The organism is Chryseobacterium sp. MEBOG07, from assembly GCF_021869745.1.
In the GTDB taxonomy this organism is placed as follows: Bacteria; Bacteroidota; Bacteroidia; order Flavobacteriales; family Weeksellaceae; genus Chryseobacterium; species Chryseobacterium viscerum.
Window position 1 is genome coordinate 4,671,393 of sequence record NZ_CP084579.1, and the last position, 57,671, is coordinate 4,729,063.

Annotated in this window: 32 protein-coding genes, 4 tRNA genes, 6 rRNA genes and 2 pseudogenes (1 of these 44 only partly in view); 14 read left to right on the plus strand and 30 right to left on the minus strand. The window is 38.4% G+C overall.

The window, feature by feature from the left end:
- Positions 1-8 precede the first annotated feature (8 nt).
- Positions 9-530, plus strand: coding sequence for an NAD(P)H-dependent oxidoreductase (locus LF886_RS21535; protein ID WP_103232997.1), 522 nt, complete (start codon positions 9-11; stop codon positions 528-530).
- Between the two features lie 3 nt (positions 531-533).
- Entirely contained in the window at positions 534-2,423 is a 1,890-nt protein-coding gene (locus LF886_RS21540) for a monovalent cation:proton antiporter-2 (CPA2) family protein (protein WP_236851617.1), read from the plus strand.
- Position 2,424: 1 nt separating this feature from the next.
- Here the strand turns inward: LF886_RS21540 and LF886_RS21545 are convergent, their stop codons facing one another.
- Positions 2,425-3,252, minus strand: coding sequence for a GIN domain-containing protein (locus LF886_RS21545; protein ID WP_236851619.1), 828 nt, complete (start codon positions 3,250-3,252; stop codon positions 2,425-2,427).
- Positions 3,253-3,506: 254 nt separating this feature from the next.
- On the opposite strand from LF886_RS21545, the gene LF886_RS21550 reads away from it, so the two are divergent.
- Positions 3,507-5,648 carry a M3 family metallopeptidase gene (locus LF886_RS21550; protein ID WP_236851620.1) on the plus strand — a complete coding sequence of 714 codons (2,142 nt, stop codon included), beginning with the start codon at positions 3,507-3,509 and terminating at the stop codon, positions 5,646-5,648.
- A gap of 147 nt (positions 5,649-5,795) precedes the next feature.
- A complete protein-coding gene (locus LF886_RS21555; protein WP_236851622.1) occupies positions 5,796-6,173 on the plus strand; it encodes a YchJ family protein in 378 nt (125 codons plus the stop codon).
- A gap of 141 nt (positions 6,174-6,314) precedes the next feature.
- On the opposite strand, the gene LF886_RS21560 is transcribed toward LF886_RS21555, so the two are convergent.
- The gene (locus LF886_RS21560) at positions 6,315-6,815 is read right to left on the minus strand and encodes a peptidylprolyl isomerase (protein WP_152290644.1); all 501 of its coding nucleotides are present in this window, start codon (positions 6,813-6,815) and stop codon (positions 6,315-6,317) included.
- Positions 6,816-6,931: 116 nt separating this feature from the next.
- Positions 6,932-7,183, minus strand: coding sequence for a VF530 family DNA-binding protein (locus tag LF886_RS21565; protein ID WP_109738761.1), 252 nt, complete (start codon positions 7,181-7,183; stop codon positions 6,932-6,934).
- A 120-nt stretch (positions 7,184-7,303) separates the two neighbouring features.
- Here LF886_RS21565 and LF886_RS21570 point away from each other — a divergent pair, with 120 nt between their 5' ends.
- From LF886_RS21570 to LF886_RS21585, 4 genes are all read left to right on the plus strand, one after another.
- Positions 7,304-7,456: a hypothetical protein gene (locus tag LF886_RS21570; protein WP_236851624.1), complete on the plus strand. Its 153-nt coding sequence runs from the start codon at positions 7,304-7,306 to the stop codon at positions 7,454-7,456.
- Positions 7,457-7,505: 49 nt separating this feature from the next.
- Positions 7,506-8,711 carry an exonuclease SbcCD subunit D gene (locus LF886_RS21575; protein ID WP_236851626.1) on the plus strand — a complete coding sequence of 402 codons (1,206 nt, stop codon included), beginning with the start codon at positions 7,506-7,508 and terminating at the stop codon, positions 8,709-8,711.
- Positions 8,712-8,714: 3 nt separating this feature from the next.
- On the plus strand, positions 8,715-9,980 hold the full coding sequence (locus LF886_RS21580; RefSeq protein ID WP_236851628.1) for an AAA family ATPase: 1,266 nt from the start codon (positions 8,715-8,717) through the stop codon (positions 9,978-9,980).
- 265 nt (positions 9,981-10,245) lie between these two features.
- Positions 10,246-11,748: an SbcC/MukB-like Walker B domain-containing protein gene (locus LF886_RS21585; RefSeq protein ID WP_236851630.1), complete on the plus strand. Its 1,503-nt coding sequence runs from the start codon at positions 10,246-10,248 to the stop codon at positions 11,746-11,748.
- 44 nt (positions 11,749-11,792) lie between these two features.
- Here LF886_RS21585 and LF886_RS21590 read toward each other — a convergent pair whose 3' ends face one another.
- The 5 genes from LF886_RS21590 to LF886_RS21610 all read right to left on the minus strand — a co-directional run bounded on the left by LF886_RS21590 (position 11,793) and on the right by LF886_RS21610 (position 18,056).
- Entirely contained in the window at positions 11,793-12,620 is an 828-nt protein-coding gene (locus LF886_RS21590) for a universal stress protein (protein ID WP_236851631.1), read from the minus strand.
- 43 nt (positions 12,621-12,663) lie between these two features.
- Positions 12,664-14,076, minus strand: coding sequence for an inorganic phosphate transporter (locus tag LF886_RS21595; RefSeq protein WP_236851633.1), 1,413 nt, complete (start codon positions 14,074-14,076; stop codon positions 12,664-12,666).
- Complete coding sequence (locus LF886_RS21600; protein ID WP_236851635.1) at positions 14,067-14,258, minus strand: hypothetical protein; 192 nt, start codon at positions 14,256-14,258, stop codon at positions 14,067-14,069. Before LF886_RS21600 ends, LF886_RS21595 begins: the two co-directional genes overlap by 10 nt.
- 207 nt (positions 14,259-14,465) lie before the next feature.
- Positions 14,466-15,491, minus strand: a complete 1,026-nt coding sequence (locus tag LF886_RS21605) for an LLM class flavin-dependent oxidoreductase (RefSeq protein WP_236851637.1) — start codon at positions 15,489-15,491, stop codon at positions 14,466-14,468.
- A gap of 426 nt (positions 15,492-15,917) precedes the next feature.
- Positions 15,918-18,056, minus strand: a complete 2,139-nt coding sequence (locus LF886_RS21610; RefSeq protein ID WP_236851638.1) for a S9 family peptidase — start codon at positions 18,054-18,056, stop codon at positions 15,918-15,920.
- A 386-nt stretch (positions 18,057-18,442) separates the two neighbouring features.
- On the opposite strand from LF886_RS21610, the gene LF886_RS21615 reads away from it, so the two are divergent.
- From LF886_RS21615 to LF886_RS21625, 3 genes are all read left to right on the plus strand, one after another.
- Complete coding sequence (locus LF886_RS21615; RefSeq protein WP_124530921.1) at positions 18,443-18,955, plus strand: YceI family protein; 513 nt, start codon at positions 18,443-18,445, stop codon at positions 18,953-18,955.
- An 80-nt stretch (positions 18,956-19,035) separates the two neighbouring features.
- A complete protein-coding gene (gene ygiD / locus LF886_RS21620; protein WP_236851640.1) occupies positions 19,036-19,863 on the plus strand; it encodes a 4,5-DOPA dioxygenase extradiol in 828 nt (275 codons plus the stop codon).
- Between the two features lie 44 nt (positions 19,864-19,907).
- On the plus strand, positions 19,908-21,074 hold the full coding sequence (locus tag LF886_RS21625) for a carboxypeptidase-like regulatory domain-containing protein (RefSeq protein ID WP_236851642.1): 1,167 nt from the start codon (positions 19,908-19,910) through the stop codon (positions 21,072-21,074).
- A 72-nt stretch (positions 21,075-21,146) separates the two neighbouring features.
- On the opposite strand, the gene LF886_RS21630 is transcribed toward LF886_RS21625, so the two are convergent.
- The 4 genes from LF886_RS21630 to hutH all read right to left on the minus strand — a co-directional run bounded on the left by LF886_RS21630 (position 21,147) and on the right by hutH (position 25,182).
- Entirely contained in the window at positions 21,147-22,622 is a 1,476-nt protein-coding gene (locus tag LF886_RS21630) for a S8 family peptidase (RefSeq protein ID WP_236851644.1), read from the minus strand.
- Positions 22,623-22,713: 91 nt separating this feature from the next.
- The gene (locus tag LF886_RS21635) at positions 22,714-23,160 is read right to left on the minus strand and encodes a GNAT family N-acetyltransferase (protein ID WP_236851645.1); all 447 of its coding nucleotides are present in this window, start codon (positions 23,158-23,160) and stop codon (positions 22,714-22,716) included.
- A gap of 75 nt (positions 23,161-23,235) precedes the next feature.
- Positions 23,236-23,685: a DUF2059 domain-containing protein gene (locus LF886_RS21640; RefSeq protein ID WP_236851647.1), complete on the minus strand. Its 450-nt coding sequence runs from the start codon at positions 23,683-23,685 to the stop codon at positions 23,236-23,238.
- Between the two features lie 3 nt (positions 23,686-23,688).
- The gene (hutH, locus tag LF886_RS21645) at positions 23,689-25,182 is read right to left on the minus strand and encodes a histidine ammonia-lyase (RefSeq protein WP_236851648.1); all 1,494 of its coding nucleotides are present in this window, start codon (positions 25,180-25,182) and stop codon (positions 23,689-23,691) included.
- Positions 25,183-25,313: 131 nt separating this feature from the next.
- On the opposite strand from hutH, the gene LF886_RS21650 reads away from it, so the two are divergent.
- The gene (locus LF886_RS21650; protein WP_236851650.1) at positions 25,314-26,075 is read left to right on the plus strand and encodes a hypothetical protein; all 762 of its coding nucleotides are present in this window, start codon (positions 25,314-25,316) and stop codon (positions 26,073-26,075) included.
- Positions 26,076-26,162: 87 nt separating this feature from the next.
- Positions 26,163-27,956, plus strand: a complete 1,794-nt coding sequence (gene uvrC, locus LF886_RS21655; RefSeq protein ID WP_236851652.1) for an excinuclease ABC subunit UvrC — start codon at positions 26,163-26,165, stop codon at positions 27,954-27,956.
- A 441-nt stretch (positions 27,957-28,397) separates the two neighbouring features.
- On the opposite strand, the gene LF886_RS21660 is transcribed toward uvrC, so the two are convergent.
- The 3 genes from LF886_RS21660 to LF886_RS21670 are packed head-to-tail and all read right to left on the minus strand — an operon-like array spanning position 28,398 to position 31,117.
- Positions 28,398-29,132 (minus strand): hypothetical protein, encoded by a 735-nt coding sequence (locus LF886_RS21660; RefSeq protein WP_236851653.1) that lies wholly within the window; start codon positions 29,130-29,132, stop codon positions 28,398-28,400.
- A 10-nt stretch (positions 29,133-29,142) separates the two neighbouring features.
- The gene (locus LF886_RS21665; RefSeq protein ID WP_236851655.1) at positions 29,143-30,225 is read right to left on the minus strand and encodes a PorV/PorQ family protein; all 1,083 of its coding nucleotides are present in this window, start codon (positions 30,223-30,225) and stop codon (positions 29,143-29,145) included.
- Between the two features lie 13 nt (positions 30,226-30,238).
- Complete coding sequence (locus LF886_RS21670; protein ID WP_236851656.1) at positions 30,239-31,117, minus strand: DMT family transporter; 879 nt, start codon at positions 31,115-31,117, stop codon at positions 30,239-30,241.
- Positions 31,118-31,501: 384 nt separating this feature from the next.
- Between LF886_RS21670 and LF886_RS21675 the strand changes: the two genes are divergently transcribed.
- Positions 31,502-33,130 (plus strand): acyl-CoA carboxylase subunit beta, encoded by a 1,629-nt coding sequence (locus LF886_RS21675; RefSeq protein WP_236851658.1) that lies wholly within the window; start codon positions 31,502-31,504, stop codon positions 33,128-33,130.
- A gap of 739 nt (positions 33,131-33,869) precedes the next feature.
- Here LF886_RS21675 and rrf (LF886_RS21680) read toward each other — a convergent pair.
- From rrf (LF886_RS21680) to LF886_RS21750, 15 genes and pseudogenes are all read right to left on the minus strand, one after another.
- A 5S ribosomal RNA gene (gene rrf, locus LF886_RS21680) occupies positions 33,870-33,977 on the minus strand.
- A gap of 144 nt (positions 33,978-34,121) precedes the next feature.
- Positions 34,122-36,881 (minus strand): 23S ribosomal RNA (locus tag LF886_RS21685).
- Between the two features lie 204 nt (positions 36,882-37,085).
- A tRNA-Ala gene (locus tag LF886_RS21690) sits at positions 37,086-37,159 on the minus strand.
- Between the two features lie 101 nt (positions 37,160-37,260).
- Positions 37,261-37,334: transfer RNA gene (locus LF886_RS21695), tRNA-Ile, on the minus strand.
- Between the two features lie 179 nt (positions 37,335-37,513).
- Positions 37,514-39,031: ribosomal RNA gene (locus LF886_RS21700) — 16S ribosomal RNA — on the minus strand.
- A gap of 1,361 nt (positions 39,032-40,392) precedes the next feature.
- Positions 40,393-40,500: ribosomal RNA gene (gene rrf / locus LF886_RS21705) — 5S ribosomal RNA — on the minus strand.
- 144 nt (positions 40,501-40,644) lie between these two features.
- Positions 40,645-43,405, minus strand: a 23S ribosomal RNA gene (locus LF886_RS21710).
- Between the two features lie 204 nt (positions 43,406-43,609).
- A tRNA-Ala gene (locus LF886_RS21715) sits at positions 43,610-43,683 on the minus strand.
- Between the two features lie 101 nt (positions 43,684-43,784).
- Positions 43,785-43,858 (minus strand) — tRNA-Ile (locus LF886_RS21720).
- A 179-nt stretch (positions 43,859-44,037) separates the two neighbouring features.
- A 16S ribosomal RNA gene (locus tag LF886_RS21725) occupies positions 44,038-45,554 on the minus strand.
- Together the 16S, 23S and 5S rRNA genes with 4 tRNA genes alongside form the textbook arrangement of a ribosomal RNA operon.
- Before the next feature lie 1,246 nt (positions 45,555-46,800).
- The gene (locus LF886_RS21730) at positions 46,801-47,127 is read right to left on the minus strand and encodes a VanZ family protein (RefSeq protein ID WP_236854344.1); all 327 of its coding nucleotides are present in this window, start codon (positions 47,125-47,127) and stop codon (positions 46,801-46,803) included.
- Between the two features lie 25 nt (positions 47,128-47,152).
- Positions 47,153-47,530 carry a glycine cleavage system protein GcvH gene (gene gcvH / locus LF886_RS21735; RefSeq protein ID WP_047373847.1) on the minus strand — a complete coding sequence of 126 codons (378 nt, stop codon included), beginning with the start codon at positions 47,528-47,530 and terminating at the stop codon, positions 47,153-47,155.
- A 107-nt stretch (positions 47,531-47,637) separates the two neighbouring features.
- Positions 47,638-54,671 (minus strand): annotated as a pseudogene (sprA, locus tag LF886_RS21740) (cell surface protein SprA).
- A gap of 57 nt (positions 54,672-54,728) precedes the next feature.
- A pseudogene (ruvA, locus tag LF886_RS21745) lies at positions 54,729-55,312 on the minus strand (Holliday junction branch migration protein RuvA).
- 236 nt (positions 55,313-55,548) lie between these two features.
- Positions 55,549-57,671: the 3' portion of an NADP-dependent malic enzyme gene (locus tag LF886_RS21750; RefSeq protein ID WP_236851660.1), read on the minus strand. It continues 163 nt past the right edge of the window; 2,123 of the gene's 2,286 nt are visible here — the last part of the coding sequence; its start codon lies beyond the right edge, outside the window; its stop codon occupies positions 55,549-55,551.

The window sequence follows — 57,671 nt, forward strand, 5'->3', positions numbered from 1 at the left end:
ACAGGATTATGAAGAAGACGTTGGTAGTATTTGCACACCCTTATCTGGAGCACTCCAATTCGAATGTAGAGCTCATCAATTTCTACGTTCGCCACCAGCATTATACCTTAAGAGATCTTTATGAAGAATATCCTGATTTTCATATTGCCGCTTTCAGAGAAAGAAAACGTCTTAAAAACTATGACCGCTTTGTTTTTCAGTTTCCCTTGATATGGTTCGGAATGCCTCCTCTTCTCAGATTATGGATCGATGAAGTTTTCGACAGAGACTGGTTGAAAGAGGGTGAGCATAATCCCTTGGAAGGAAAAGAGGTTTATATCCTCGTCACCACCGGCGGAAAAGAAAGATCTTTCACAAAAACCGGTACCTATCAATATACGATCGATGAACTGATCAGCGGACTGATTGTTTCTCTAAAAGTTTTCAAAGCAGACATCAAACGCATCAAAATCGTATACGAAGCCAATAAACTGTCTAAAAAAGAAATTATTCTACATAAAAAGGAATTTACAGAACTACTCAATCAATAGCCTATGGAATCCAGCTTAGCGATGAACACATTAATTTTTCTGGGGGTAGCCATTATCATGGTTCCATTAGCCAGAAAATTAGGGTTGAGTTCTGTGATCGGTTATATTTTAGGAGGAATCATCATAGGACCTTATGTACTTCGGCTTACAGGAAATAATGTAAATGATATTATGCATGCCAGTGAGTTTGGGGTCATTATGCTTTTATTTCTGGTAGGTTTGGAACTGGAACCCCGGAAATTCTGGGAAATGCGAAAGAAAATAATGGGTCTGGGACTATCTCAGATGGCACTCACTATTTTGTTACTTTTCTTAGTCTTCACGAGTGTAGGCTGGAGAGTAGATAAGGCAATTACTGTCGCTATGTGTTTTGCTTTATCTTCTACAGCAATTGTTCTGCAAACGTTACAGGAAAAGAATAATTTTAAAACAACAGCCGGGGAAGCTTCATTCTCTACACTATTGTTTCAGGATATTTCGGTCATCCCTATTTTGGCAATACTCCCTATTGTAGCAAACTATAAAGCAAAGCATCACGATAATGAAATTCAGATTCTGATCCAAAAACTTCCGGAATGGCTTCAGGCCGGAACAGTAATTTTAGGAGTAGTCCTGCTTATTTTACTAGGTAGATATGTCTTTGTTCCTTTCTTGCGATATGTTTCAAAATCGGGAATGACAGAGTTATTGACGGCTTCTTCCCTATTTCTGGTTATTGGTGTTTCTGAGTTGATGATTGTTATAGGTCTTTCCCCGGCATTAGGAGCCTTCCTTGCGGGAGTAATGCTTGCCAACAGTGAATTCCGTCATGAATTGGAAGCACAAATTGATCCTTTCAAAGGGCTTTTATTAGCTGTTTTTTTCGTTAGTGTAGGATCAACAATCAATTTTAATATTATTCAGAAAGATCCACTCTTTATTTTCAGTACTGTTTTTGCGGTGCTGGCAGTAAAATTTATGGTTTTATATACCATCGGAAAGTTTTTCAGGATAGAAACTCCTCAGAGTCTTTTTTATGCATTTGCTCTTTCTCAGGTAGGAGAATTTGCATTCGTACTGCTTAACTATGCATCAGATCTTTATCTGCTGGGACCTGAGATGAATGCACAAATGATGGCTGTTACAGCAATTACCATGTGTATCACTCCCATTCTTCTTATTATCAATGATAAGTTTATCACGCCGAAATTCATCAAAGAAATTCCTGAAGAAGAGAATGACTTTAATATTCTTGACAATGATATTATTCAAAAGAAGATCATCATTGTAGGTTTCGGGCATTTTGGAAGTACTGTGGGACGTCTTTTAAAAGCCAATAAAATATCGGCTACTGTCCTGGACCGCGACTCTGATCGTGTAAAACTGCTCAGAAGCTATGGTTTTAAAGTATATTATGGTGATGCCACAAGAATTCCTATTTTAAGGGCTGCAGGAATTGAAGATGCTGAGATCTTGGTTTTATGTCTGGATGATCCGGATGATAATAAATTCATTGCAGAACTGGTTCGTGAACATTATCCTGAAGTGAAGATTTTTGTACGGGCTAAAAATAGGATTGATGCCTATGAGTATCTTAACAGCGGAGTCAATCATATTTACCGTGAAACCTTAGGAACTGCTGTTGATATGGCTGTTGACGTGCTTCATGAAACAGGGATGAGAAAATATGCAGCAAGACGTCTTGGACAAAGATTTATGGCTATTGATAAAGCATCGATCAGGAAGCTGGCAAAAATGAAGGAAAATGATGATGCTATTACCTTATTTACTACAAAAGAAATCCTCCAGCGAGAGGAAGACTTATTAGCGTATGATAATCTTAATTTTGATAATAAAAATTGGGAAGGCTCCTCATCCACTGATGGAGAAGATGAGGATGAATCCCAGGATTGATTTATTGGATGTTTACACTTCCACCACTGCTTTCTTCTTTGCTCACATTCTTAAGCTCTCCTTTTTTAGAGATATCCACACTTCCACCAGATGAAGCACCAGCCTTCACGCTGGAAACAGCGCTTATCTGAACACTTGCCCCACTGGAAGCGTCTGCTTCTACATTCTCAGCGATAACACCTTTGGCTGAAACACTACTGCCCGAAGAAGCACTGATGTCCACCTTTTTCGCTTTTCCGGAAATATCAAGAGTAGATCCTGATGAAGATTCAATATCAAGGTTTACAGCCCAGATTTTACCGTTGAAACTGCTGCTGCTGCTTATGTTGATATCCATATCATTCGCTTCCAGATCTCCGGAAATACTTCCTGCACTTGATACTTCAAGGTCAGTTTTCTCCTGAGTAAATTTATCTTTTATAATAATTCTCGCTGCTGAATCGGCAAGAAGTTTATTAAAATCTTTGGTGTAAATTTTTGCTGTTACTTTACTAATATTCATCACTCTGACTCCAGGTTTATAATGAATATGCAGTCTTCCGCCCTCATTGTCCACAAGAATTTCGTTGATGATACTTTGAGGGGCAGAAATCACCACTTTTTCTGTTTCAGATTTTATAATTTCTGCTTCTATCGCCTGAGAAATCTGAATTTCATCAAAATCCCCGTTAAATTCTTTATGCTGTATCGGGCCGCTTTCTTTGCTTACTACTTTCTCTACCCAATTACTCTTGTCTCCATCTCTATCTCTGTTTCTGTTCTCATGCTTGTCATTACATGAGGCTAATGCCGCTAAGGCTGAAAAAATAAATAAAGTCCTTGTTTTCATGCTTATTTCTTTTGTTAATTATTTTTGTTGATTTCTTTACTTAAATAACAACTAATTTATAAAAAATATTACATTACAATTAAAAATACTGAAATAGTATACTTTATAGGTTTTCAAAATGGCAGTATATGCCCCCAGCATTCTACGTATTCGTCTAAAAACACGTACTGAACGGGTTTAATAAATACATTTTCCAAAATAGATTCTATGATACAAGTTTTTAATATCTTTATACTTTAATAACAACTATATTTATGAAGAATATTTCATCGGTATTATTAATTTCTGCCTTGGCGTTCAATCAATCTTGTACTACAATGAAACAGACCGATATTCAACAGGAGCTTCCCGCACCTGATTCCTCTTTATCTTCAAATCCTTTTATGAAGAAAAGCAAGCTTCAGTACGAAGCTCCGGAATTTGATAAAATCAAAAATGAGCACTTCAAACCTGCTTTTAACTATGGTTTAAAGCTACACGAAGCTGAGATTATAAAAATTGCCAATAATCCGGCTGCTCCAACTTTTGAAAATACAATCGTTGCATTGGAAAAAAGTGGTGAAGTATTGAGAAGAGCACAAATTGTATTCTCAAATCTTACAAGCGCGAATACCAATCCTACTTTACAGGCTTTGGATGAAGAATATGCCCCTATTTTTGCGGCACATTCTGATAAATTGTACCTGAATGAAAATCTTTATAAAAGAATACAATCCATCAAAGAAGACGGTCTTGATTCTGAAAGCAAAAGACTGGTACAATATTATAAACAAAACTTTGAAATTGCAGGGGCTAATCTTTCTGCGGCTGACAAAGAAAAATTAAAACAGCTCAACCAGGAACTGGCTTCTCTTTCTACTCAATATTCTAATAAATTATTGGAAGCAAGAAAGCAAGGCGGAGTATTTTTCTCCGATGCAAAAGAACTGGACGGACTTTCCGCTGATGAAATTGCAGCCGCTGCGGCTGATGCCAAAACAGCAGGACAGCCTGGAAAATATCTTCTCGCTTTACAGAATACGACACAACAGCCTCTTTTACAAAACTTAAAAAACAGAGCTACCAGAGAAAAGCTATTCAAAGCTTCATGGACAAGAGCTGAAAAAGGTGATGCTAACGATACTAGATCAACGATCGAAAAACTGGCTAAGCTGAGACTGAAGAAAGCTCAGATTTTAGGAAAGAAAAACTTCGCAGAATGGAAACTTCAGGATCAGATGGCAAAAACACCTGAAGCAGCTACCAATCTGATGAATCAAATTGCTACTCCGGCCGTGGAAACAGCCAGACGTGAGGCAAAAGATATCCAGGATCTTATCGATCAGCAAAAAGGAGGTTTCAAAGTAGAACCTTGGGACTGGAATTTCTATGCTGAACAGGTAAGAAAAGCTAAGTTTGATCTTGACGAAAGTGAAATAAAGCCCTATTTTGAAATCACAACGGTTCTTGAAAAAGGAGTTTTCTTCGCTGCTGAAAAATTCTACGGACTGACATTCAAAAAGAGAACAGATCTTCCTGTTTACCATCCTGACGTAGTAACGTATGAAGTTTTCGATCATGATGGGAAATCTATCGCGATCTATTACCTGGATTTCTATACAAGAGATTCTAAAAACGGTGGTGCATGGATGAGTAATTTTGTTGAGCAGTCTTATTTATTAGGAACAAAACCTGTCATTGTTAACTGCTACAACTATCAGAAACCTGCTGCTGGAAAACCTTCATTAATCAGTTATGATGATGTTTCAACAATCTTCCATGAATTTGGTCACTCTATTCACGGAATGTTTGCGAGCCAGAAATACCCTTCTCTTTCAGGAACAAATGTACCAAGAGACTTTGTAGAATTCCCGTCTCAGATCAATGAGCACTGGGCTTTAGATCCTGTAGTTCTAAAGAATTACGCGGTTCATTATGAGACAAAACAGCCTATTCCACAGACATTAGTAGAAAAAATTAAAAAAGCTTCTACATTCAATCAAGGATATATGACTACAGAATTGGTTTCTGCTGCTGAATTGGATATGGATTGGCATACCGTAAGCAACGACAGCCAGTTTATTCCAGTTTTAGACTTTGAAAAGCAATCTTTAGCCAGCCATGGATTCAATCTGGCAACAGTTCCACCGAGATACCATACGCCTTATTTTGCACACATCTGGGGAGGTGGATATTCAGCAGGATATTATGCTTATTTATGGTCTGAAACATTGGATAATGATGCATGGGAATGGATCAGTAAGAATGGCGGATTAACCAGAGAAAATGGTGACCGTTTCAGAAAATATATTCTTTCTGTAGGAAACTCTGTAGACTTGAACCAGGCATTCAGAGACTTTACAGGACACGATCCAGATATCAAACCTTTATTAAGAAACAGAGGTTTTATTAAATAAATCAATAGGAAGCATTCTTAAAAGAATGCTTCTTTTTTATGTTTTGGCTAAAGCCGATGGATTTTTCTTTGTTTATTTTTTAACGGGCTAAAGCCCGTTCCAATTGAATTTCATTATTTTTGCGGTTCACATTTTAAAATATAATATATGGACTGTCCCTGCTGTTCAGGAAAATCCTACGAAGACTGCTGTAAACCTTATCATACCGGAGAAAAGCATGCTCCCACCGCTGAAGCTTTGATGCGCTCAAGGTTTTCTGCTTTTGCGATTCCAAATGGTGACTACCTGATGGAAACCACACTTCCGGGGAAAAGGAAATACCACAATACAAAAGATCTTCAGGAATGGGGAGAAATCAACCAATGGACGAAACTGGAAATCATCCGGACTCCCACTTTAAATCATGTAGAGTTTAAAGCTTATTATACAGACCAGGATGGTCATCCGCAGCTCCATCATGAATTTTCACTTTTCCAAAAAATGCATGAACGCTGGTATTATGTTTCAGGGGAATTTTTAGATTAGAACCTTCCCGAAGAGATGAATGTCAAGCATTCAATAACTATTGTAACCTTATAAATAAAAATACCCCACAGAATTTATCTGTGGGGTATTTTTTATCTTTTATCTAAAAAATGTCCGAAAAAATCGAACATTTCTTATTTTTTAGTGAGCTTCGTTTCCGTCAACTCCATGAGCATGTCCATGTGACAATTCCTCTTCAGTTGCTGGACGAGTATTTAAAATTTCTACCTGGAAATCTAAAACTTTCCCTGCCATTGGATGGTTAAGGTCTGCTACTACAACTTCAGGAGTAACTTCTACTACAAATGCCTGGAAATTGTTCCCTTCATTATCAGATAAAGGTAAAATAGCTCCAATAGGTGGAGTACCTGATTCTTTAAACATATCAATTGGCAATTGTGCGATAGCATCAGGCTGTCTGTCACCATAGGCTTCTTCAGGCTGAATTGTAAAATCTGCTTTATCACCAGCTTTTAAGCCCAGGATATTTTCTTCAAATTTTGGAATCATCATTCCCATACCGTACAAAAATGTAAGCGGATTTTCTGTTGTTGTCTCTTCTACAAGAATCTTACTTCCATCTGGTTCGATAGTGTGAAGTATGTACTTTACAGCTACAACATGATTGTTTTCAATTGTCATATTTCTTATTTTTTTCGTGCGCTTTTTCACGATTAATTTTACAAATATACTATTTTTTGAAATGATTGTTCGAAGGAGAAAATCAAATGAAAAATCTAAAAGTGAGATCCTTCTTTCTATTTCCTGCCCTTGGTTTCGTCACGCTTTTTCTGTCTCAGCATAAAGAGATACAGACTTTCTACTTTTGTTCTGGCCCAGGGTGTTTTCCGTAAAAATTTCAGGGAAGAAGTGATGCTCGGGTTATCTGTAAAACATTTGATATTGATCTGCTCACCCAATTTTTCAAATCCTTCGTAGTATTCTACCAATTCTTCAAGAATAGCATCAAGCCTTTTTCCGTGTAAAGGATCTTTTGATTTTTCTTCCATAACACAGCAAAATTAAAACATTTTATCAGACTTAGCGACTAAAATTGTTTAAACTCTCAATCTTTAGTATTTTTGAAGAAGCTATTGCTTATCAATAAAAATCATTCGTTACAAACAAATATGAGCAAAAACAACGAAGCCAACAGGAAAAAAAATAAAAAGAAAATTGATCAGAAAAAACGTAAAATGCAAGATGCGGAAACAGAAAGGAAAGTGCGTTTAAAACAAATTCTGGAAGATTTCAAAGTAAAAGAAACTGATAATCAAGAATGAAAATCGTTCATTACTCAATCTATTTACGTTAAACAATGATAAACTTTTTATGAAAATTCTGCACACAGCCGACTGGCATTTGGGAAAACGACTGGACCGCTTTTCACGACTGGAAGAGCAAATTCTGATAATGGAGGAGATTATAGGCATTGCTGATGAAGAGCATGCAGATCTTATCCTTGTTGCCGGTGATCTTTTTGACAATTTTAATCCGAGTGTAGAAGCCATTGAACTTTTTTATAAAACATTGAAACGTTTGTCTTTGAATGGGAAACGTCCTGTAATGGCAATTTCAGGAAATCACGACTCTCCCAATCTGATCGATGCTCCGGATCCTCTGGCCCGGGAATGCGGGATTATTTTAATAGGTCATCCTAAAGCTGAAGTGAAACCCTTCAGTACAGAATATTTCAACATTTCAAATTCTAAAGAAGGTTTTATAGAACTGAAAATTGAAGGGATAGATTTCCCTGTAAGAATTCTCCACACTCCTTTCGCGAATGAGATCCGTTTAAAAGAATATTTTGGGGAAAATAAAGAGGAAGAAATCAACAAAGTACTTTCACAAACATGGAAAGATCTTGCTGATCAGTTTTGTGATGATTCCGGAGTGAATCTTCTGACCGCTCATTTATATATGAATAAAAGAGGAGCGGAAGTTTTGGAAGAACCTGAAGGAGAAAAACCTATTAAGATCGGAAATGCAGACCTTATTTTTTCGGATACTATTCCTGAGCAGATTCAATATACGGCATTGGGGCACCTCCATGGTTTTCAGAATATCGGAACAAAGGAAAAGCCTGTTATTTATTCATCTTCTCCCCTATGCTACAGTTTCAGTGAAGCCGGACAGACAAAATATGTGTCCATCATTGATGCAGAACCTGGAAAGCCAGTTAATTATGAAAAAAAGGTCTTAAAAAACGGAAGAGCTTTAGTCCGAAAAACATTCACTTCTATAGAAGATACCGTTCAGTGGCTGAGTGAAAATCCCTATACATTTATTGAACTTACGCTGGAAAGTGAGACTTTTCTAACGGCTGATGAAAGAAGATTAATCTATCAGTCTCATAACGGAATTGTTCACCTCATCCCAAAAGTCAAAAATAAAGAGCTGGCTGAAAATCTAAGCCAGGACATCAATTTAAGTCAGGATATTGACATATTATTCAAGGATTATTTTAAATCTAAAAATGGCGGACAGGAAGCCAATGAAGAACTGATGAATTTGTTTAACGAAATTTTAAATGCATAAGCCATGATCCCTGTTCAATTAACTATCGAAGGACTTTACTCATACCAGGAACGCCAAACGATTGATTTCAGAAATCTTACCGAAGCTGGATTGTTTGGTATTTTCGGAGCGGTGGGTTCTGGAAAATCATCGGTTCTTGAAGCTATTTCATTTGCTTTATATGGAGAAACGGAACGTCTAAACATGCGTGACAAAAGGGCTTACAACATGATGAATTTAAAATCAAACAGTTCTTATATAGAGTTTGATTTTGTGAATTATGAGAATAAGCTTTTCCGTGCTGCCCGTGATTTTAAAAGAAATCTGAAAAAATTCGAGGAAGTAAAACCTAATGCAGTTACTTTTTATGAGAATATCAACGGCAAATGGATTCCTTTGGATCACTCGAATGCGGAGACGATCATTGGTTTAAGCTATTCCAACTTCAAAAGAACTATCATTATTCCGCAGGGACAGTTCAAAGAATTCCTTGAATTGGGTGCTGCAGAAAGAACGAATATGATGAAGGAGATTTTTAACCTTCAAAAATTCGATCTTCAGAACAATGTTTCTACGCTTAATATAAAAAACAGATCTGAGCTGGATCAACTTGAAGGGCAGCTAAAAGGTTTTGAAGAGATCAATGAGGAGAAAATCCAGATTCAGAAAGAACAGCTGACAGAGGAACAGAAAAAACTCTCTGAATCGAATGAAAAACTGGAAAGAGTTTCCCATACCTATCAACAGCTGAAAAACTTAAAAAGCGATTTTGAAAGTTTACAGCAGAATAAGGAAAAATTCAGCAAACTCTCTGAAGAAAAACCTCAGATGGATGCTATGGAAGCACAGACTGAATTATACGACCGTACTTTCAGGCTTTTCAACCCGTTGATTATTGAGAAAAATAAGCTTTCAAAAGAAATTACCGATAAGCGGAACGAAAGAGAACAGCAGATCAAAGGCTTGCAGGAGACTGAGAAGGCTTTTAATACAATCAAAGAACAACTCACAGCACTTGAACCACAATTTAAAGCTTTAGAGCAATCCAGAATTCAGGAAAACGATTTGAGCCTCATCATCCAGATTCTGAAGTTTTCTGAAGAAATCAAAGTTCTGAATGAAAGAACTCAAAAGGGTTCTGAAAAAGTAAAAGAAGTAAACCTTCATAAAGAGAAGATTCAAAAGAAGATTGATGAACTTTCTGCACAGATTAAAACCTTAAAGGAGCAAAAACTGGATTCCGCTCTGCTTTCTGAAGTGGGAAATTGGTTTATTCAACAAAAAACTTAAAAAATCACAGCAGGAACAAGCTGAAAAAATTGAGAAACATCTAAAACAGATTGGAAAAATTGCAGAGGAATTAAAACCTTTTGCCTATCAGGAAAATTATAAGGAAGATTTCAAAATCAGAAAAGAAGCCTTAGAAGTCAAGAAAAAGGAGCTTTCCCAGAAACTAGATCATCTCAAAATTCAAAAAGAACTTTCCCGTTTTGCCAGCGAACTTCATGATGGTGAAAACTGTCCTCTTTGTGGATCCAAGGAACATCCTCATATTGTGGAATTTCATGATGTGAATATTGAACTGCAGGAGATTCAGGAGAAAATAACTTCTTTAGAACAGGAAATTTCCGTTATTCAAAAGCAGGAAGCAGAAATTGACAAAATTCTGGACCGCAAGAAAATCTTTGAGGAACAGCTTCTTTCGGAACAGAAAATTCTTCTTCAGATTCAGAAAGAGATTGAAAATCATATCCTGAATTTTACATGGAAACAATTCGCTTCGAATCAAGAGGAAGAGTTTGATAAAAAACGTACCAACTCGTTTACTTTAGAAAAAAAGATCGAAGAAACAGAGCGTAGTATAGGCCAGGAAAGGGAAACTCTTGAAAAAGAAAACCATTTATTAGAAAAATATAAAAGTGCACTGGAAAATTTCAGGCTGGAAGAGGTTTCTAAACAAGAACAGATCAATATCAGCCGTTCTGCCCTTAAGATTCTGGATTGGAATCTATATGTTCAAAAAGCGATCATAGAAGTTGAAGAAACCTACCAAAAACTAGTATTTTCCAACAAGGAAACTGAAGAAAATTACCAAAAAGCACTGCAGCAGGAAAAAATTCTCTCTCCAAAACTGGCAGAACAAAAAACGATCGTCAGCCAATCCGAGAAACAGATTACAGAACTTGAAAAAGAAATTTCTGGGAATGAAGAGGCGATCATCAAAGTCTTGGCAGATCAAAACTTCACAGAGTTCAAAGAGGTTGAGAATATTTTACTTCAGGAAATTGATATTCAACTGGTAAGAAGCAAAATCCAGAATTTCAAAGTTGATTTCGAAGCTTTAAAGAAATTTATCGGCGAGCTGGAATTAAAACTGAAGGGACTTTCATTTGACAATGAGCAGTTTTCTCAGGCTGAACAACGGTTCAATGAAGCGCAAAGTGAGCAGAAGCAAATCAGTGATTCTGTAGTCACAAAAACCGCAGAAATAGACCGATTGGAAAAAGAATTTGTAAAAAAAGAGGGGCTTCTGAAAGAATTGACAAAACTTCAGAAACGTTCTGAAAATTTAAAGATTATGATGAACCTGTTTAAGGGAGCAGGTTTTGTGCAATACGTCTCATCTATTTATCTGAGACAGCTTTGTGATCATGCGAATGTTCGTTTCCACCGCATGACCAGAAACCAGCTGAGTCTGCAGCTTAATGAAAATAACGACTTCGAGATCATCGATTACCTCAACGAAGGGAAAAGCAGAAGTGTAAAGACGCTGTCGGGTGGACAAGCCTTCCAGGTTTCTTTAAGCCTTGCTCTGGCATTGGCAGAAAGTGTTCAGGCTAACGCAAAAGCCGATAAAAACTTCTTCTTTATTGATGAAGGTTTCGGAACTCAGGATACGGAATCGGTGAATATTGTATTTGAAACGCTTACCAATCTGATGAAAGAAAACAGGATTGTAGGAATTATTTCGCATGTTGAAGAACTGAAAGAGAAAATCCCTACAGCTCTCAACATTATTAAGGACGAGGAAAGAGGAAGTCTGATTGAGATTGTATAATTAATCTTAGAACCTCAAAAGAGATTAAAGGCTGGCTTGAAATCTTACGCATGAAGAATCAATACAGCCTTCACAGATTTGTTCAGGATCTCATCTACAGTACTTCCGGAAAACAATCGGTAAATAATATTGTGATTGTGTTTTACAAGACATAAAATATCTGTTTTATTGGTTTCTATGAAATCAATAATTCCGCTTGACGGTTTATCATCCTCTACGTAGTGAAAGGTGATCTCCACTGAAGAAAGCTGGTCTTTTAATTTCTTTTCTCCATTTTCTATGGCTCTTGCAGCTGTATCTTTGTCCGAGATATGGAGTACTTCCAACTTCTTCGGATCGGAAACTTTAAGGAGCTGATTCAGTGCTTTTATATCCCTTACGGATAGTTTTGTGGTTTTGTAATCAGTAGCCAGCGTGATAACAGGTGTTGGGTGAAGTATGCTTTCTGCAGGAACGATTAATGTAGGAATCCGCATTTTGCTAATAGCTAAACTGGCATTACTTCCTATAATTCCCTTAATGCCCGTAGCTCCCGTCATTCCCATTACTAAAAATGACACATCGTTATATTCTATGTATTTCGTAATGACATTTCTTAAAAAGCCAACATCACAAACGGTTTTAATCGGAATGTCTTTATATTCGTCATTATTACAGAAAGTTTCAGTCCATTCTTTCAGAGCGGATCTTTTTCTTGCATAGTAATCTTCAATAAAAATGGCGTTGTAAGTACTATTGTTGATGCCTTCCGTGGGATGAATGGCATTCAGTACTGTTACTTTCATCTTTAAAGTTTTGGCGAGGGACAGAGCATACAACAGCGCATTACCTGCGTTGTTGGAAAAGTCTGAGGCAACTAATATTTGTTTCATTTTTTTCGGTTTTAATAATAATCACTGAACTAAAAATCTGCCACTAAATAAACAGATGGAAACATATAAATAACAGTAAAGATAGTACAATAGAAACCGGTAAAGTAAGTACCCAGGCAAGGCCGATACTTTTTAATGTAGCCGGATTAAGGTTACTTTTACCACCGGAAGCGACCATAGAACCTGCTATACCACTTGACAAAACGTGTGTGGTACTTACCGGCAATCCCAGAAATGTACTGATACCGATAGTAGATGCTGCAACAATTTCGCTGGATGCACCCTGGGCATAGTTCAAATGTTCATTTCCTATCTTTTCACCAATGGTTACTGCTATTCTCTTCCAGCCTATCATAGTTCCCAGCCCCAGAGAGACGGAAATGATGATAATGACCCATAGAGGAGCAAATTCGGTTAACTTTTTAAGTTCAGAAATCTGGCTGGTAAGTATTGCCCTGTTGGATTCGTCAATAGCTATGGCTTTATTTTCGTTCAGTTTTTTTAAAGAATCAATAAGGTTATCTACCTCTTTTCTGAATTTGTAAGTCGCTGCTTTGTCCTTTTCATTCTTATGTATCAGATTTTCTTTTACATTTTCAATAGCAAGATTCAGGGTCTTAAATTCAGCTGTATTTTGAATATTTTGGGCAGCTGTTGCCTGTAATGTATGTTCTGTTGTATTCAGGATAGAAATAATCTTGTCGTTAGGAATATCATGATTAATTGCAAATTGAGCAGGCATAAAAGCGATCAGGATCAACATAAAAAGCCCTACTCCCTTTTGTCCGTCATTACTGCCGTGAAAAAAGCTTACTAACGTACAGGTTGTTATTAAAATAGCTCTGATCACAAAAGGAGGTTTATCATTGGCACCCGTCGGAATATGAAAAAGTGCTTTATAGCGGATTACATATTTAAAGAACCACATCAATAGAACAGCTAAACAAAATCCTACGATAGGGGATAAAATGAGTGACATCCCAATTTCTTCCGCTTTATGCCAGTTCACCCCGCCTCCATAATACCAGGTAAATCCTAAGCCGGCACCAATCAAAGCACCAATCAGAGTATGAGAGCTGGAGCACGGTATTCCAAAGTACCAGGTTCCCAAATTCCAGATGATTGATGCCAGTAGAACAGCAAGAACCAAAGAGGCTCCCACAGCAACCGGCAGCGTTACGAGTGTATCCATCGGAACCAGTTTTAAGATTCCCATTGCAACGGCAATTCCTCCTGTAAAAACTCCCAGAAAATTCCAAAAGCCTGACCATGGAATTGCAATAACAGGTTTAAGAGCTTTGGTATAAATTACGGTAGCCACGGCATTGGCAGTGTCGTGAAAACCGTTTACAAACTCAAAAGCCACAACAGCTATCAGACACAGGATGAAAATAATGACAAGCCCTGTACTGAGATTCGGATCCACTGAAAAAAATAGGATATTGTTTAAAAGCATGGTTTTTTGTTTAGATTTTGGAATGGCTGGATCAACAGAACATCCAGAGTGTTGAAAAATGAAACCACCGGAAAGGTATAATGAGGAAGATATCCTGAATAATAATAGACTTTGGAACATCCAAACGACCTGCTTAGTGAAGTAGAAGTAGGAGGAAACTGTTCGTTACCAGTATAATACATATTTTGTATCATGTGGATCATAGACAGGTCAATCATTAATAGCTATCGCTTTGTTTCATCAGTGTAAAGAAATGAAGTTTAAAAGATTACGATGTTAATAAATGATTAACTGTTTATTATATTTAAAAAATAGGATTCTCTGTAATATAAAACAGAATAAAAAAAGGAGACCTTTTCCGGTCTCCTTGTCATATCTATAAACGACTGTTACAGTCCTTTTATAACAGGTTTTACTTCTTTCCCAAATAATTCAATAGATTTCATCATCACTTCATGAGCAGGATCTCCCACATCCATATGGCCGATAAATCTTGTAATTCCGAAAATCTCTTTCATGTAAGCAATTTTATCTGCTACTTCTGCCGGACTGCCGATAAATAATGCTCCGTCTTTATTTCTTCCTCCGTCATACTGCATTTTGGTGTAAGGTGCCCATCCTCTGGAAGCCCCTATCCTATCCATCTGAGATTTATAATTATGGAAATATCCATCTACTACTTTTTGATCATCACTCACAAAAGTATGTGAATGAACCGCAATCTGCATTTTTGAAACATCATGCCCTGCTTTTTGATATTCCTGTTTATAGAATTCAATCAGGTTTCTAAACTGAATCGGCATTCCTCCAATAATCGCTACCACCAAAGGCATTCCAAGCTGTGCTGCACTTAAAACAGACTGTGGAGTTCCTCCAACGGCTCTCCAGATTGAAAGCTTTCCATCATTTTTTGCTCTTGGGTAAACGGTTTGATTTTCCATCGGAGCACGAAGTTTTCCTGACCAGCTTACATTTTCTTCAGAATTAATTTTCAGTAATAATTCTAATTTTTCATCAAATAACTGTTCATAATCATTCAATGAATACCCATACAACGGAAACGATTCTATGAAACTTCCGCGTCCCACGAATATTTCTACTCTTCCGTCTGAAATAAGATCCAGTGTAGAGAAGTCTTCATATACTTTTACCGGCTCCGAAGAACTCAAAACAGTCACGCCACTGGCCAGTTTTATATTTTTTGTAATACTTGCTGCCGCTGCCAATACGATCTCCGGAGAGGAAACAGCATAATCCGGACGGTGATGCTCTCCCATAGCGAAAACATCAATTCCTACCTCATCCATCAATTTTACCTGATCCAATATCTCACGGATCTTAATTCCTGCATCTCTATATTTCCCGGTTGACTGGTCTAAAGCCAAATCACCGAACATTCCTATTCCTAATTCCATATTGTTGTTTTTAGTAATACAAAATTACCACTATGAAAGATCAAAAACATTGATGTTTGTTAAGATCGGAAGTACGGTTGGAGACAAAACATTCTTTTTGTTGGAAAACGCAAAGGCGCAAGGATTTTCTATCTTCATTCTGCTTTAAGGCGCAAGAAAATCGAAGATTTTCAGCAAAGGCACAATATGTTGGCTTAAATTTTCTTGCAGATTAAAAATATTACACAGGTTTTCATAACATCTGCGTAATGTGCAAAATCAGCGTGAGATAAAATAAATTACATCGTATAAAATTTTATCGCAGATAAAATCTTTGCGCCTTACAACATAAACCATATCAAAAACTTGCGCCTTTGCGTTTTCCAACATTCTTACTTCTTATTCAACAGAAGCAAAAAATCCAGCCGTTCCGGCTGGATTTTATTATTATTTCTTAAGATACAAATCAAAATAATCTGTGATTTTCTGCATCAGGTGAACTCTGTCTTTCCCGATCACATTATGCGGATGTCCCGGATATGTAAAGTAATCCAACTGAACTCCGTTATCAACAGCAGACTTGATGAATTTTATAGAATGCTGCCACACTACTACATCATCCTGTGCTCCGTGAATCATCAATAGTTTTCCTTTCAGGTTCTGAACTTTATCCAAAAGATTAGCCGCTGCATATCCTTGTGGATTTTCCTGTGGCGTATCCATATATCTTTCTCCATACATGATCTCATACATGCTCCAGTCGATTACCGGTCCTCCTGCTACCCCTACTTTGAATACATCTGGTTTACGAAGCATGAAGCTTGTCGTCATAAATCCTCCAAAACTCCACCCATGGATTCCCATTTTGTCTCCATTTACATAAGGAAGAGACTTTAGGTATTCTACCCCTTTCATCTGGTCATTCATTTCTGTAGTTCCCAGGTTTCTGAATACAGCCTGCTCGAACTTCAATCCACGGTTAGAAGAACCTCTTCCGTCCATGGTAAAAATAATGTACCCATTCTGAGCCATATATTCATACCAAAGGTTTCCTGAAGCCGGGAAGGTATTGGTAATTAGTTGTAAGTGCGGTCCGTTATACAAATAAACAATCGTTGGATATTTTTTATTCGGATCAAAGTTTGTTGGAAGAATAATTTTTCCATACAAAGGAGTTCCATCATCTGCTTTTAATTCTACATTTTTAATTTCCGGTCTCTGATAATTTTTTAATGGATTTTCAGAAGTAAGGATATTCGTAGATTTTAAATTGGCAGTATTGATAATTTCAGCAACTCTAGGTGAATTGGCATTGCTGTAAGCATCGTACAGGTAATTTCCGTCGCTGCTCAATGTACCGATGTGCATTCCTTCTGCACTGTCCAATCTCTGCATTTTGAAATTAGTCCAGTTGATTCTGTATAAATGTCTTTCTAAAGGAGTTTCTTTTGTTGAAGTAAAATAGATTTCCTTTTTCTTTTCGTTGAATCCTAAAATATCAGTTACCAGCCAGTCTCCTTTTGTTATCTGTGCTACCAATCCCTTTTCCAAACTATAGTGGAACAGGTGATTGTATCCTGTTCTTTGGCTCTGCCAGATAAAGTCTGTGTTAGAATTCGGGAAGAAAGTAAGCGGATGTTGTGGTTCTACATATTTGCTGTCTGTTTCTTCAAATAACGTTTTCACCAATTCTCCGGTAGCAGCATCATACTGATTCATTTTCATATGATTCTGACCTCTGTTCAGAACGCCTACGAAGATATACTTTGAATCCGGGCTCCATGTAACGGCCGTCAGATATTGATCTTTTTCACCCTCCACTTTTAAGAAAGTAGTAGCTTGGGTTTTAATATTGAAGACCCCTAATGTCACCTGATGAGAAGTCTGACCAGCCATTGGGTATTTGATATTGTGATTCACAGCAGGCGTTACAGACCAGTCGATGATCGGGTAATCTGCAACCATGCTCTGATCCATTTTATAGAAAGCTATACTCTCAGAGTTCGGTGCGGGGAAAATTCCAGTATCAATTCCGAATTCATTTCTGTGAACGGCCTGTCCGCTGATGATATTTTCATTAGCTTCGTTGGTTACAGCAATGGTTTTCCCGTTTCTGCTTACAAATAAATTACTCTTTGCTGTGAAGGCAAATGTCTGACCATCACCAAACATTTTTACGTTTGCAGCATCCTGATCCATTGCAGCTGTACTTTTTACTTTCCAATCGTTTCCTGATTTTTCAATCCACGACATTTTACCACCTGTAGTAAAATACCCATTTGAATTTCCTGTAAATTTAATTGGCGGAACAGCTTTCAGCTTATCATTGGAAAGATTTCTGTTAAGTTGGCTCAACGAGATCAGGGTATCCTGTTTGTTGGTTTTCAAATCTGTAATCAGATAACCTCCTTTTACTGCCTGGATATAAGATTTTCCGTCTGCAGCCCAAGAAAATTGGGAAATATTTTTCACGGCAAGGTTGGTTCTCATTCCATTTACAGCCTCCGCCATGGTAAACTTCTGGGTCTGGGCAAATGCTGAACTGCCTAAAACCATTATCAATAAAGAAAATTTATGTAATTTCATTGTATAAAATTGAATCCATCAAAAATAAGAAATAAAAATCATTCGTTAAGAAATGTTAAATTAAAACATTCATAAAATGGAATTCATGCACTAAAAGAAATTATTCCTTAACTTAATAGTAGAATTTTTAAAGCTGAAAATTAAATGAGTCAATCGTGAATTCTCAATCCGCTTTGCTTGTCAATTTTTTATATTCCAAAAGACATTGATCATTCACTTGCGAAGCAAAATTGACAATCGACATCGATAAAATTGATTCAACATTTAAAAATAAAAAATCGATGATTTTAAGTGTAAACTGCATTTCTTATCCTATATCAATGACTTGTATATATTTTCTGTCCTAAATTTGCCTCATTAATAACAAACAAAAAATACAAAATACAATGGCTACAAAATGGATCTTAGACCCAACGCATAGTGAAATTACTTTCAAAGTAAAACACATGATGATCTCTAACGTAAAAGGAAGCTTCAGAACTTTCACTGCTGAAATTGATTCTGAAGATGAATTCTTTGCCAATGCAAAAACTACCGCTACTATCCAGACGGATTCTGTGTTCACAAACAATACAGACAGAGATAACCACTTAAAATCTGCTGAGTTCTTCAATGCTGAAGTACATCCTACGATAACTTTTGAATCTCAGGCATTAAATAATTCTATTGTTGGAAATCTTACCATCAACGGAATTACAAAACCTGTAGATCTTGATGTAGACTTCGGAGGAATCAATGTAGACCCATGGGGAAACACAAAAGCAGGTTTCTCTTTTGAAGGGAAAATCAGTAGAAAAGATTTTGGATTAAACTGGAATGCAGCTCTTGAAGCAGGAGGTGTAATGGTAAGTGATGATGTAAAAGTAGCTGGTGAATTACAGTTTGTAAAACAAGCATAGTTAATAACATACATTATAAAAGGTTCAGGGATTTGTCTAAAAGCCTTGAACCTTTTATTTTTTTATAATCTTCAATATTTATGAACCTCAACGATCTTCAAAACATAAGCGACAGTTTTAAAAACACTCAGAGAATGCCTGTTTTATTTCTTGGACATGGTTCGCCGATGAATGCCATTGAAGAGAATCAATTTGTACAGGGTTTCCGAAAAGCTGCCTCAGAAATTCCCAAACCTAATGCTATTCTTTGTATTTCTGCTCATTGGTATACAGACGGAACTTTTGTAACGGCTATGGATATGCCGAAAACCATCCATGATTTTTATGGTTTCCCAAAAGCATTGTTTGATGTGCAGTATCCTGCTCCGGGAAGTCCGGAACTCGCCAAAGAAACTGCGGAATTACTTCTACCTATAGATGTCGAAGAAGACCACAGCTGGGGACTGGATCATGGTGCATGGTCGGTCATCAGACATATGTATCCGGATGCTGATATTCCGGTAATTCAGCTGAGTATTGACCATACAAAACCACCTCAATATCATTATGAGCTTGCCAAAAGGCTGAATAAACTTCGTGAAAAGGGCATTCTGATCATCGGAAGCGGAAATATTGTACACAATCTTCGTCTCATCGACTGGAAAAACATCAATACAGTGGGAGCCGGCTGGGATTGGGCAGTTGAAGCCCGGGAGAAAACCAACAACTGGCTTCTTGACGGTAATTTTCAGAATATTATTGATTACCAAAAGCAGGGAACTTTCTTACAGTATGCCGTTCCTACTCCTGATCATTATCTTCCTTTGCTCTATACTTTAGGGCTGAAAGATCAGTCTGAAGAACTGACTTTATTCAATGATGAGCTTATCGGTGGATCATTGAGTATGACGAGTGTAAGGATTGGATAAATTCTTCTTTCATTATCACTAAAAGTTTAGTAATATTGTTTGCCATGAAAACAATATTACTATTTTTTTTGCTTGCTTCTTCTGTTTTTTCCGCTCAGATGGTAAAGGGGACTGTAGTAGATGATACCGGTCACAGAATAGACAATGTCAATATTTATCTTGATGGAACGAAAACAGGAACTGTTTCAAAAGAAGACGGAAGTTTTACATTAAATCTTTCTACCCAAAAATATGGGAATCTTGTTTTTCAGAAAGAAGATTACGAAACCTTTACCACCGGATTACCGGATGTTATTAATAAAAACTCAAAAATATTATTGATTAAGACTAGTATTAATGAAGAAAAAAAAATTGCTCCCTTTACTTCCGAAGCGCATGAAAAATACATCAATTATTTTCTAAATACATTTATCGGTGTAGATCAGGAAAACGTAAAAATTAAAAATCTAAAATCTCTAAAATTCTCGTATGATGAAAGAAATCGTTTTCTTACCATAAAAGCTTCCAAACCTCTTATTATTGAAAATAAAAACTTAGGTTATGAAATCAGTTATAATTTGATCAGTTTTTCTACAGATTTTAAAAGATCTAACATGGTCAACTATACCGGAACCAGTTTTTTCAAAGAGACAAAAAATACGGATAATGTGAAGCTTAATCGTATGAATGCTTATGAAGGTAGTTTTCTCCACTTTTTAAGGAGCATTTATGATAATAAAATAGTCGAGACTGGGTTTATAATCTATGAGGCTAATAGAACTCCAAATCCATTTTATCCTTCTGAAAAAGAATTGAATACTCTAAATAATTATCTGGAATCAGCAACCCAATCTGAGTTAAATAGTATTCCCGAAAATATTAAAGATATATCTCGTAGAAAAAATGATCAAAGTCCTTATTTACTTACTATTAGTAAAACAAATGCTACTGATGCTGATTATGTAAAAAGATTATCAGGACAAGTTTTCCTTAATTTTAAAGATATTCTTAAAATTAATTATTCTAAATTTTACTATGAACTAAAAGGAAAGGATTTTGTGAAAAGAAAAAATCGCAATTTATTATCATCATTTTTGTACTCTGAGGGGGGATCATTCGAAATTTCAAAGGAAGGAAATATTACAACACCAGACCAGCTCATCAATGAAGGTGATTTTTCCAAAAATAAAATTGAAAATATGCTTCCTCTTGATTATCAATTAGGAGATTAATATTTTAGAATAAAAAAGGAAATACCTCAGATGAGATATTTCCTTTTCCTTTTTATAATGGTCTATTATTATTTATTGCACCGCTTTTAAAACATTAATGTTTCCGTAGCCATAGCTTGAATTTACATTGGGATAGTAAGTGGCAGACTGTCTCATTTTATTAAGTACCTGCTCTCTCGTCCATGATGGATTTTTAGCCCAAACCAAGGCTGCAATTCCTGCTGTAGCTGCCGTGGCCACTGAAGAACCTCCTACATAATCTGCCTGACCATTGTAATAGCTCAAAACAGGAACGGTATTCCCTGAAGGTCTCTCCATCTGGAAGGTAAAGTCGATCTGACTTCCAGAGTGGCAGACATCACATTTCTGATTGGATGTATTCTCTTTCACTCCTGTTATCGCCTGAGTTTCTGACATTGATGCAGGGAAAATTACCCCAACAAAATTAGTGAAGCTGGTAGAAGTTCCTCCGGCACAGAAAATCAGTTTTCCTTTAGAATAAGCATATTTAACCCCATCTTCAATTTTCCCGACAGAGAAAATATGCCCCATCGACATTGAGATGATCTTCACACTGGTATTGTTACCCAATTCTGTGAAAGCCGTTTTTACAGCAGTCTGCTCACTGGAAGTTTCCAGGACAACGTTTTCTGCGGCTCTGTAGGCGATAAGGTTAGCATTATAAGCTACTCCTACAGGTAATCCTGCATTATTTCTTGGAGCAGTCATCACAGAAGCCATTTTGGTTCCGTGCCCACACTGATCTCCGGATCCGTCTGAATTATACACTCCGAGTTTACTGATCGTTCTTCCTGAAGAAGCCCCATTATTAAAGCTTCCTCCCAATAAAGTCTGCTCAGGGGAAACTCCTGTGTCAATAAGCCCGATGGTAACACCTGCCCCTGTACTGTAGCTCCAGGCATCAGGAATATTGTGCTTGGCGAAAGCCCATGGAATTTTTGCACTTGGCGTTGTAGAAGTGTAATCTGCTGCATTTAATGTTGATGATGAAAAACCACATCCTGATGAACCGCTGCCAGAAGATTTTGCAGCCGATTGAGCCTCGAATTCAAAATAATGATAGTCTGCCGGCTCCACATATCGGATGTTTTTCATTTGTCGAAGAGCGGTAATGGTTTCTTCATTTTCAATCACCACATCCATCTGATTAAGATACTGGTCTGAAAGAAGAAGGAAATTTCTTTCATCTTTTCCTTCATACTTTTTGATGACAGAAAGGACTTCTTTTTCCATATCGCTGCTGTTTGGAGATTTACTTCTGTCAAAATCATCTTTAGAAGCTCCAAAACCGATAGATACCATTTTGTTTCCACGGAAAACAGCACTCCATACGAAATGATCGGATTCATTCTTCCAGTTGAAAGCACCGTCTGTTTTAATAGCCAGATTGATCCTTTCGTTGATCTGTTTTGCAGTCAGCGGATCTTTCTGAGCCATTTCTGTTTTTACATTTTCGTTCTGAAGTTCTTCTCTGGAACACGAGTTTAAAGCAAAAAATATTGCCAGGAGGAATACAGTTTTTTTCATATGTTATTATTTTGGTTGGAGCCACAATATAACACTTTCATGGGAATTAAAAACTTAAAAAAAATGAATTTACCATTACATGAATATTAAATTAAAATACTTTTTCATAACAGACACTTTGCTCAACGCCAATGTATTGCCCATAATTGGAAATCCTGTAAAATCCACTTTTTTCATATATTGAGATGGCGCTTTTTAGGTCCTGGGAAGTTTCCAATACTGCTTTTTTAAAATTCAATTCCGCTGCCCAGTTTTCCAGTTCTTTTACAATGGCTGAGCCCAGTCCATTTTTTCTGAATTCCGGATCGGTAAACATTCTTTTTATTTCTACCGTATCTTCTGAAAATGGTTTGAATGCTTCACAAGCTGCCGGGGTATCATCTATATAAGCCACAACACAATTTTTGATGGCATCAATTGTATTGAACTGAGCAAAGAAATCATCATTCTCTCCATTATGTTCGGATAAAGTAGCATCAAGGGATTTTACGAGATTTTGAAAATCTGTATTGGTGGAATCTGTTCTGAGGAGGTGCATGTTTATTTAATTTAAAGATTTAAAAAATTAAAAGATCTGTAAAAACAAAAGCTCCCTTTCGGAAGCTTTGTATTTTTATGGAGCTGGTGGAGGTGGATTTTGAAAATTATAATGTTTATTCAATTTATCTTTAACCCTTTTATCTAATGCTTCTGCATAACTAGTTCCAAGTTCCATTGAATCTTTCATTAAGTTTGGCATATTTTCAATCATTTTCTGACCAGCCGGAGTTTTATAAAATTTAATGAGCTCATCAACATCCGCATCAGTAAAATACTTTTTATAGACAGGAATGTACAAAGCGAAAATTTTCTCTACAGACATGTCTTTTTTAAACTCATCCCAAAAGTTATCCGGAAGATCTTTATACTTATTGTTGTAATGATCCATAAACTGTTGGAACCCTACTGACAACATCCGATCTGACTTTGTTAAAGTAATCAGTTCTTTTAATTTTGCTTCATTTGACTGAGAAAAAGCATTTATCCCCAACAGAAAGAAACACAAAATAATACCTTTCTTCATCTTCTATTTTACATCAACAATAAACTTTCTCTCATTGATCAACTCTGCAATCGCCAGCATATCTTTACCGATCAATCTGTCATCTTCAAGCTTAGCAACTTTGGAACGAAGAACCGTAAAGTTTTCTTCAATTACTTTAGAGCATTTTGCCGGTCTTCTGAATTCAAGTCCCTGAGCGGCAAACATCAATTCAACAGACAGAATATTCACAAGATTTCCAAGAACCTGATTGAATTTTCTTCCTGAAATACTTCCCATAGAAACATGATCTTCCTGACCTAAACTTGTAGGAATAGAGTCTGCTGATGCCGGGAAACATAATGTTTTATTTTCTGTAACCAAGGCAGCTGAAGTATACTGAGGAATCATAAATCCTGAGTTTAATCCTGAGCTTTCCGTCAATAATCTTGGAAGTCCATATTTTCCTTCTAATAATAAGTAACTTCTTCTGTCGGAAATGTTTCCTAATTCTGCAGCAGCGAGTGTAGCATAGTCTAAAGGCAATGCCATCAGCTGTCCGTGGAAATTTCCTCCTGAGATAGATTCTTCAGCACTTAATACAATCGGGTTGTCTGTTACGGAATTCAGTTCTGTTTCTGCCATACCTTTAAGATGTTCAAAAGCATTTCTGCTGGCTCCGTGAACCTGAGGTACACATCTCATTGAATAAGGATCCTGAACTCTCTCACAATCTTCGTGAGCTTTCATATTTTCTGATCCTTTTAAGAACTTAAGCATTCTTGCCGCTACTTTTTTACTTCCTTCAAAAGGTCTGATGTCGTGAAGTTCTTTTTTGAATGGGCTTTCAGAACCTCTGTATGCTTCGATACTCATTGCAGCGGTCATATCTGCAAGATCCAGTAAATATTCGAATTTTTCAAGTCCTTTGATCGCATGAGCCAGAATAAATTGTGTTCCATTGATCAATCCCAATCCTTCTTTAGGACCTAAAACAAGGGGTTCAAGGTCATGTTTTTTCAGAACTTCCATGGTTTCAGAAACCTGATCTCCTTCCCACACTTCTCCTAAACCAAGTAATGGCAATACCAAATGGGCCAGCGGGGCAAGATCTCCCGAAGCTCCCACAGATCCCTGTTCAGGAACTACCGGAATGATATCTTTTTCAAGCATCAGGATCATTCTTTCAATTACTTCCAGAGAAACTCCTGAAAATCCTTTTGAAAGGGCATGAACTTTAGCAATCATCATGATCTTAGAAAACTCTTTATCAATGGGCTTTCCAACTCCTACTGCGTGAGAAATAATCAGATTATATTGTAACTGCGCGGTTTCGTCAGCTGATATTTTGGTATCACATAGCGGTCCGAATCCTGTATTGATTCCATATACACATCTATCGGACTCTACTATTTGCTGTACGTTTTTCTGAGATTTTAAAATTTGTTCTTTTGAAGCTTTGTTCAGCTTCGCTTTATTTGGCTTTTTACAGATTTCCAGAACATCATGGAAAGTAAAAACATCTACTCCGTATATCATTTCTAAAAAATTTTCTTAAAATTACGCATTTAACAATAATTGGAAAAGCTAAATTTCAATCTTCTATATTTTTATAGAAAGAAGTGAATTAATTTACTATTTTTATCCCCGAAAATTAAAAACAATAATACATGAGACTGAAAACTCTACTCCTTGCTTTATGTGTAGCAAGCACAACTGCTTTCGCACAGAAAGTAAAATATTCTAAGGAGGAAAGAAAAGAAATGAACCGTTATCTGTTTAACGAAGGTTTCAATACAGCAACGGATAAAAAAGTTTCCACGATTATTTTAAAAGATAACACAGAACATCAAGGCTACAGTAAATCATGGGAAAGACAGAAAGGGCAGATTCTTTCTATTACAATCGAAGATGTCGATACAAAAAAGCCTATGAAATTTACCGCAGCAGATATTGCTGAAATGTACTTATATCCTACGGAGACTGAAAAATCTATGAAAGCTGCAAAATTCATTTCAAACATGAGAAATTACAGCACCAAAAAATATAGCAAATCTGTAACTGATGATGCCGTTTTGTATGAAAACCAGATTGTTTCTTTGAAAAACAAAAAAGAGCCAAGAGCCTTTTTAATGCAGGTTATTAACCCTGAATTTAATGAGCTTATTTCCGTTTACCATGATCCGTTTGCTTCAGAAACAGCGAGCACAGGTTTTGCTGGTGCTCCTGCATTTGGCGGCGGCGTTATCAAATCTTATTATGTAAGGAAAGGAGATAAGGTAATGTGGCTTCACAAGGATGATTTTGAAGACAATTATGACTTTTTATTTGGAGATAATGCCGAGTTTATGAAAAAATATCCTAAAAACTCTGTAGAATGGAATTATTTAAGCTTTTTGATCTACCAGTACACAGAAATGAACCACGGATAAAAATAAACCATCAAAATACCGGAACCTGCAGAATCATCTGCAGGTTTTTCTTTTTTTAAATAGGGAAAGTTTCCTTAATTTTGTTTTATGAATCCTTCTTTAGAACTACAGCTCAAAACTTTACCATCAGAACCCGGCGTTTATCGTTATTATGATAAAAATGAACAGCTTTTGTATGTTGGTAAAGCTAAAAATCTAAAAAAAAGGGTTCTCTCTTATTTCAACAAAAATCTTCCCGGATACAGGATCAAAATAATGGTCGGTAAAATCCAGAGGCTGGAAACGACGATTGTAAACAGTGAGTATGATGCACTTTTATTGGAAAATAATCTGATCAAGGAACATCAGCCTTTTTATAATGTCATGCTGAAGGATGACAAGACTTATCCATGGATCTGTATCAAAAATGAAGATTTCCCAAGAATTTTTCTGACTAGAAATGTAATAAAAGACGGATCGGAATACTATGGTCCCTATGCAAAAGTGCGGCCTGCAAAGATATTGCTGGAAACCATCAAACATATCTACAAGCTAAGAACCTGTAATCTGAATCTTTCTCCTTCCAAAATAGCAGAAGGAAAATATAAAGTCTGCCTGGAATATCATATCAAAAATTGTGAAGGACCATGTGAGGATCTTGAAAGTAAAGAAGAATATGACGAAAAGATAGATGCCATCCGTGGAATTGTCAAAGGAGATTTCCGAAAAGCTAAAGATTATCTGGTGAATCAAATGATGAAACTGGCTTCTAATCTTCAGTTTGAAGAGGCTCAGATCATCAAAGAAAGACTGGACATTCTTGAAGATTATCAGGCTAAAAATACGGTGGTAAACCCGAATATTGATGATGTAGATGTTTTCGGAATGACCAGTGATGAAACGGCAGCTTATGTCAATTTCTTTAAAATCAGGAATGGAAATATCATCCAGAGTTTTACGACAGAGATCAAAAAAATTCTTGAAGAAACTGATGAGGATATTATGGAGGAGGCATTGATAGAGATCCGTCAGAAGTTTTCTTCTGATTCTAAAGAGGTTCTTTTACCTTTCCATCTGTCGGTAGAAATTCCCAATGTGAAACTCATTGTTCCTAAAGTAGGTGATAAAAAAAGAATTGTAGAGCTTTCTGAGAAGAATGCAAAAGAATACCGTTTAGAGAAGCTGAAGCAGGTTCAGATCATAGATCCTGAAAGGCATACCAACAGAATCATGGCCGAAATGCAGAAACTTCTGAGAATGCCTGTAGAGCCGAGACATATTGAAGGTTTTGATAACTCAAATATTCAGGGAACCAATCCTGTATCTGCATGTGTTGTTTTCAAAGATGGAAAACCGAGTAAAGCTGATTACAGAATTTTTCATCCTAAAACAGTGGAAGGTCCTAACGATTTTGCAACCATGGAAGAGGTTATCTACCGCCGTTACAAAAGAATGCTTGATGAGGGAGAAAATCTTCCGCAGCTGATTTTGATAGATGGAGGAAAGGGACAGCTGTCTTCTGCAGTGAAGAGCCTGAGATTATTGGGACTTTACGGAAAAATTACCATTGTAGGGATCGCCAAAAGACTGGAAGAGATTTTCTTCCCGGAAGATCCTATCCCTTTATATCTGGATAAAAAATCTGAAACGTTGAAAATCCTTCAGCGTGTACGTGATGAAGCTCACCGATTTGGGGTAAAGCATCACAGAACAAGAAGGAAAAATTCTACCATAAAATCTGAACTGGAAGAAATTCCTGGTGTGGGAGAAAAAACTATTGAGCTGCTTCTATCTAAACTAAAGTCTGTAAAACGCATCAAAGAAGCTAATCTGGAAACTCTGGAAGAGATTTTAGGGAAAAGTAAGGCTAAAGTGATTTGGGAGTTTTTTAATGCTAATTAATACCCTAGTATCGCACTACGATTAAATTTTCGCAAATAAAATGGAGTTTTTTTATAAAAATTCTTATGCGTTACATATTTAATTAATACAAAATAAAAATCATCGATACCGCCAATACAAAAGGAAAATAACAATAAGAAGTATAATAAAATAAATATTTTACTAAATAATAGTATTATTGATATTTTTTTAATAAATTAGTATTATCAACTAATAACGATAATATTATGAAAATTTTTCTCATTTTATAAAACTTTTCACATTTTCATTTACCGTTATGGATCATGAATCTATAGGCTAAATATTATTTGTAGAAAACCGCATAACCAATCTCCTATTTTCAAAGTTTAGAAAAAATGAAAAACACATCAGCATATATACGATAAAAGGCTCTTTTTTCAAGAGCCTTTTATATTTATTATTGTTGTGGTATTTCTAAAGTTATTTAGCTACAAAAACCTCTTTGGAGAATCTTCCGTCAGCCTGTGGAATATCGATCACAACATTTCCATTTTCGAAATATCCTATAGTAGTATTTCCATCAGCCAGTTTTACCATAAAAACAGAACTCTTAGAAGTTGCTTTAAAAACGGCAAATGGCACAGAACTGCCAGATTTAGCTAAGATAAACTGATTAGGATCAATCTGGATTTTCTGAAGATCCATTTTCCCATTCGAGTAGTTATTGGCTTCTGGCGTTGCAGAAGATGCTACAGGTTCAGGAGATGAATTCTGAGCATTATTATTAGATGCAGGTAACATAGCAACAGGGTTAGAAACCGGCACTTGTATTAAAGCTTCTCTTATTGCATCCTGTAATCCTTCATCAAATTCTTTGATTTTTGAGCCTCCCTTAGACTCTAAAATCATATTATTATTACAATCTTTAAACTGTACTATTACTTTATTTTTGAATAAACTTTTATCATTAATGACATCAGCATTAATGACATTACAGTAGTTCATTTTAGCTTCTGAAGGCCAGTTATCTTTAATGACCGGAAGTACAATATATTTTTTTCCTTTCAAAGCTTTAATAAAAAAGTCTTTCAGGCCATAATCTTCCTTAAATGTTTCAAATTTTTCAGGAACTGCAATATATTTGGAGTTTGAAACCTTTTGTGCAAAAATCATTGTTGAGCATATTGCTAACAAGAACATCGATACCTTTTTCATTTTTATTATTTTAATCATTTCTGAATGCGCCCATATCCAGCTTCAATGAGAAGAAATTGGAATAGAAATTAGATCCGCCTATCCCTGAATTGGTAATTGCATAATCCAGTGTAAGCCCTCTGTATCTGATCCCAAGACCTGCACTTGGCTGGAAAGAAACTTTTCTCCTAAGATCTTCTATATCTGTAATAGACTGGAACCTGTTGATCCCTAATCTTACAAAAATCATTTTCTGATACCCTAATTCAGCTCCTGCATAGGGACTGATACTGGCAAAGTCTGTCGAAATCAATGAAGCAGTTTTTGCAAAGTCTACATTCAAACCTGCTTCCGGTAATACATACACGCTGCTGTTGATCTCAAATAACTTACTGGCACCTACATTCAGCTTAGGCATTGTAAGTTCCATTTTATCTTTCGGTGCCGGGTTAAATTCTTCCCCGTTTACAACCGTTGATAGTTCTTTTTGATTCACGCTCCAGAAGTTTACGGTAGTGGTGATATCTCTCACCATCCCCCCGAATTTCCAACCGTTATCTGCTTTATAAATGGCTCCTACATCAAAACCAAAACCGTAACCATTAGCAAATTTACCTACATTTCTATAGACAATTTTGGCATTCACCCCCACATCCAGTTTTGGATTTCCTCCTGGCCTGAAAGCATAAGAAAGTATCGCTGCATAATCAGATTGAGAAAATTTGGTGATTTTATCATAATCAATATTCCCTTCGGTATCAATTAACTGGGTGGTATTTAAAATATTGTCAACCCCAAGCCTTACTACTGAAACACCGAACACTCCTTCTTCAAGTACTTTTGCATAAGCCAAATAATCATATTTTGCGATAGACTCAAAGTATTCTGCGTGCATAGCTGCTCCCTGCCAGTCTCTTTCAATTGACATCAAACCCGCAGGGTTCCACATAGGAGAATATACATCATCCTGATTAGTGATTACTGCGCCTCCCATTGCAAGACCTCTCGCTCCGGCTCCGATATTTAAGAATTCATTGGAATATTTCCTGATAATCTGAGATTGAGACAGCCCAAACAGCAGTGAAAATGCAAGTAAAAAATATTTTTTCATCATATAAATTTGATGCTTAGTTTAAGTTTTTAGTTTTTTTGGCTTTTATTAATCCATTCACAATGATTGCCAGTATCATAACTCCTGAAGCAATATAAAATATAGGGCTCATATGTTCTGATTCCCCAAAGATAAAAAAAGCTAGTATAATTCCGTAAACAGGTTCTAAATTAACTGTTAAAATTAATGTGAAAGGTGATATATACTTCATTAAATTCACCGATTCCAGCATTGGAAAAGCAGTGAAAACACTGGCTAACAAGCATATTAACGCCAGATCTCTATAGTTTATTTCATTCATCTGAAAAATTTGCCCCGAAAGCAAATAGAATACCATTAAAATGAACCAACCACAGAAAATTTCATAAAAAATAATATTCCCGGAACTCGTTTTACCAAACATTTTACCGTTGAATACAGAAAAGATAGTTCCAAAAACCGCACACAGAATACCATAGATGATCCCTTCTTTAAAATGAAATTCGGTTTTAAAAATCAGTAATATACAGGCAACGATAACTGTACCCATTACCACTTCGGATACATCAACCTTCCTTTTAAAGATGATAGGCTCCAGAATCGAAGCAAAAAGTGTAGACAATGAAAGACAGCTCAATGCAATAGAAACATTGGAAACTTTAATAGAGTAAAAAAAGCAATACCAATGGAGCGCCATTGCAAGACCTATTGCAGCCAGCTGAAAAAATATTTTTTTCGAAACCTTTATACTTTCCTTTTTAAAAACTCTGATGAATACAAAAAGAAAAATAGCAGCAAACAACATTCTGTAAAATACAAGGATCTGCGCATTGGCCTGAATCAATTTTCCCAAGATTGCAGTGAACCCCCATAAAAATACTATTAAGTGCAACCTGAAAAGTGCCAATTTATGCATAACCTATCTCCTTTTAATTTTAACCCTGCAAATTTACAAATCACATTCCCAAATATTGATAAAAAGATAAGTTTAATGTAAAAAATGTTAACAAAAATTAAAATAGAGATAGAACTATAAAAAAACCCTGAAAATTTGTTAAACTTTCAGGGCCTTCAAATAATAAACTATTAAAAAAATAAACTAGGAACTTAGAGTATTTTGCAGAGAATATTACCTCTGTTACTCTACTGTAAAGTTAGAAAAAATATAAACTATTTAAAAATATTTTTTAGTTAAAAATTTCACAATTTACTAGAAACCAAACTATTAAACACTTGTTTTACTTCCAATTTATATTCCTCATAAAAATAGTATCTTTAAGCGTAAAAAATTGAAAATTTTATGGACATCGAATTCAATAAACGAGAAGATCAGAACAGATTAAAATTATCTGAAATAAATCGCTTACTCACTGAGATCAAAAAGGGAGGTGGTGAGAAGAGGCTTCAAAAGCTTCGTGATGAAGGAAAAATGACTGCAAGAGAAAGAATAGATTATCTTCTCGATAAAGATTCAGATTCTATAGAAGTAGGAGCATTTGCTGGCTACGAGATGTATAAAGAGCACGGAGGCTGCCCTAGCGGAGGAGTTGTAGTGGTTATAGGCTACGTTTCCGGAAGACAATGTATTGTTGTTGCTAATGATGCTTCAGTAAAAGCAGGTGCTTGGTTTCCTATCACTGGAAAGAAAAACCTGAGAGCACAGGAAATTTCTATGGAAAATAAACTTCCGATCATCTATCTGGTAGACTCGGCTGGTGTTTATCTTCCACTGCAGGATGAGATATTTCCTGATAAAGAGCATTTTGGAAGAATTTTCAGAAATAATGCTAAGATGAGCTCTATGGGAATCATCCAGATTTCTGCTGTTATGGGAAGTTGTGTAGCTGGAGGTGCTTATCTGCCTATCATGAGTGATGAGGCCATGATTGTAGATAAAACGGGTTCAATTTTCCTTGCCGGAAGCTATCTTGTAAAAGCAGCTATCGGAGAAAGTATAGATAATGAAACACTGGGCGGGGCTACTACCCACTGCTCTATTTCAGGAGTTACCGATTATAAAGCCAAAGATGATAAAGATGCTTTGAATAGAATCAAAAACATCATGAAATCTATTGGAAGTACAGAAAAAGCTGGTTTTGACAGAATAGAGAGTTTCCCACCAAAGGAAAATCCTGAAAACATCTTCGGAATTATGCCAGTTTCCAGAGCTGAGCAATATGATACCTATGAAATTCTTAAATGCATTGTGGATAACTCCGAATATGAAGAATATAAATCAGATTATGGTAAAAGTATTATCTGTGCAACAGCCAGAGTAGATGGCTGGTCTGTAGGAATTGTAGCCAATCAGAGAAAACTGGTAAAAAGCGGTAAAGGAGAAATGCAGTTTGGAGGAGTTATTTACTCTGATTCGGCAGATAAAGCGACCCGATTCATTGCTAACTGTAATCAAAGAAAAATACCTTTAATTTTCTTACAGGATGTTACCGGATTCATGGTAGGTTCAAAATCAGAACATGGCGGAATCATCAAAGACGGAGCCAAAATGGTAAATGCAGTTGCCAATTCTGTAGTTCCTAAATTTACCATCATTACAGGAAATTCTTATGGAGCAGGAAATTATGCAATGTGTGGTAAAGCTTATGACCCGAGATTAATTGTCGCCTGGCCTTGGGCAGATTTAGCTGTAATGGGAGGAGCACAGGCTGCAAAAGTATTGGCTCAAATTCAGGAATCAACTTTGAAAAAACAAGGAAAAGAAATCTCTGAAGAAGAACACAACGAAATTCTGGATACAATTTCAAAAAAGTATCAGAAGCAGACTGAATCCACGTATGCAGCATCAAGATTATGGACCGATGCCATCATCAATCCAGCAGATACAAGAAAATGGATTTCAATGGGAATTGAAGCAGCTAATAACGCTCCTATTACCGAGAAATTCAATTTAGGAGTAATACAGGTATGATCTTAAATTCATAAATAAAAAATAAACGCGGCTATCTCAGTTTGAGATAGCCGCGTTCTTATTATTTAAAAGTCTCTATTATTAATTTAAGACATATATTCTTCTTTACAAAATTCTGCAGGACCTCCAAGTCTGATACAACATTGATATTTGCTCATACAAATCCCATTAGACCAGCCTGGAGGATAACACATTCAAATGCAGGATCATCCTGACATATAGGTCCCCAACAGTGATTTTAAACTCTCTCTTGAACAGTGTATTCAACAACTCTTGCTACTTCAGGAGCTTCATCCCGCTATCCATTCATACTCCTTACGCCAGCGCGCTCCTACACTCAAACCCCACCAACTCTCCAACTCAAGCTGCGGGGTAACCATTACTATCGGGGCTAAAAGGAAGAGAATTATGAATTATAAGTTATGAATTATGAGATTCGAGGTTCAGGTTTCCGGCTGCGATTGATCAGCTTTGATTATTCTCCATTTATGATATTCAATAGGAGCGGGCTTTAGCCCGTTCTGGTCAAAAACTCCATTTCCATTTGGCTTTAGCCAAAACTTATAATAGGGGAATCCTATTAACTGAAGAAAATAAATAATAATGAGGGTAAATTAAAGATTGAATATCCTAGTTATGATCCTTGTTTTAGGTCTAATATAGATATCGATGCTGTATGTATATAACAACAAAAAAGTCCTTTATCGTATGATAAAGGACTTTTTAAAAATAAAATAAAAACTGGCGGCGGCCTACTCTCCCGCGTTAGCAGTACCATCGGCGCTGGTGGGCTTAACTTCTGTGTTCGGAATGGGAACAGGTGAGCCCCACCGCTAAAACCACCCTAAAGGTTGTATATAAGGTTGCAACTTATAGGTAAAAGGTTACAGGTTTTCCCTGCTTCCTAATAGCTAACATCTGCTACCTGGTTTATTTTCGATAAAAACTTTCACAAAGAGGTAACCTTGCTGCACTTCCGTGCGCCATATTAGGCTATAAATCTACGGGTAATTAGTACTACTTGGCTATGACATTACTGTCTTTACACCTATAGCCTATCAACGTCGTCATCTCCAACGACCCTTAAAAGATGTCTCATCTTGAGGCGAGTTTCGCACTTATATGCTTTCAGTGCTTATCTCTTCCAAACGTAGCTACTCAGCAGTGCACCTGGCGGTACAACTGATACACCAGAGGTTTGTTCAATTCGGTCCTCTCGTACTAGAATCAAGCCCTCTCAAACATCTAACGCCCGCAATAGATAGAGACCGAACTGTCTCACGACGTTCTGAACCCAGCTCGCGTGCCACTTTAATGGGCGAACAGCCCAACCCTTGGGACCTTCTCCAGCCCCAGGATGTGACGAGCCGACATCGAGGTGCCGAACCTCCCCGTCGATGTGAGCTCTTGGGGGAGACTAGCCTGTTATCCCCGGAGTACCTTTTATCCTATGAGCGATGGCCCTTCCATACGGAACCACCGGATCACTATGTCCTGCTTTCGCACCTGATCGACTTGTTGGTCTCACAGTCAAGCACCCTTATGCCATTACACTCTACGCACGGTTACCAAGCGTGCTGAGGGTACCTTTGAAAGCCTCCGTTACTCTTTTGGAGGCGACCACCCCAGTCAAACTACCCACCACGCAATGTCCTTCTATTAAGAAGTTAGGCTCCAAGTAAGTAAAGGGTGGTATTTCAACGTTGGCTCCACCTACACTAGCGTGCAAGCTTCAAAGCCTCCCACCTATCCTACACATTACTTACTCAAAGTCAATACGAAGTTATAGTAAAGGTTCACAGGGTCTTTTCGTCCCATTGCGGGTACTCGGCATCTTCACCGAGACTACAATTTCACAGAGCTCATGGTTGAGACAGTGCCCAGATCGTTACACCATTCGTGCAGGTCGGAACTTACCCGACAAGGAATTTCGCTACCTTAGGACCGTTATAGTTACGGCCGCCGTTTACTGGGGCTTCAGTCAATGCCTTCGGTTTAACCCTAAGCACCTTCCTTAACCTTCCAGCACCGGGCAGGTGTCAGACCCTATACTGCATCTTTCGATTTTGCAGAGTCCTGTGTTTTTGATAAACAGTCGCCTGGGCCTCTTTACTGCGGCCACCATTGCTGATGGCGTCTCTTCTCCCGAAGTTACGAGACTATTTTGCCTAGTTCCTTAACCATGATTCACTCTAGCACCTTAGGATTCTCTCCTCGACTACCTGTGTCGGTTTTGGTACGGGTTGCTTCACTTCGGCTTTTCTTGGAAGCACTTTCCCTACAGCAGCTTCGCCCGAAGGCTAGGCCTTGACTATTCCGTCAGTCTCCAGTAAGTACGGCACTCCGTCCCCTTTTTAGTGTGAGCAAGTATGGGAATATTAACCCATTGTCCATCCACTACCCCTTTCGGGTTCGCGTTAGGTCCCGACTAACCCTCAGCTGATTAGCATGGCTGAGGAAACCTTAGTCTTTCGGTGAGCGGGTTTCTCGCCCGCTTTATCGTTACTTATGCCTACATTTTCTTTTCTATCCGCTCCACAATACCTCACAGTACTGCTTCAGCGCAAATAGAATGCTCTCCTACCAGATATACCCCTAAGGTATAAATCCATAGCTTCGGTAATATGTTTATGCCCGATTATTATCCATGCCGGACCGCTCGACTAGTGAGCTGTTACGCACTCTTTAAATGAATGGCTGCTTCCAAGCCAACATCCTAGCTGTCAATGCAGTCCAACCGCGTTGCTTCAACTTAACATATATTTTGGGACCTTAGCTGTTGGTCTGGGTTCTTTCCCTCTCGGACATGGACCTTAGCACCCATGCCCTCACTGCCGTAGAACATTTATTAGCATTCGGAGTTTGTCAGGAATTGGTAGGTGGTGAAACCCCCGCATCCAATCAGTAGCTCTACCTCTAATAAACTTATATACGACGCTGCACCTAAATGCATTTCGGAGAGTACGAGCTATCTCCCAGTTTGATTGGCCTTTCACCCCTACCCACAGGTCATCCGAAGACTTTTCAACGTCAACCGGTTCGGTCCTCCACTCTGTGTTACCAGAGCTTCAACCTGCCCATGGGTAGATCACAAGGTTTCGCGTCTAATCCTACTAACTATACGCCCTATTCAGACTCGCTTTCGCTCCGGCTCCGGTACTTAATACCTTAACCTCGCTAGTAAAATTAACTCGTAGGCTCATTATGCAAAAGGCACGCCGTCACACCATATAGGTGCTCCGACCGCTTGTAGGCGTACGGTTTCAGGTTCTATTTCACCCTTCTATTCGAAGTGCTTTTCACCTTTCCTTCACAGTACTTGTTCACTATCGGTCTTTCAGGAGTATTTAGCCTTGGAGGATGGTCCCCCATATTCAGACAGGATTTCACGTGTCCCGCCCTACTCATTTATCACTCAAATATGCCTTTCATTTACGGGGCTATCACCCTCTACGGCTGTTCTTTCCAGAACATTCTATTAAACATATATTAGCTTTTGGGCTAATCCGCTTTCGCTCGCCACTACTTACGGAATCTCTTCGATTTCTTTTCCTCCGGGTACTTAGATGTTTCAGTTCTCCGGGTTTGCTCCTCCTAAGAGGTGACTGGTCTTCAACCAGCCGGGTTGCCCCATTCGGACATCTGCGGATCAATTCGTGTGTGCCAATCCCCGCAGCTTTTCGCAGCTTACCACGTCCTTCGTCGCCTCTGAAAGCCTAGGCATCCGCCATACGCCCTTAACGATTTCTTTCCTAATAATTATATTAGTTCAGTATTTTTTGATAAATTAAAATTTATCGATATTTTTATAAACTCGGCACTCGAAAGTGCTCGGTTATCTCTTTGTGATGTCTTTACCGTTAATGTCAATGATCTTAATGTCTTCTTGTCCAACTGATGAACAGATATTGTTTTTGGCTCTATCCGTAACTTTTAAATCAGTCTTCCAAAACTGTGGAGAATAAGGGAGTCGAACCCTTGACCTCCTGCGTGCAAGGCAGGCGCTCTAGCCAGCTGAGCTAATTCCCCCTCTAGTAGAAATTTTAAATTTTAAATGATAAATTTTAAATGAAACAGCAATGTCGTAATTTAAAATCTATAATTCTTAATCTATAATTCCCTATAATTAGTAGTCTCGGGCAGGCTCGAACTGCCGACCTCTACATTATCAGTGTAGCGCTCTAACCAGCTGAGCTACGAGACTTTTTATGAGTAATGGGGATAAGTAAGTACTCTCTCCATTTCTCAATCTCTTCCCTATACTAATTTCTAGTGGGTTTTGTATTTTTAATATAACCAACCAAACAAAAAACTAAAGCTATACTTTAAGTAAGTACATGTATCTTGCGATACTAATTTTGTTTATCGTCTAAAGACGCTCTAAAATGAGATGTTCCAGCCGCACCTTCCGGTACGGCTACCTTGTTACGACTTAGCCCTAGTTACCTGTTTTACCCTAGGCAGCTCCTATTACGGTCACCGACTTCAGGTACCCCAGACTTCCATGGCTTGACGGGCGGTGTGTACAAGGCCCGGGAACGTATTCACCGCGCCATGGCTGATGCGCGATTACTAGCGATTCCAGCTTCATAGAGTCGAGTTGCAGACTCCAATCCGAACTGAGACCAGCTTTCGAGATTTGCATCACATCGCTGTGTAGCTGCCCTCTGTACTGGCCATTGTATTACGTGTGTGGCCCAAGGCGTAAGGGCCGTGATGATTTGACGTCATCCCCACCTTCCTCTCTACTTGCGTAGGCAGTCTCACTAGAGTCCCCAACTTAATGATGGCAACTAGTGACAGGGGTTGCGCTCGTTGCAGGACTTAACCTAACACCTCACGGCACGAGCTGACGACAACCATGCAGCACCTTGAAAAATGTCCGAAGAAAAGTCTATTTCTAAACCTGTCATTTCCCATTTAAGCCTTGGTAAGGTTCCTCGCGTATCATCGAATTAAACCACATAATCCACCGCTTGTGCGGGCCCCCGTCAATTCCTTTGAGTTTCATTCTTGCGAACGTACTCCCCAGGTGGCTAACTTATCACTTTCGCTTAGTCTCTGAATCTTAAAGACCCAAAAACGAGTTAGCATCGTTTACGGCGTGGACTACCAGGGTATCTAATCCTGTTCGCTCCCCACGCTTTCGTCCATCAGCGTCAGTTGTTGCTTAGTAACCTGCCTTCGCAATTGGTGTTCTAAGTAATATCTATGCATTTCACCGCTACACTACTTATTCCAGCTACTTCAACAACACTCAAGACCTGCAGTATCAATGGCAGTTTCACAGTTAAGCTGTGAGATTTCACCACTGACTTACAGATCCGCCTACGGACCCTTTAAACCCAATAAATCCGGATAACGCTTGCACCCTCCGTATTACCGCGGCTGCTGGCACGGAGTTAGCCGGTGCTTATTCGTATAGTACCTTCAGCTACTCTCACGAGAGTAGGTTTATCCCTATACAAAAGAAGTTTACAACCCATAGGGCCGTCGTCCTTCACGCGGGATGGCTGGATCAGGCTCTCACCCATTGTCCAATATTCCTCACTGCTGCCTCCCGTAGGAGTCTGGTCCGTGTCTCAGTACCAGTGTGGGGGATCACCCTCTCAGGCCCCCTAAAGATCGTAGACTTGGTGAGCCGTTACCTCACCAACTATCTAATCTTGCGCGTGCCCATCTCTATCCACCGGAGTTTTCAATATCAACTGATGCCAGTCAATATATTATGGGGTATTAATCTTCCTTTCGAAAGGCTATCCCCCAGATAAAGGCAGGTTGCACACGTGTTCCGCACCCGTACGCCGCTCTCAAGATTCCGAAGAATCTCTACCGCTCGGCTTGCATGTGTTAGGCCTCCCGCTAGCGTTCATCCTGAGCCAGGATCAAACTCTCCATTGTATGTTTGTCTGACTCACTCAAAGTTTTGACGCTTTAGTTTTTCCTTACTTGGTTGTTATATTGTATGTCAATGATCTTTATATCTTTCGCTTTTTAACGATGCAATCTTCTCTGTCAGTGTTGCTCCGTATTTGCGAGTGCAAAAGTAAAACTTTATTTCTATTTGACCAAATGTTTTTGAAGAAAATTTTAAAGTTTTTTAAGTAACCTTAATCCCTCTTCTCATCACCTAATCTTCCACTCCTGCGCTCCCTTAATTGGGACTGCAAAGATAAGAACTTTATTTCAACTCGCAACTTTTTAAATAAAAATGTTGAAGTTTTTTTTGCTCTTCCCTTTTGAAGTTTCTTATTGTTTCTGCTTATCTAAAAGCTCTTCTGCGCTACTGAATGTCTTTCGTTTTTCAGTGGGGCAAAGATAGATACTTACTACACACCACGCAACTTTATTTAACTTAAATATATGCATAGTGGAAAACTTTTATTGTAATCAATTAATAAACAATAATTTAAATAAGATATAGAGTTATCCACAATGAGCAATTGTTACTCTATATTATTACATTATAATGTATGAATTCAATGTTCTTTTATTCAGCTCGCTTAAATCCCCCTCAGAAAAGAGTATTAATATCGAGCAGATTCTCCAGGTTTTCTCAGAGTAGTTTAGATTTCTCTAAAATTGATGTTATTGCAATGGTAAAGAATAATAGTAATTCTAATTTGTATATGTACTAAAGAATAAGAAACGGATAATTGAAAGTAGAGAAACAATTTAGAATTACTCATCAATTATTTATAATATATTAAGGGGTATTTTAAATTTAAGTAATTTGGGTAATATGATTAGTCGATCTACGGGAAGCATAGATAGGGTTTAGATATCTACACAAGATGACAGCTTTTTAGCACATGCTTACAGATAGTAATTGTAGAGGCAAAAACCAACATCCTAATAAATGAAAATCAGGAATGAAGGATAGTAGTAATTATATCGGTTGCTTGGATTCTTTAAGAATGACAGCTATGAGATATAATAAAGAAAATAATGAGGGAAAATTAAACATAGGTAACCAGGAATGGCTATGAGCTTAGAAATAGTATGAGTTGTATGATCTACTACTTATTGCTCATCATATATCACTCATGAATTGTGAGTAATTAGCAATAGAAAATAATAAGTAATAGTAATGAATGATCTCTGTTATTAACGATTAATGATGGTAAAGAATACATCATGAGCTAAAAGAAGTGCTTTCTATGGATCGTATGAATCTTAGATTGTAGATATATATAGTATAGGTATAAACAACAAAAAAGTCCTTTATCGTATGATAAAGGACTTTTTAAAAATAAAATAAAAACTGGCGGCGGCCTACTCTCCCGCGTTAGCAGTACCATCGGCGCTGGTGGGCTTAACTTCTGTGTTCGGAATGGGAACAGGTGAGCCCCACCGCTAAAACCACCCTAAAGGTTGTATATAAGGTTGCAACTTATAGGTAAAAGGTTACAGGTTTTCCCTGCTTCCTAATAGCTAACATCTGCTACCTGGTTTATTTTCGATAAAAACTTTCACAAAGAGGTAACCTTGCTGCACTTCCGTGCGCCATATTAGGCTATAAATCTACGGGTAATTAGTACTACTTGGCTATGACATTACTGTCTTTACACCTATAGCCTATCAACGTCGTCATCTCCAACGACCCTTAAAAGATGTCTCATCTTGAGGCGAGTTTCGCACTTATATGCTTTCAGTGCTTATCTCTTCCAAACGTAGCTACTCAGCAGTGCACCTGGCGGTACAACTGATACACCAGAGGTTTGTTCAATTCGGTCCTCTCGTACTAGAATCAAGCCCTCTCAAACATCTAACGCCCGCAATAGATAGAGACCGAACTGTCTCACGACGTTCTGAACCCAGCTCGCGTGCCACTTTAATGGGCGAACAGCCCAACCCTTGGGACCTTCTCCAGCCCCAGGATGTGACGAGCCGACATCGAGGTGCCGAACCTCCCCGTCGATGTGAGCTCTTGGGGGAGACTAGCCTGTTATCCCCGGAGTACCTTTTATCCTATGAGCGATGGCCCTTCCATACGGAACCACCGGATCACTATGTCCTGCTTTCGCACCTGATCGACTTGTTGGTCTCACAGTCAAGCACCCTTATGCCATTACACTCTACGCACGGTTACCAAGCGTGCTGAGGGTACCTTTGAAAGCCTCCGTTACTCTTTTGGAGGCGACCACCCCAGTCAAACTACCCACCACGCAATGTCCTTCTATTAAGAAGTTAGGCTCCAAGTAAGTAAAGGGTGGTATTTCAACGTTGGCTCCACCTACACTAGCGTGCAAGCTTCAAAGCCTCCCACCTATCCTACACATTACTTACTCAAAGTCAATACGAAGTTATAGTAAAGGTTCACAGGGTCTTTTCGTCCCATTGCGGGTACTCGGCATCTTCACCGAGACTACAATTTCACAGAGCTCATGGTTGAGACAGTGCCCAGATCGTTACACCATTCGTGCAGGTCGGAACTTACCCGACAAGGAATTTCGCTACCTTAGGACCGTTATAGTTACGGCCGCCGTTTACTGGGGCTTCAGTCAATGCCTTCGGTTTAACCCTAAGCACCTTCCTTAACCTTCCAGCACCGGGCAGGTGTCAGACCCTATACTGCATCTTTCGATTTTGCAGAGTCCTGTGTTTTTGATAAACAGTCGCCTGGGCCTCTTTACTGCGGCCACCATTGCTGATGGCGTCTCTTCTCCCGAAGTTACGAGACTATTTTGCCTAGTTCCTTAACCATGATTCACTCTAGCACCTTAGGATTCTCTCCTCGACTACCTGTGTCGGTTTTGGTACGGGTTGCTTCACTTCGGCTTTTCTTGGAAGCACTTTCCCTACAGCAGCTTCGCCCGAAGGCTAGGCCTTGACTATTCCGTCAGTCTCCAGTAAGTACGGCACTCCGTCCCCTTTTTAGTGTGAGCAAGTATGGGAATATTAACCCATTGTCCATCCACTACCCCTTTCGGGTTCGCGTTAGGTCCCGACTAACCCTCAGCTGATTAGCATGGCTGAGGAAACCTTAGTCTTTCGGTGAGCGGGTTTCTCGCCCGCTTTATCGTTACTTATGCCTACATTTTCTTTTCTATCCGCTCCACAATACCTCACAGTACTGCTTCAGCGCAAATAGAATGCTCTCCTACCAGATATACCCCTAAGGTATAAATCCATAGCTTCGGTAATATGTTTATGCCCGATTATTATCCATGCCGGACCGCTCGACTAGTGAGCTGTTACGCACTCTTTAAATGAATGGCTGCTTCCAAGCCAACATCCTAGCTGTCAATGCAGTCCAACCGCGTTGCTTCAACTTAACATATATTTTGGGACCTTAGCTGTTGGTCTGGGTTCTTTCCCTCTCGGACATGGACCTTAGCACCCATGCCCTCACTGCCGTAGAACATTTATTAGCATTCGGAGTTTGTCAGGAATTGGTAGGTGGTGAAACCCCCGCATCCAATCAGTAGCTCTACCTCTAATAAACTTATATACGACGCTGCACCTAAATGCATTTCGGAGAGTACGAGCTATCTCCCAGTTTGATTGGCCTTTCACCCCTACCCACAGGTCATCCGAAGACTTTTCAACGTCAACCGGTTCGGTCCTCCACTCTGTGTTACCAGAGCTTCAACCTGCCCATGGGTAGATCACAAGGTTTCGCGTCTAATCCTACTAACTATACGCCCTATTCAGACTCGCTTTCGCTCCGGCTCCGGTACTTAATACCTTAACCTCGCTAGTAAAATTAACTCGTAGGCTCATTATGCAAAAGGCACGCCGTCACACCATATAGGTGCTCCGACCGCTTGTAGGCGTACGGTTTCAGGTTCTATTTCACCCTTCTATTCGAAGTGCTTTTCACCTTTCCTTCACAGTACTTGTTCACTATCGGTCTTTCAGGAGTATTTAGCCTTGGAGGATGGTCCCCCCATATTCAGACAGGATTTCACGTGTCCCGCCCTACTCATTTATCACTCAAATATGCCTTTCATTTACGGGGCTATCACCCTCTACGGCTGTTCTTTCCAGAACATTCTATTAAACATATATTAGCTTTTGGGCTAATCCGCTTTCGCTCGCCACTACTTACGGAATCTCTTCGATTTCTTTTCCTCCGGGTACTTAGATGTTTCAGTTCTCCGGGTTTGCTCCTCCTAAGAGGTGACTGGTCTTCAACCAGCCGGGTTGCCCCATTCGGACATCTGCGGATCAATTCGTGTGTGCCAATCCCCGCAGCTTTTCGCAGCTTACCACGTCCTTCGTCGCCTCTGAAAGCCTAGGCATCCGCCATACGCCCTTAACGATTTCTTTCCTAATAATTATATTAGTTCAGTATTTTTTGATAAATTAAAATTTATCGATATTTTTATAAACTCGGCACTCGAAAGTGCTCGGTTATCTCTTTGTGATGTCTTTACCGTTAATGTCAATGATCTTAATGTCTTCTTGTCCAACTGATGAACAGATATTGTTTTTGGCTCTATCCGTAACTTTTAAATCAGTCTTCCAAAACTGTGGAGAATAAGGGAGTCGAACCCTTGACCTCCTGCGTGCAAGGCAGGCGCTCTAGCCAGCTGAGCTAATTCCCCCTCTAGTAGAAATTTTAAATTTTAAATGATAAATTTTAAATGAAACAGCAATGTCGTAATTTAAAATCTATAATTCTTAATCTATAATTCCCTATAATTAGTAGTCTCGGGCAGGCTCGAACTGCCGACCTCTACATTATCAGTGTAGCGCTCTAACCAGCTGAGCTACGAGACTTTTTATGAGTAATGGGGATAAGTAAGTACTCTCTCCATTTCTCAATCTCTTCCCTATACTAATTTCTAGTGGGTTTTGTATTTTTAATATAACCAACCAAACAAAAAACTAAAGCTATACTTTAAGTAAGTACATGTATCTTGCGATACTAATTTTGTTTATCGTCTAAAGACGCTCTAAAATGAGATGTTCCAGCCGCACCTTCCGGTACGGCTACCTTGTTACGACTTAGCCCTAGTTACCTGTTTTACCCTAGGCAGCTCCTATTACGGTCACCGACTTCAGGTACCCCAGACTTCCATGGCTTGACGGGCGGTGTGTACAAGGCCCGGGAACGTATTCACCGCGCCATGGCTGATGCGCGATTACTAGCGATTCCAGCTTCATAGAGTCGAGTTGCAGACTCCAATCCGAACTGAGACCAGCTTTCGAGATTTGCATCACATCGCTGTGTAGCTGCCCTCTGTACTGGCCATTGTATTACGTGTGTGGCCCAAGGCGTAAGGGCCGTGATGATTTGACGTCATCCCCACCTTCCTCTCTACTTGCGTAGGCAGTCTCACTAGAGTCCCCAACTTAATGATGGCAACTAGTGACAGGGGTTGCGCTCGTTGCAGGACTTAACCTAACACCTCACGGCACGAGCTGACGACAACCATGCAGCACCTTGAAAAATGTCCGAAGAAAAGTCTATTTCTAAACCTGTCATTTCCCATTTAAGCCTTGGTAAGGTTCCTCGCGTATCATCGAATTAAACCACATAATCCACCGCTTGTGCGGGCCCCCGTCAATTCCTTTGAGTTTCATTCTTGCGAACGTACTCCCCAGGTGGCTAACTTATCACTTTCGCTTAGTCTCTGAATCTTAAAGACCCAAAAACGAGTTAGCATCGTTTACGGCGTGGACTACCAGGGTATCTAATCCTGTTCGCTCCCCACGCTTTCGTCCATCAGCGTCAGTTGTTGCTTAGTAACCTGCCTTCGCAATTGGTGTTCTAAGTAATATCTATGCATTTCACCGCTACACTACTTATTCCAGCTACTTCAACAACACTCAAGACCTGCAGTATCAATGGCAGTTTCACAGTTAAGCTGTGAGATTTCACCACTGACTTACAGATCCGCCTACGGACCCTTTAAACCCAATAAATCCGGATAACGCTTGCACCCTCCGTATTACCGCGGCTGCTGGCACGGAGTTAGCCGGTGCTTATTCGTATAGTACCTTCAGCTACTCTCACGAGAGTAGGTTTATCCCTATACAAAAGAAGTTTACAACCCATAGGGCCGTCGTCCTTCACGCGGGATGGCTGGATCAGGCTCTCACCCATTGTCCAATATTCCTCACTGCTGCCTCCCGTAGGAGTCTGGTCCGTGTCTCAGTACCAGTGTGGGGGATCACCCTCTCAGGCCCCCTAAAGATCGTAGACTTGGTGAGCCGTTACCTCACCAACTATCTAATCTTGCGCGTGCCCATCTCTATCCACCGGAGTTTTCAATATCAACTGATGCCAGTCAATATATTATGGGGTATTAATCTTCCTTTCGAAAGGCTATCCCCAGATAAAGGCAGGTTGCACACGTGTTCCGCACCCGTACGCCGCTCTCAAGATTCCGAAGAATCTCTACCGCTCGGCTTGCATGTGTTAGGCCTCCCGCTAGCGTTCATCCTGAGCCAGGATCAAACTCTCCATTGTATGTTTGTCTGACTCACTCAAAGTTTTGACGCTTTAGTTTTTCCTTACTTGGTTGTTATATTGTATGTCAATGATCTTTATATCTTTCGCTTTTTAACGATGCAATCTTCTCTGTCAGTGTTGCTCCGTATTTGCGAGTGCAAAAGTAAAACTTTATTTCTATTTGACCAAATGTTTTTGAAGAAAATTTTAAAGTTTTTTAAGTAACCTTAACCTCTCTTCTCATCACCTAACCTTCCACTCCTGCGCTCCCTTAATTGGGACTGCAAAGATAAGAACTTTATTTCAACTCGCAACTTTTTAAATAAAAATGTTGAAGTTTTTTTTGCCCTTCTCTTTTGAAGTTTCTTATTGTTTCTGCTTATCTAAAAGCTCTTCTGCGCTACTGAATGTCTTTCGTTTTTCAGTGGGGCAAAGATAGATACTTACTACACACCACGCAACTTTATTTAACATAAATTTCACCTTTTCGTAATATTAATCCCTAAAACACTGGAAGGCAGAGAGAAAAATTTTAAACATTTGTTTGGGAGGTCAGGTGGGAGAGGACGAGTGGGAGCGTTGGAGGGTCAGAGAGTGTTTGGGAGGGGTTGAGGATGGGATAAATGTATAATGTATAATGTATAATGTATAATGTATAATGTATAATGTATAATGTATAATGGAAGATATACATATATATAATAGCAGAGGCTCTTTTAAAAACAAATATTCTTTATTTAAGTTTGGGCTAAAGCCAACAAGGACGTTTTCTTTTTATTAAACGGGCTAAAGCCCGTTTCTATTAAATTTTTATAGTCTGGATGAATATCTGGATGAAGATGAGGATAATGATTATTCGTTGATAGGATCATCAACCACAAATCGCAAGGATTTGCACAGAGGATGATGGATATAATATATATAAGAGAAAGTTGATGATACAGAATACACCTATTGACAAACTAAAACCTAGAATTGTAACCTCAAAACCAAAACGAGAAACCCGAAAATCATCATTCATCATTTATAATTTATAATTCATAACTCCTCCCCTAGCCCTGATAGCAATGGTTACCCCGCAGCTTAGCAAGGAGAGTTGGTGGGTTTGAGCGTCGGAGAGCGCTGGAGCGAGGAGTAGGAATGGATAGCAGGAAGAGCTCCGAAAAAGGTTTGAGGGTTTTGAGAGTTGGAAGGCTTGAGAAAACTTGAATGTTTCTGAGAGGAAAGGCAGGGAATGAAGATTTGCTCTTTCCTAAGGGTATGATTAAAAGAAACGTTTGATTAATAGCTTATATATATAGTACCCTAATAGACATCCGATAGTGTCTGCTACGATATCCAGTGTTTCCATAGATCTTCCTAATCCCATTTCTTCCTGTAGAATTTCGGTAAGGAATGCATAGAGAAGAATGATCTGAAAAAAGTATGAGAATTTTATTTTAGGGAATGCAGCAATGAAGGCGAAACCCAGCGCTCCAAATATGCTTAAATGCAATACCTTGTCGATACCGCTGAACATGAACCAATATTCATTGTTTTCTTCTCCCGGCTTGAGGAGCATATAAGTAAGAAATGCCCAATAAATGGGCAGTATCTTACTAAATATTTTTGAAATCTTATCCAATGATTGCTTTGTAATCGTCTGCAGAAAGTAACTCTGACTGATCTGCTCCATCAGCAATTTCCAATTTGATGATCCATCCATCTCCATAAGGATCTGTATTTAACAGTTCTGGCTGAGCCTCTAATTCTGAATTAAACTCAATAACCTTCCCTGCGATAGGCAAGAATAGATCTGAAACAGTTTTTACTGCTTCTACACTTCCAAAAACATCTCCTCCATTAAGATCATCATCTACAGTATCTATGTCTACGTATACGATGTCTCCAAGTTCTCCCTGAGCGAAGTCTGTAATACCGATTGTAGCAACGTTACCCTCGATTTTGATCCATTCGTGATCTTTGGTGTACTTTAATTCTGATGGTGTGTTCATTTTTTAATTTTTATTTTGTACAAATGTATTCAAAAATATAGTAGCTTCAAATATTGGATATAAAAAAAGTCCTTCAAAACTGAAGGACTTTTAAGTTTGTATCATTTTTAGAATCCACCTCCGGAATCTCCGAATGTAAATGTAGCTGAAATCCCGGCTCTGATTGTAGACAGCGGGAATGCTGTGGAAATCTTATACTTTGAGGTCATCTGTTCGTAGAACACTCTCAGGTTCAGATTCTCAGAAACATTGTAGTCTGCGGAAAGTTTGATATTCATCAATCGTTGCCCTCCCGTAACCTGAGCATCATTCAACAGAATATTCATAATGGATGTTTTACTGTCTCTTAATGAAATATCTCCTCTGATATTAAGGTCACTTCCTTTTCCTCTTGTTCCTCTTCCTCTGATATTAGCTGTTCCTAGTCTGAAGTTTCTAATAATATATCCAAGTCTTACTACATATTCTGTATTGGCGTCTTCGGTAAGCGTCTGGTTTACTAATCCCAATACCATCATTCTGGTTTTGTTATACTGTATCCCAAACTGCATATTATTTCTCATGGTAACATCTATCCCAATAAGTGGTGAGAAAGATTCTACATATCCCACCTGTGCAAATGTATATGGATTGATTTTGTCCCCGGCATTTTTAATTACATTACCTGCATTATCCACGGTCTGATAGTATCCATTCGGGTTGCCATGATAATCCACATTACTTTGAATACCTGTTGCTGTATAAGTAGCAGTATAGGCGTGTAGGATATCAAACTTTGTGAATTGTCCACTGATCATCGGGATGTTTTTTAATCCTGAATACGTAATTCTCCAGTTTGGTAATGGGAATCCTGATTTCTTCGGATTGCTCATTGGTGTCACTGATTTTCCTTCCATCGCGGCTCTAAAGGCAGGGATCAATACATAAGCATTTCCAATACTGTAATGCTCAGCAAATCCATTGTTATCCAATACAGCGCCTGGCCCTCCAAGCTGTTGTGAAAGTGCTCTTGCGTTTTCCCTGATCGCCTGGTAAACCGCCTGTCCATCTTTAAATGATGTACTAAGAAGCGATGTCGTATTGGAATACGTTATCATTTCGCTGGCAAATGTAAAATTAGGGTCCGAAACGCCATTATTGGTATAGTTAAATCCTGTATGTGAAAAGTTACTGTTAAAGGTATGCAACACATTAAGATCTATTCTTAAATCATTCATCGGCACCACTTGTAAGTCTGCTCTCAATTCTTTGGTAGACATCCTCACGTATGGATCTGTCATATAATTGGAACCACTCACCCATCCGTTTTCCATCACTGTTCTTCTGATATCAGCCTGTGATCCTAAAAGGAATCCAAGGGTTGGTCCTCCTAGTGTCTGTCCTGAACCATACCAGTTAGGAGCTGATAATAATCCCGGAAGTACCGTCCCATTCGTTTCATTATAGCTTACATTCAATTGCTTGAAAGAAGTCAATAAGAATGCAGCGCTTTGAAATGGGGTAAGCTTATTTTTAAATTTATATTTCTTGTATCTGTATCTGTTCTTCTCCCATTGTTTTGTATAGACATTGTTCAGAGAGTCCATCTCCTGTCTGCGTTTCTGAAGTTTAGCATTTATCTTTTTGAAATAGTTAAACTGTCCGAAGAACTTAGGAAGATCCGCTGAAGCTGTTGCCTGAATAACATTGGTATTCTGTCCAACAGATCCTAAACTTGCTGTCTTGTTCGTATTAGGATCGATAAATCCAGTCAACGAAGTAGATCTTGCAGCCCAGTTGTAGGTAAATCCATATCCTACTTCTGCATCAATGAAATCCAGATAAGGAAGATACTGGAACGGCAGTTTATAATTCAACTGTGCTCTGTGGTTATACAATACCGGTCTTCCTGCTCTGAATACATTTCCAAAGATCGACTTGTTGTCCATTGAATTTACATCCAGATTATCATTAAGGGTTCTGGTTGCAGAATTGATTTCCAGTTTTAATGATTTTGTGAAATTGAATCCTAACCCGTACTGCCATCCAAAGAAGAAGTTTCTGTTTCTGATGGCATCGAAATCACTGTTCATATTTCCATTCAGGATCGCTTCCACATTTCTGAACTCAAGTTCATTGTAATTTCTATCGATTTCAGTTCTGAAAGATAATCTTGTAGGAATTGGATTAAAATTAAATTCCTTCACCCATCTCAGATACTTCGTAGATTTCGCAGTATCACTGATCATTTTATTAAAAGGTTTGATGACCCACGGTTTGAACGTGTAGTTATAATCAACATATCCTCTCAGATATTGTCTGTAATTTCTCTTGGTATAAATATCTCTGAAATAATCATCGTTATAAACAGCCGTTACCGAAACGTTTTCGATATCGTAAAACTTAGGCTTTTTATTTGGATTTACTCTTTCCTTGTGCATATTCACGACTCCTATACTTCTCTGCTGCGTATAGGTTCTTGCTACTTTTTTCAATTGTTCCCTATTTGGTGCCTTACTGAATTCTACATCGGTATCCAAAGGATTATATTTAGGGTCTTCAATCGTTTGTGAGTAAGAATAGTTTAAAGGAATTTTCACTCCTGTTTTTTCTGGAAGAAATTTATCTACATTGATCGCCGTATTAATACTAAACGCTGATTGAGTAGATTGTGTTCTTTCTGCAGGTTTTGAATCGATATTTCCAAAACCAACCGATGTATAAGAAGCATTGGCATTCACTGTTGCCAGGTCTCCCATGTTAAAGTTTAAACTAGCATTTCCTGCATATCCACCATCATTTTCAATTTCAGAAAGACGGACTTCGTTCACCCATAATATTCTTGTAATTCCGGTTCCTCCTCTTACATCTGCATTTCTTACCCCAATCATAATCGTGGTAATATTTCCTAAACTTGGTCTACCCTTAATATAAATATTCTTAAAAGGTTCCTGGTAAGCCGGATCTACTGTTCTATCGGTAATTTTCACTCCCGACTTATCTCTTCTAATCTTAGCATCTACAAAGTTCTGAACATCAAAATCCACCTCATTTTCCATTGGCCAGATTTCCATAGGAGCTGTAGCAGTTGTAGGGGTCATTTTTAAAGATGATTCATATTCATAATAGTTGTCAGTAGCATCACTTCCGAAACGGATAAAGAATTTGGTTTTCTCATCCATTCCTATTACCCTATTCAGTGGATCATGAGCATGTACAAAAAGTTTCAACTTTTTATATCTTCTCATATCCAGTGTTGTATTCTTGAATACTCCTCTTGCTTCAGATTTAAGGTCATTAACTTTCATGTAAAGTGAAGCTTCATTTTGTCTTTGAGCTCCGGCATTTCCACTTAATACCTGTCTGTCAATTCCTGGAGGCAATACATACGGAGGCTGATTCAGTGAATTTTCTTCAATATTCACACTTCCTACTTCAAAGTTCGGATCTGTCACTTCTCCTATTCCTTCTTCAGGACCGGAAACAATTGTACTGGCTATTTTATTGTTATATTTTCTCCAGTCTGATCTTACAAGATCCATTGTTCCGAATCTTAAAGTAGAGGTCTGATCAAATCCTGCCAACATTAATCTTGCAAATCTTACATTATTCAGTACCGAAGCATCATGTGTTCCTTCCTGCAGATCGTACTTAGATACTGGAATTCTAAATAAGAACCATTTAACATCTGCAGTCTGCCCATTCTGGAATGCTGCTTTTACAGTCTTTACGTCAACAATATTATTTTGCCCTAATGACAAACTTGGCTGATCAAGTTTTACAATATACTGGTTATAGTTTTCAGTCTGATCAAGGTTGTAATCTTTATTGATATCTTCTGCATCCGGAGTTTGTGAAGCTACATTTAAAGAGTTTGCTTCTGAGTTTCCTTCAGGGTTTCTGAAATACTTGTATCGTTCCACAACTGAAGCTGCCTGGCTTCCTGTAAATTTATCAGAAAGATAGAATACGAAGTCATCCACTGCCGGGTCAGCAATATTAGTCACTGGGTTTACAAAAGTATTTCCGAACCTCATTGCTTCCTGGTCAGAAGTAAGACCATCATATCCCGCATCCTGTACTTTTCTGTCCTCTCCTTCTGTAGAGAAAGCATATAAAATTGGTGGCTGTTTTGGCTGTACTCCCCAGGTCGAATTCGTAGTAGAAGATGGAGTACCAGAAGTTGGAAGTCCATTTTCATACTGCATTTTTCCATCCTTCAGAACATCTTCTGATACGTTTCCTAAATGAAGTAAAAGCCTTGGATCGGTACCCAATGTTTTACCATCTGCATACGGATCCATCATCCAGAATTCAACGTATTCGATATTGGAAGTAACGAAGTTTGGAACGCTGATGGATCTCATAATTCCTCCCCACCTGCTTTGTGCCTGCTCCGTTACAGGGTTTACATTGTATGGCCCTTTTTCTTTGGGGAAATAAGAGATATCGAAAGTATTCGTAAAGGTTTGTTCACCTGCTACGAAATCTCTATTGTTGTAAATCTCCGAGTATTGTACTCTTCTTGAAGCGTGATTGGATACTGACTGTGGTGTAATTCCTGTAGGAGCTTTTCCTCCAACACCCCAGAATCTAGGGTCGATATTATACCACGTTAATAGTCCTCTTCCATATCCGCTTGTTATATCGTCATTTGCCGGCACCGTATTAAACGGTGGTAATGTATTTTTTTCCGGTTTTGAAGCCAAGCTCCATGCTGCCGGTTCTTTTAATGATATTTTGGAAGTCGTTTGTTCAAAATCGTCAATATAAGACTGATTATTCGTCCCTTTATTCAGTCCAGGCATTAAATAAGCCGCTTCCATCTTAAAGTTTAAGTTAGATGGAGCTTCGGTTTTTACCATAGGAAGCTTATTGGTAAGCCTTGTCAGATAAGGAGCCTGATTGTTATACATCAAGTTGATCCCTGCCATGGTATTGTTTACAGCTTCCTGTCCGAAGTTTACTTTCTGAGTCAATGGAGATTCTGAGTAATTGATTACTGTCCCTCCTAAGATAAAGTTTTCACTGAATCGTCTTTCTAAATTTAATCCTAAGAATCTTTTCCTTTGGGTATTAAATGTCAATTGGTTTTCCAGTGAAATATTGATAGCCTGTCCAGACTGCTTTACGTTTTCGTTGATGATCGTAACTGTCCCCAGCATATAGTCTACGGTATAGTCTACCCCTTCTGTAAGCTGTACTCCGTTTGCGGCAACTTTCACCGATCCCTGAGGAACGTTTACTGCTCCCAGAGAAATACCTTGTCCTTGAACTCCTTTATAACGACCTTCCATTGTATATCTCTGTGAAAGGTTACTGGAAAGAACAGCTTGTTTTTGCTTGGTATAAAGATCCTGGAAAACATATTGAGGATCAAAAGTTCCCCCTAAAACCTTTTGCATATAACTTCCGAAAGGCTGTACTTTGGTAAAAATAACCCGCCCGGTTTCCGGTCTTATTGTAATTCCATTAACAAAGTCAAAAATACCATCTCCTTTGCTTCCGTCTTTATTATTCTGGATGTCTCCGTTCATATTAAGACGGTCCCAGTTGAATAATTTCAGTAAGTTCTGATCTTTTACGGGAGTATCCGGAAGGTAGTTTACCTTACCTCCTGTTTTTGGATCTCTGTAGAATACATTCAGGATAAAGCCATCCGGAGATACCTGTCCTGCATCCATGGAATAGATATTCTTCATCATCAGGTCCCACATTGGAGATTGAGTGTTCACTTTATTGTTTACTCTCAATACTTTGGTAACAAGCACCGGGCTTTCTTCGGAGAATTCACCTACTTTGTATACTTTATTGCTTCCGTTAACAGTATAGGAATATGAAACGGCTAAAAGCTGTTGGTCATTCAATTTTTGATTTAATGAAATATATCCTAGCTGTGGCTGAAAGGTAAATTCATTAGCATTCAGCTTTCTGGCTTTTGTATTGTATATAAATTGCTCTCCATTATCATAAGGAGTTGGATCTGTCCCAATCACCTGTCCCTGGAAAATAGTACCGTAATTTTTCCCGGCTTCTCTGGATCCTGCTACTGACGAAACTGCGTCATACAAACCGTTCAGAGAGTTATCCGGTAAAGTAACACCACCAGGACCTTCTCCAAGGTCTCTGATCCCGATAATACTTTTCTGATAGGCAAGATTACTGTTCCCCTGATCAAGTACCCATACTTCTAATCTGGTAATATTAAGTGTAGAATTGATTTGTGGATAATTAAGTAAGGCGTCATCATATTTGTTCAAGAAATAGTGTCCTAAGAAGTAGTGCTGATTTTCTTCATAGTCAATAGCATTAACTTTAAAGTTATTCATAACACCACCACCCTGTACTACAATATTACGAGCCTCACCCTGCTGTTGGGAAAGGACAACTGTTCCAAATGTTTTTCCTAACTGGAATTCTGTTTTCACCCCGAATAGTGATTGTGAACCACGAATCAGACTGGTTGAAAGCGGCATATTTACGTTACCAAATTCAACTCTTTTGATGATTTTATCCTCTCCTCCTTCGTTGGGTTTATCTACATTTCCAAGGCCTTTGCTTTGAAGATCTTTCCAGCTTCCTTTTGCCTGCCAAACGAGATTCATCCTGTTTTCAAAAGCAAACCCACTCTGGGTATCATAATTGGCTTTTAACTGAAGGTTTTCCCCTACTTTACCCAATAATCCCAGCTGAATTCTCTGATCAATATCAAAGGTAAAACTGGTCCTGTTTTGTGGCAGGATCAGAGGATTATCAATTTTTTGATACAATCCGGCAAAGTCCAAAGATGCATAACCTGAAGGAATAATTTCAATTTTATTACCCCGAAAATCGTTTCGAACAACCTGTTATTGATCAAGAGTGAAGGAATAAGTCCTTTCTTCCTTGCATCTGATCTATCTCTTCTGAAAAGAAGGTTGTATTTATCAGATTTCTCCTTGTAATAAGTTTTTGTCTGGGTAGCAAGCATATATTCTTTATACTCTTGCGGAGACATCGCTGTAGGAGGCCCTGTTATGGTATTTCCGATTTTAGGATATACATAGTACATCCCGGTTTTTATATCGTAATAGGCTTCGTACCTCGTAGGGTCGGCCACTTCATATTGTTTTCTTATGATCGCTGTGTCACTCCGTACCTGCGCAAACGCGCTGACAGACATACACAGAAACGACAGGAACAAAAATATGTTAAGATGCTTACTTTTCGCCACCAAATGTTAAATGTTTTTTAAGATTTGTTTAACCAATTCTTCTACCGAGATGCTTGGATTTTGTTTTATTATTCTATCCGCAATCTTCTCGCTCGCTCGCTTAGGAATTCCTAAAACTTCTAATGCAGATAACGATTCTTCCTTAATTTTATTATCCACCATCACAGAAATGTTTGCGTTCGGATCACCGAATTTCTGTACTTTATCTTTAAGATCTACGATGATTCTTTCAGCAGTTTTGGCACCGATTCCTTTTGCTTTTGGATGAGTGCACTGTTCCCTGAAAGTATGGCAGTAGCGATCTCATCAAGGCTCAGTGTTGACAGCAGAATCAATGCAGAAACAGCCCCTACTCCGTTAACGCTAATTAACAGATTGAACATTTCTTTTTCTGAACGTGTGTTAAAACCAAAGAGAAGATGAGCATCTTCACGGATGATCTGCTGGATAAATAAAATAGTCTGCTGATTCAAAACCAGCGTCTGTGAGGTCATCAAACTGATTCCCACGTAGTAGCCAACCCCTTGTACATTGATTACCGCGTAGGTAGGCGTAAGTTCTTGAACAGTGCCTTGTAAAGAAAATATCATTATTAATTTTTAAAACTCCCAAATATAGCAATTTAAACTAATTAATGTTTTCATTTGACGCGCGAATGATTTTTAACTTAAATTTCAAATAAGAATTCAATGAATTAACATAAAAGCAAAAGACTCCAAAATATGGAGTCTTTTTATTATCTCAACACGGTTTAAGGTGTCATTTTTTAAATAAGAAAAATCTGATCAGAGCTTAATGATTACTACTCATGATCTCAATTTTAGATTTATTTTTTTTCTCTTCTTTGAGCATCAAGAACGGCAATTGTAGCAAGGTTTACGATCTCGTCTACGCTTGAACGCATTTGAAGAACGTGTACCGGCTGCTTTAATCCCATTAAGATAGGTCCTATAACCTGTGCTACTTTCATTCCTCTTATAATTTTGTAAGAAAGGTTTGCACTTTCCAGATTCGGGAAGATGAATGTATTTGCTGGCGTTGTTCCTAATTTTGAGAATGGATAATCGCTCAGGTGATCCGCGTTCATTGCAAAATCAGGCTGAATTTCTCCATCTACAATCATTTTAGGATATTTCTCATGAAGAATGCTTACTGCTTTAGCTACTTTTTTGGAAGTTTCAGAAATAGCAGCGAAGTTTTCGAATCCAAGCATTGCAATTCTAGGCTCAATAGCAAAAGATTTCACTGTAAATTCTGCCATTTTAGCAATATTCACAAGGTCTTCAGAGGTAGGGTTCTGATTGATAGATGTATCTGCAAAGAAGATAGGTTTCTTTTCGGACAGGATCATCATCATTGCCGCTACTTTGTCTACTCCTTTATCTTTTTCAATAACTTCCAACACAGGACGCAATACTGAAGTATAGTTTTTAGAGAATCCTACGATAAGACCATCCGTATCCCCATGTCTTAGCATCAGAGGTCCAAAATAATCTCTCTGACGAACATATCTCTTCGCTTTGTACTCGTTCATTCCTTTTCTCTGACGAAGTTTCCAAAGGGTTTCTCTGTATTTTTTTCTGTTTTCTTTCTGATCATCATCACTTGGATCAATGATGGGAACATCAAGAGTAATTCCGTAACGCTCCATCTGCTGTTTGATGTATTTCTTATCTCCTAAAAGACTTGGATAAGCAATTCCTTCTTCATAAAGGATCTGAGCAGCTTTCAATACGTTGTATTCTTCAGCATTCCCAAGGGTGATTCTTTTCGGATTGGATTTTGCACGGCTCTGCATCATTCTTACCAATCTTTCATCTCTTCCCATTCTGTCTAAAAGCTGGTGCTCATACTCTTCAAAATCAGCAATGGTTTTTCTCGCAACACCGCTTTCAATAGCCGCTTTTGCTACAGCACTTGATACTTTTGTGATCAGTCTGTTATCAAATGGTTTTGGAATGAAATATTCTCTTCCAAATTGCATATTTTGAACGTTGTATGCTAAAATTACAGCTTCCGGTACTGGTTCTTTTGCCAAGTCAGCAATAGCGTGTACGGCAGCAAGCTTCATTTCTTCATTAATTCCTGTAGCCTGTACATCCAATGCACCACGGAAGATATAAGGGAATCCTAATACGTTGTTTACCTGGTTAGGATAATCACTTCTTCCTGTTGCCATGATGACATCTTTACGAGTCTCGATAGCAAGATCGTAAGCGATTTCCGGATCAGGGTTAGCTAAAGCGAATACGATAGGATCTTCATTCATGCTCAACAGCATTTCCGGAGTCATCACGTTTCCTTTTGACAATCCTACGAAAACATCCGTTCCTTTTACAGCATCTTCTAATGTTTCAATATCTGTCTGAGCGATGAAATCTAATTTTTCAGGAGTAAGGTTTTCTCTTTTATGATTGATAACCCCCTTACTGTCGCACATCAGAACATTTTCTTTTTTAAGTCCTAATGAAATGTAAAGCTTGGTACATGCGATAGCAGCGGCACCTGCACCGTTCACCACCATTTTCACTTTATCAATATCTTTATTAGCAATCTGCAAAGAGTTGATCAATGCTGCTGCAGAGATAATTGCTGTTCCATGCTGGTCATCATGCATCAAAGGAATATTTAATTCCTCTTTCAGTTTTTGTTCTATATAAAATGCTTCAGGAGCTTTAATATCTTCCAGGTTGATTCCTCCGAAAGTAGGAGCAATACCTTTCACAATTTCAATAAATTTATCTGGGTCTTTTTCATCAATCTCGATATCAAAAACGTTGATATCAGCAAAGATTTTGAACAAAAGACCTTTCCCTTCCATTACCGGTTTTGAAGCTTCAGCACCGATGTCTCCCAGTCCAAGTACTGCAGTACCGTTAGAAATTACTGCTACCAGGTTTCCTTTTCCTGTATAATCGTAAACAGTTTCCGGTTTATCATGAATTTCCA

Coding starts and splice junctions, on each gene's coding strand:
- LF886_RS21535 (WP_103232997.1), top strand. CDS start 9: ATGAAGAAGACGTTGGTAGTATTTGCACACCCTTATCTGGAGCACTCC.
- LF886_RS21540 (WP_236851617.1), top strand. CDS start 534: ATGGAATCCAGCTTAGCGATGAACACATTAATTTTTCTGGGGGTAGCC.
- LF886_RS21545 (WP_236851619.1), bottom strand. CDS start 3,252: ATGAAAACAAGGACTTTATTTATTTTTTCAGCCTTAGCGGCATTAGCC.
- LF886_RS21550 (WP_236851620.1), top strand. CDS start 3,507: ATGAAGAATATTTCATCGGTATTATTAATTTCTGCCTTGGCGTTCAAT.
- LF886_RS21555 (WP_236851622.1), top strand. CDS start 5,796: ATGGACTGTCCCTGCTGTTCAGGAAAATCCTACGAAGACTGCTGTAAA.
- LF886_RS21560 (WP_152290644.1), bottom strand. CDS start 6,815: ATGACAATTGAAAACAATCATGTTGTAGCTGTAAAGTACATACTTCAC.
- LF886_RS21565 (WP_109738761.1), bottom strand. CDS start 7,183: ATGGAAGAAAAATCAAAAGATCCTTTACACGGAAAAAGGCTTGATGCT.
- LF886_RS21570 (WP_236851624.1), top strand. CDS start 7,304: ATGAGCAAAAACAACGAAGCCAACAGGAAAAAAAATAAAAAGAAAATT.
- LF886_RS21575 (WP_236851626.1), top strand. CDS start 7,506: ATGAAAATTCTGCACACAGCCGACTGGCATTTGGGAAAACGACTGGAC.
- LF886_RS21580 (WP_236851628.1), top strand. CDS start 8,715: ATGATCCCTGTTCAATTAACTATCGAAGGACTTTACTCATACCAGGAA.
- LF886_RS21590 (WP_236851631.1), bottom strand. CDS start 12,620: ATGAAACAAATATTAGTTGCCTCAGACTTTTCCAACAACGCAGGTAAT.
- LF886_RS21595 (WP_236851633.1), bottom strand. CDS start 14,076: ATGCTTTTAAACAATATCCTATTTTTTTCAGTGGATCCGAATCTCAGT.
- LF886_RS21600 (WP_236851635.1), bottom strand. CDS start 14,258: ATGTATTATACTGGTAACGAACAGTTTCCTCCTACTTCTACTTCACTA.
- LF886_RS21605 (WP_236851637.1), bottom strand. CDS start 15,491: ATGGAATTAGGAATAGGAATGTTCGGTGATTTGGCTTTAGACCAGTCA.
- LF886_RS21610 (WP_236851638.1), bottom strand. CDS start 18,056: ATGAAATTACATAAATTTTCTTTATTGATAATGGTTTTAGGCAGTTCA.
- LF886_RS21615 (WP_124530921.1), top strand. CDS start 18,443: ATGGCTACAAAATGGATCTTAGACCCAACGCATAGTGAAATTACTTTC.
- ygiD (WP_236851640.1), top strand. CDS start 19,036: ATGAACCTCAACGATCTTCAAAACATAAGCGACAGTTTTAAAAACACT.
- LF886_RS21625 (WP_236851642.1), top strand. CDS start 19,908: ATGAAAACAATATTACTATTTTTTTTGCTTGCTTCTTCTGTTTTTTCC.
- LF886_RS21630 (WP_236851644.1), bottom strand. CDS start 22,622: ATGAAAAAAACTGTATTCCTCCTGGCAATATTTTTTGCTTTAAACTCG.
- LF886_RS21635 (WP_236851645.1), bottom strand. CDS start 23,160: ATGCACCTCCTCAGAACAGATTCCACCAATACAGATTTTCAAAATCTC.
- LF886_RS21640 (WP_236851647.1), bottom strand. CDS start 23,685: ATGAAGAAAGGTATTATTTTGTGTTTCTTTCTGTTGGGGATAAATGCT.
- hutH (WP_236851648.1), bottom strand. CDS start 25,182: ATGATATACGGAGTAGATGTTTTTACTTTCCATGATGTTCTGGAAATC.
- LF886_RS21650 (WP_236851650.1), top strand. CDS start 25,314: ATGAGACTGAAAACTCTACTCCTTGCTTTATGTGTAGCAAGCACAACT.
- uvrC (WP_236851652.1), top strand. CDS start 26,163: ATGAATCCTTCTTTAGAACTACAGCTCAAAACTTTACCATCAGAACCC.
- LF886_RS21660 (WP_236851653.1), bottom strand. CDS start 29,132: ATGAAAAAGGTATCGATGTTCTTGTTAGCAATATGCTCAACAATGATT.
- LF886_RS21665 (WP_236851655.1), bottom strand. CDS start 30,225: ATGATGAAAAAATATTTTTTACTTGCATTTTCACTGCTGTTTGGGCTG.
- LF886_RS21670 (WP_236851656.1), bottom strand. CDS start 31,117: ATGCATAAATTGGCACTTTTCAGGTTGCACTTAATAGTATTTTTATGG.
- LF886_RS21675 (WP_236851658.1), top strand. CDS start 31,502: ATGGACATCGAATTCAATAAACGAGAAGATCAGAACAGATTAAAATTA.
- gcvH (WP_047373847.1), bottom strand. CDS start 47,530: ATGAACACACCATCAGAATTAAAGTACACCAAAGATCACGAATGGATC.